Here is a 57671-nt window from a genome sequence, read left to right on the forward strand (position 1 = left end):
AAGTGAGATATCCGTCAGATAACAGCAATTAGGAAAATATTTATATCACCATGATAAATATGTGATTTATTTTGAAGTAACAAACCATCAACATTTTCTGCTCTTTTTCCCATCACCAGGCCATACTGATATTTTTCCTCGCACAAAGGACTCGGCATGAAACTCGTCGGTAGCTACACCAGCCCGTTTGTACGCAAACTTTCTATTCTGTTGTTAGAAAAGGGCATAACTTTCGAATTTATTAATGAACTGCCCTATAACGCGGACAATGGCGTGGCGCAATTTAACCCGTTAGGGAAAGTGCCGGTGCTGGTGACCGAAGATGGCGAATGCTGGTTTGATTCGCCGATCATCGCTGAATATATTGAATTAATGAATGTCGCTCCGGCGATGTTGCCGCGCGATCCGCTGGAGTCGTTGCGGGTGCGCAAAATTGAGGCGCTGGCCGACGGCATTATGGATGCCGGGCTGGTGTCGGTGCGTGAACAGGCGCGTCCGGCGGCGCAGCAGTCTGAAGATGAATTGTTACGCCAGCGGGAGAAAATCAACCGCAGCCTGGATGTGCTGGAAGGATATCTGGTCGATGGCACGCTCAAAACCGATACGGTCAATCTGGCGACTATCGCCATTGCCTGTGCCGTTGGATATCTCAATTTCCGCCGCGTTGCGCCGGGCTGGTGTGTGGACCGCCCACACTTAGTCAAACTGGTCGAGAATCTCTTTAGCCGCGAAAGCTTCGCTCGCACCGAACCGCCAAAGGCTTGATGCGCGATATGTCCTCCTGACGCTTCTCACGTTACAATCCGTGGTTATGTTAAACGCCCTTCTCCGTGCGAGAGGGCCTTGATGAGCCTGGTTTCCTATGACAACCGAAACGCGTTCCCTCTATAGTCAGCTTCCAGCTATCGATCGCTTATTGCGTGATAGTTCTTTCCTTTCTTTGCGTGATACTTATGGCCATACCCGTGTCGTGGAGCTGCTGCGTCAGATGCTCGACGAAGCGCGGGAAATGATTCGTGACAGCCAGTCGCTGCCTGCATGGTGTGAAAACTGGGCGCAAGAGGTTGATGCTCGTCTGGCGAAAGAGGCGCAGAGCGCGCTGCGTCCGGTGATCAACCTGACGGGAACCGTGCTGCATACGAACCTTGGGCGGGCATTGCAGGCGGAAGCGGCGGTTGAGGCTGTTACGCAAGTTATGCGTTTGCCGGTGACGCTGGAATATGATCTGGATGACGCCGGACGCGGGCATCGCGATCGTGCGCTGGCGCAGTTGTTATGTCGCATCACCGGCGCAGAAGATGCCTGTATCGTCAATAACAATGCGGCGGCGGTGCTGCTGATGTTGGCAGCAACTGCCAGTGGTAAAGAAGTGGTGGTTTCTCGCGGCGAACTGGTGGAGATTGGCGGCGCGTTTCGTATTCCTGACGTCATGCGCCAGGCGGGCTGCACCCTACACGAAGTGGGGACCACCAACCGCACGCACGCGAATGATTATCGTCAGGCAGTGAATGAAAATACCGCGCTGCTGATGAAGGTGCATACCAGTAACTACAGCATTCAAGGGTTCACCAAAGCGATAGATGAAGCGGAACTGGTGGCGCTCGGCAAAGAACTGGATGTTCCCGTGGTGACTGATTTAGGCAGTGGTTCGCTGGTGGATCTCAGTCAGTATGGTTTGCCAAAAGAGCCGATGCCGCAGGAGTTGATTGCGGCGGGCGTCAGCCTGGTGAGCTTCTCCGGCGACAAGCTGTTAGGCGGGCCGCAGGCAGGGATTATCGTTGGTAAAAAAGAGATGATCGCGCGTTTGCAGAGTCACCCGCTGAAACGTGCATTACGTGCAGATAAAATGACTCTCGCGGCGCTGGAAGCCACGTTGCGTCTTTATTTACACCCTGAAGCACTGAGTGAAAAATTACCGACCCTGCGTCTGCTTACCCGCAGCGCAGAGGTCATTCAAATCCAGGCGCAACGGTTACAGGCACCCCTTGCCGCTCACTATGGCGCGGAGTTTGCGGTACAGGTTATGCCATGCCTTTCGCAGATTGGCAGTGGTTCGCTGCCGGTGGATCGTCTGCCGAGCGCGGCATTGACGTTTACGCCTCATGACGGACGCGGTAGCCACCTTGAGTCATTAGCTGCTCGCTGGCGTGAATTGCCGATTCCGGTGATTGGTCGCATTTACGACGGGCGTCTGTGGCTGGACCTACGCTGCCTCGAAGATGAGCAACGGTTTTTGGAGATGTTGTTGAAATGATTATTGCGACTGCCGGACACGTTGACCACGGCAAAACGACGTTATTACAGGCGATTACGGGCGTAAATGCCGACCGTCTGCCGGAAGAAAAAAAGCGCGGCATGACCATCGATCTCGGCTATGCCTACTGGCCGCAGCCGGATGGTCGCGTGCCTGGTTTTATCGACGTACCCGGTCATGAAAAGTTTCTTTCCAACATGCTGGCGGGCGTTGGTGGTATCGATCACGCGCTGTTGGTGGTGGCGTGCGATGACGGCGTGATGGCACAGACCCGTGAACATCTGGCGATTTTGCAGCTGACCGGTAACCCGATGCTGACAGTGGCGCTGACCAAAGCCGATCGCGTGGACGAAGCGCGTGTTGATGAGGTTGAACGCCAGGTAAAGGAGGTGCTGCGGGAATACGGTTTTGCTGAGGCAAAACTGTTTATCACCGCAGCGACCGAAGGACGGGGAATTGATGCCCTGCGCGAGCATCTGCTTCAGTTACCAGAACGTGAACACGCCAGCCAACATAGTTTCCGACTCGCTATCGACCGCGCATTTACCGTAAAAGGTGCCGGGCTGGTGGTCACCGGTACGGCGTTAAGCGGGGAAGTGAAGGTAGGCGATTCACTATGGCTGACTGGTGTAAATAAACCGATGCGCGTGCGTGCGCTGCATGCGCAAAACCAGCCAACTGAAACCGCCCATGCCGGGCAGCGTATTGCGCTTAACATCGCTGGTGATGCGGAAAAAGAACAGATTAACCGTGGCGACTGGCTGCTTGCCGATGTGCCGCCAGAGCCGTTCACACGAGTGATTGTCGAGTTACAAACCCATACGCCGCTGACCCAGTGGCAGCCGCTGCATATTCACCACGCCGCCAGCCACGTTACGGGACGCGTTTCGCTGCTGGAAGATAACCTTGCCGAACTGGTGTTCGACACGCCGCTGTGGCTGGCGGATAACGATCGCCTGGTGCTGCGCGATATCTCTGCCCGCAACACGTTGGCGGGGGCGCGCGTGGTGATGCTTAACCCGCCGCGTCGCGGTAAACGTAAGCCGGAATATCTGCAATGGCTGGCGTCACTGGCACGCACACAAAGCGATGCCGACGCACTGACCGTTCATCTGGAGCGCGGTGCGGTTAACCTTGCCGATTTCGCCTGGGCGCGTCAGCTCAATGGTGAAGGGATGCGCGAATTACTGCAACAGCCGGGCTATATTCAGGCTGGTTACAGTTTGTTGAACGCTCCAGTTGCCGCCCGCTGGCAACGTAAAATTCTCGACACATTAGCAACTTATCATGAGCAACATCGCGATGAACCTGGTCCGGGACGTGAGCGTCTGCGGCGCATGGCATTGCCGATGGAAGATGAAGCACTGGTGCTGTTGCTGATTGAAAAGATGCGCGAAAGCGGTGACATTCACAGCCATCATGGTTGGCTGCATCTGCCGGATCACAAAGCGGGATTTAGCGAAGAGCAGCAAGCAATCTGGCAAAAAGTGGAACCGCTGTTTGGCAACGAGCCGTGGTGGGTGCGTGACCTGGCAAAAGAGACGGGAACTGACGAACAGGCAATGCGCCTGACACTACGGCAGGCGGCGCAGCAGGGGATAATTACGGCGATCGTTAAAGATCGTTATTACCGTAACGATCGGATTGTCGAGTTTGCCAACATGATCCGCGATCTCGATCAGGAGTGTGGCTCGACCTGTGCGGCGGATTTCCGCGATCGTTTAGGTGTTGGTCGAAAACTGGCAATTCAAATTCTGGAATATTTTGACCGCATTGGTTTTACGCGTCGTCGGGGAAATGATCATCTATTGCGTGACGCATTATTATTTCCGGAAAAATAAGGAAATGATTAATTAAGTTTTAAAATAAATTAATACAAAATTCTTATGAATTTAAAAAAGCACATTGTTTAATGAATACAATGTGCTTTTTATTAGATTAATTTTGCTAAACAATAATACTGATCATATTTTCGAATGAAAATCCTCAGTAAGCTGCCCGCCCTTTTTTACACTTTCAGGAGTGTGTTATGGCAGCTTCAACCTTTTTTATTCCTTCTGTGAATGTCATCGGCGCTGATTCATTGGCTGATGCAATGAATATGATGGCAGAATATGGGTTTCGCCGTACATTGATTGTCACTGACAGTATGTTAACGAAATTAGGTATGGCGGGCGATGTGCAAAAAGCACTGGAAGAACGCAATATTTTTAGCGTTATTTATGATGGCACCCAACCTAACCCCACCACGGAAAACGTCGCCGCAGGTTTGAAATTACTTAAAGAAAATAATTGCGATAGCGTGATTTCCTTAGGCGGTGGTTCTCCACACGACTGCGCAAAAGGTATTGCGCTGGTGGCAGCCAATGGCGGCGATATTCGCGATTACGAAGGCGTTGACCGCTCTGCAAAACCGCAGCTGCCGATGATCGCCATCAATACCACGGCGGGTACGGCCTCTGAAATGACCCGTTTCTGCATCATCACTGACGAAGCGCGTCACATCAAAATGGCGATTGTGGATAAACATGTAACTCCGCTGCTTTCTGTCAATGACTCCTCTCTGATGGTCGGTATGCCGAAGTCACTGACCGCCGCAACGGGTATGGATGCCTTAACGCACGCTATCGAAGCGTATGTTTCTATTGCCGCCACGCCGATCACTGACGCTTGTGCACTGAAAGCCGTGACCATGATTGCCGAAAACCTGCCGTTAGCCGTTGAAGATGGCAGTAATGCGAAAGCGCGTGAAGCAATGGCTTATGCCCAGTTCCTCGCCGGTATGGCGTTCAATAATGCTTCTCTGGGTTATGTTCATGCGATGGCGCACCAGCTGGGCGGTTTCTACAACCTGCCACACGGTGTATGTAACGCCGTTCTGCTGCCGCACGTTCAGGTATTCAATAGCAAAGTCGCTGCTGCACGTCTGCGTGACTGCGCCGCTGCAATGGGCGTGAACGTGACAGGTAAAAACGACGCGGAAGGTGCTGAAGCCTGCATTAACGCCATCCGTGAACTGGCGAAGAAAGTGGATATCCCGGCAGGCCTACGCGACCTGAACGTGAAAGAAGAAGATTTCGCGGTTCTGGCGACTAATGCCCTGAAAGATGCCTGTGGCTTTACTAACCCGATCCAGGCAACTCACGAAGAAATTGTGGCGATTTATCGCGCTGCAATGTAATCCCCATTCTCCTGCGGCTGGCGTGTTGTCAGCCGCTATCTCAAAATTTGCGATTTTTGAGATAGTTTCTTTAGTCTGCTATACACTATCTCAATATTGCGCTTTTTTGAGATAAGTAAATGGCTATCAAATCACCTCCCAGACTGATTCCTTTATCACACTTATCGGGTGAGGAACTCCAGGCCCACTTGCGCTTTAACCGGGTTACCGATGAAAAAGGACGTTATCTGCCTTTTGATGAGTTGCAGTACCGCATCAAAAAAGGGGAAAACATTGAAGTGGCGTGGACGCTTACCCGACTGGCGCGCAACGCGGCGATCCAGCGAATCAATTATTGCAATGAAGCGGGTGAGCAGGCCGGATTCAACATTACGCCAGTGATTGCAGAAGCGTGCGAGCTTGTCGACAAACATGCAACCGCGCTGGCGCTGAAAGATCAGACTGAACGGTTACGCGGGGCGGGCGCCGAGTTAAGCCAGTTACGCCTGGAAGAGCCGATTACCAGTTCCCAACTGGAAGGTGCGAATACCACGACGCTGGTGGCGAGAAAAATGCTGGAAACGGGGCGGGCGCCGCGCACTGAAGACGAGCATATGATTGCGGGAAATGCCCGGCTGATGGCGGAAATTCCGCAATTACTCACAGAACCGCTGACACCTGCGCTTATACGTCAGTTACATGCTATTGGTATGGGGGGAATAAATGACGCGAAATATCGTCCGGGTGAATTTCGTGAAACAGATGATGTCGTGATCGCCGATTATGACGGCAATATTGTGCACCAACCGCCCGCTGCGGCATTGTTGCCGGAACGACTGGAAAAAGTTTGCCAGTGGTTAAACAGCCATGAAGGGTATATTCATCCGCTGGTCCGCGCCTGCATTCTGCATTTTATGCTGGCCCATGAACATCCGTTTCGCGATGGCAACGGGCGCACCAGTCGGGCGCTGTTTTACTGGTATATGCTGAAATCGGGCTACGATGTCTTTAAATATATTTCCATCAGCCGTTTGCTTCATGTTGCACCAGTCAAATATGCCGCCAGCTACCAGTACACTGAATCAGATGGTATGGATCTGACTTATTTCCTTGAATATCAGGCGGGTGTCATTAAACGTGCTGTGCAAAACTGGCAGCAGCATATTGATGAAATTATGCAACGAAGCGCAAAACTTGACCGCCTATTGTTTAGTTCTGGTGTGCTTAGGCGACTGAATCCGCGTCAGGTGACGCTTCTGAATGTGATGCTCGCCAATCCGGGGAAAGAGTACACAGTTTCTGAAACCAGCGCGAGTCTGGGCGTCTCTGATAATACAGCGCGAACTGATTTACGGACGATTGTTAAAGAAGGATTTGCGCAAGAGAAGAAAATTAATGACCAGCAAGTAGTATACGTCGCACATTACCCGCTGTAGTCCTTGCCAGTAAATTCGTGATAGCCGTCGTAAAGCTGTTACCGACTGGCGAAGATTTCGCCAGTCACGTCTACCCTTGTTATACCTCACACCGCAAGGAGACGATCATGACCAACAATCCCCCTTCAGCACAGATTAAGCCCGGCGAGTATGGTTTCCCCCTCAAGTTAAAAGCCCGCTATGACAACTTTATTGGCGGCGAGTGGGTCGCGCCCGCCGATGGCGAGTATTACCAGAACCTGACGCCGGTAACTGGGCAGTTGTTGTGCGAAGTGGCGTCTTCGGGCAAACGAGATATCGATCTGGCGCTGGATGCTGCGCATAAAGTGAAAGATAAATGGGCGCATACCTCGGTGCAGGATCGCGCAGCGATTCTGTTCAAGATTGCCGATCGGATGGAGCAGAACCTCGAGCTGTTAGCGACGGCTGAAACCTGGGATAACGGCAAACCCATTCGCGAAACCAGTGCTGCCGATGTGCCGCTGGCGATTGACCATTTCCGCTATTTCGCCTCGTGTATTCGGGCGCAGGAAGGTGGGATCAGTGAAGTGGATAGCGAAACCGTGGCTTATCACTTCCACGAACCGTTAGGTGTGGTGGGGCAGATTATCCCGTGGAACTTCCCGCTGCTGATGGCGAGCTGGAAAATGGCTCCCGCGCTGGCGGCGGGCAACTGCGTGGTGCTGAAACCCGCACGACTTACCCCGCTTTCTGTACTGCTGCTAATGGAAATTGTCGGTGATTTACTGCCGCCGGGCGTGGTGAACGTGGTCAACGGTGCGGGCGGCGAAATTGGCGAATATCTGGCGACTTCAAAACGTATTGCCAAAGTGGCATTTACTGGCTCAACGGAAGTGGGTCAGCAGATTATGCAGTACGCCACGCAAAACATTATTCCAGTAACCCTGGAGCTGGGCGGCAAATCGCCAAATATCTTCTTTGCTGACGTGATGGATGAAGAAGATGCCTTTTTCGATAAGGCGCTGGAAGGCTTTGCATTGTTTGCTTTTAACCAGGGCGAGGTCTGTACCTGTCCGAGCCGTGCTTTAGTGCAGGAGTCTATCTACGAACGCTTCATGGAACGCGCCATCCGCCGTGTTGAAAGTATTCGTAGCGGTAACCCGCTCGACAGCGTGACGCAAATGGGCGCGCAAGTATCTCACGGGCAACTGGAAACCATCCTCAATTACATTGATATCGGTAAAAAAGAGGGCGCAGATGTGCTCACCGGCGGGCGGCGCAAGTTGCTGGAAGGCGAGCTGAAAGACGGTTATTACCTTGAACCGACTATCCTGTTTGGTCAGAACAATATGCGTGTTTTCCAGGAAGAAATATTTGGCCCGGTGCTGGCGGTAACCACCTTTAAAACGATGGACGAGGCGCTGGAGCTGGCGAACGACACGCAATATGGCCTGGGTGCAGGCGTCTGGAGTCGTAACGGCAATCTGGCCTATAAGATGGGGCGCGGCATTCAGGCCGGACGCGTGTGGACCAACTGTTATCATGCCTACCCGGCACACGCAGCGTTTGGCGGCTACAAACAGTCGGGCATCGGACGCGAAACCCATAAGATGATGCTGGAGCATTATCAGCAAACCAAGTGTCTGCTGGTGAGCTACTCGGATAAACCGTTGGGGCTGTTCTGATGTTTTAGGCAGGCAACATTAATTGTTGCCTGCCTATGTTTTAGTTGTATAAAGCGGCAGTCGCTTTTAACTCATCGCTGAAAGAATAAATATCATCGAGAGATTCAATAGGATGGCGGGTTTCGTTTTTCTCTAAGTCAAATAGGCCAATATATTTTTGATTTCGATTGAAATGTAATCTACAGAGTGGCTTTCGATTATTGTCATCTACAAGTATACCAAAATAGCTTTTTGTATCTCTGTGGACTATTCGTGGTGCATCAAGCACTACGCGAACTATAGCTTTAACAATATGAAATCCTTCAAGCTCCTCCATAGTAGTAGCAATATCGGTTTCTTCTTTATTAATACATTCTACTTCTTCATTGTGTGAATTCGAATCAATTACAGATAATGAACCACCACCTATTGCCGATTTCAATCTTTCGTTTATTTGAGAGTTAATATATTGATTGGCAGCTTTCTTTGTTAATTTTGCAAACGTATCTTTTACTTTTTGTGTTAACATACCTTCATAAATTCTTGCTGCAAAGAATTTTACAAAATCCTCTTCAGGATTATTCATTTGTGCATGGAGAACTTTTTTAATTAAACTAACATATTTTAATTCACCTGCAGCATTAATTATTGATTCCAAATCAAATGCTGATTTAGTAAGTTTCTTTATCTCGGGAACAACTGTTTCATCTAAGTCAAGCAGATCTATCTCAAGAAATGGTTTTTCATCCATTTTATTAGGCGCTTCTAAATCAGTAAAAAATTTATAAACTTGTCCATTGGTTAGAATAGATATTCTTGCATTTGTTACATGGAAGTATCGAAAAAGCTGTGAAGCGTGATTTATATTTAGAGGATCGCCGATTTTTTTGCATTCAATGAGAATCTGAACCTCACCACTTTTTAAGATCGCATAGTCAATCTTTTCACCTTTCTTCGTTCCAATATCGCATACAAACTCTGGGATAACTTCGGTAGGATCAAAGACATCATAACCTAACACATTGTTAATGAACGGCATTACGAAAGCATTTTTGGTAGCCTCCTCAGTTTCAATGACCCCGGCTTGTTGTTTTATTTTTGCGGATAATGAATTCAGCTTATCTATAAACTCCATAGACATTATAACTCCTTTTATATATTTAATAAAAATGCGTTTTATAAAAATATAGAAAATATTTATATATTAACGCGTTATCATTGGTCATACTTAATGTATAACACACAAAAAATAATGTTTGCACATTGTAAATACAATGGTGAAACAAGCTTGATAATTATCAAGAAAATAAAACAATGTCTGTTATTCTTTTATTGGTTATTTTAAACGTTCTATGAATACGAGTTGGAGCTATAGCAAGACTGGCTTCGATATCGCATGAATAATCTAATACAAGGTTTTTTAACGCCTAATACTATGAGTTATACGTAAATTGCGAGTCTCCTCGCATTTTTTCAACAAGTTACTGCACGTCGTTATTCTTCTTCCGAGCGACATTCCTGAATCAATTTTAGCCACCTGACGGCCTCTATAAATCGCGCTATCGTGATTGTTATCGCTAATTATATGTGTATCATGTGTATAATCATGGAAGGACAGGGATGTGAAAAGTGCAGACGTGATCGCCATCCTGAAACAGCATGGCTGGGAACATATTCGAACCCGTGGCAGTCATCATCAGTTTCGCCATCCTGTTCATCCGGGCCTGGTGACGGTCCCGCATCCTAAAAAAGATATTAAGCCAGGCACGCTGGCACAAATTGAGCGTCAGGCTGGTTTAACATTTTAAAATTTCAGGAGGCAATATGTTTTATCCCGCCTATATCCATAGCGATTCCGACGGTAGCGCCAGCGGTTTTTTCCCTGATGTTCCTGGCTGTTATTTTGCCGGGGATACGCTTGATGACGCTTTCCAGGATGCGCGAAGCGCACTGGTCGCACACTTTGAAACCTTGTGCGAGATGAATGAAGAGTTGCCTCTTCCTGGCTCCGTAGACGAACATCTGGCTCAGCAGGCGCAGGACTTTATTGGCGGGCAATGGTTGCTGGTGGATATCAATATGAATCAGTTCGAAGGTCGGGCTGAACGTATCAATATTACGATGCCGAAAAGGTTACTGAACAAGATTGATACCTACGTGCGCAATAACCCAGACTACGCCAACAGAAGTGCATTTCTGGCGGAAGCTGCCCGGCGTGTTTTGCCAGGAGTTTAATCTCGTGTTTCGATGGTGAGCGGGCGAACCAGGCTGTACAACCACAAACCAAAACAAGCGATAGTGCCAATCACCACGGTGAGGAACACACTGACTGACAGGCCTGCAAGCATTCCTGCGGGCAGGGCCAGCAGGCCGTGGATCACGGTGTCGTTCCATCTCACCTGGTCGTAGCCAAACATGCCTAAAACGCCGCAAACCAGGCCGTAAATCACCATTGGCGTTCCGAGACCAATCAATAATAAACGGTAGATAATTGAAGGTTTAATACGCTTAATCTGCATTGTGGATGTTTTACTGGAGTTATTCATTAGTTTGGCCAATAGTTCCATTATTTCAATATGATAAGCCTCGGCCTGTTGAAAAACCAGACAGCACATTTCAGAAAGTATATAAAAAATAATATGTCGTTATATAAATAAGCAAATTGCACTGCATCATGGTATTTCATAATATGCGTTAATTGTTCTTTTTTATATTCTCTGAGGGAAATATGTTTCTGGATTATTTTGCACTGGGAGTGCTTATTTTTGTATTTCTGGTAATCTTCTATGGGATCATTATTTTACATGATATTCCCTACCTTATTGCCAAAAAACGTAATCATCCTCATGCCGACGCCATTCATGTTGCTGGTTGGGTGAGTCTTTTTACGTTGCACGTTATCTGGCCCTTTTTGTGGATTTGGGCCACGCTTTACCGCCCGGAGCGGGGATGGGGAATGCAAAGCCATGATTCATCCGTTATGCAACTGCAACAGCGCATTGCCGGGCTGGAGAAACAGCTCGCCGACATGAAAGCTCCTTCTACCGAGTAATATTTATGGATTTACTGATTATTTTGACCTATGTGGCTTTTGCATGGGCAATGTTTAAGATCTTCAAAATTCCCGTAAATAAATGGACCATTCCCACAGCGGCCCTGGGTGGAATATTTATTGTCAGCGGTTTAATTCTGTTAATGAACTATAACCATCCATATACCTTTAAAGCGCAAAAAGCGGTTATTTCCATTCCTGTTGTCCCGCAGGTGACAGGCGTGGTGATTGAAGTGACGGATAAGAAAAATACGCTGATTAAAAAAGGCGAAGTGCTGTTTCGACTGGATCCGACGCGTTATCAGGCACGGGTAGATCGGCTGATGGCGGATATCGTCACCGCAGAACATAAGCAGCGGGCATTGGGCGCAGAGTTAGATGAGATGGCGGCGAATACCCAGCAGGCAAAGGTCACGCGGGATAAATTCGCTAAAGAGTATCAGCGTTACGCACGCGGCAGCCAGGCAAAAGTAAACCCGTTTTCAGAACGGGATATCGATGTGGCGCGGCAAAATTATCTGGCGCAGGAAGCCTCAGTGAAGTCATCGGCGGCGGAACAAAAACAGATCCAGAGCCAACTGGATAGCCTGGTGTTGGGGGAACATTCACAAATCGCCAGCCTGAAAGCGCAGCTTGCGGAAGCAAAATATAACCTTGAGCAGACGGTAGTGCGTGCGCCGAGCGACGGTTACGTGACCCAGGTCCTGATTCGTCCGGGTACCTATGCCGCGTCGCTGCCGCTACGTCCGGTGATGGTGTTTATACCCGATCAGAAACGACAAATCGTGGCGCAGTTCCGTCAGAACTCCTTGCTGCGCCTGGCTCCCGGCGATGATGCGGAAGTGGTATTTAACGCTCTGCCAGGCAAAGTGTTCAGCGGTAAGCTGGCAGCCATTAGTCCAGCTGTTCCCGGCGGAGCTTATCAGTCGACCGGCACCTTACAGACGTTAAACACAGCGCCGGGTTCAGATGGCGTTATCGCGACCATTGAACTGGATGAGCACACTGATTTGAGCGCTTTACCAGACGGTATTTACGCCCAGGTGGCGGTCTACTCTGATCATTTCAGCCATGTTTCGGTTATGCGCAAAGTGCTGTTACGCATGACCAGCTGGGTGCATTACCTTTATCTCGACCATTAATCTTTGTTTTCCGCCGCTTGTTCAGGCCGCAGTTGCTGCGACTGAGCAAGCTGGTGGCGAATTTCACGCAGCATTTCATCCAGCACATACTGGACCCGCCAGGGCTGGTATTCCCGTTTACGGAAGATAGCCACCAGATCCAGCCACCATTCATACGGTTGCTGAAAGCAGGGGATCAGCGTGCCGTCTTGCAGGTCGCTCTGCACACTTTTGTCTGGCGCAAACACAATCCCCAGGTGATTTCTCGCCAGCTCCAGCGCCGACTGAGTATTGTCACAGACGTAATTTCCCTTAACACGATAATCACGTACTTCTTTACTTCCGGCGACGTTGAAGCGCCAGATATTCGCGTCATCGATCATCATCGAGTCGATCAAAATACAGGAGTGATGTTCAAGTTCGTCTGGTCGGCTAATGGGGTATTTCTCAAGATAAGTTCGGCTGGCATAGGCGGTTACTGCATATTGCGTAATAAAACTGGCAACCAGCGATTCATCTTTTGGTGGCGCGTAGCTGATTAAAACATCACAATCATCGGGAAATTCGACACCTTCATAAAAGGCGTTGCGCTCAAGATTGCAGGTTTTTAGCGATAAGGTGATTTCACCGATATCTTTAATTTTGTCGATAACGTGTTTGGATAAATAGGTAATAATGCCAGTTGGTGCGTAGATGGTAACCCGACCACGTTTCTCATGCTTATAATCTGCAATAAAATTATTAAGCTGCTCGTTTCTGTCGAGCATATCATTAATGTACGGTAATAGCGCGGTGCCAAAAGGCGTCAGCATCAGTTGCCGTGTGGTTCTGTCAAAGACTTTTAAGCCCACTTTTGATTCAAAATCAGCAAGATATTTACTAACATTGGCCTGCGCGATGCCAAGTACGGTAGCCGCATGGCTGATATTTTCACTAGCAGCGATTACCGAGATAATTTTTAACTCCCGGTACTTGAGTTGTAATTTTGTCATCGCAACAGTCCAATTTATATATAATTTTATATATTACTATATAAATATGAATCTTGCACCGGAGAAATTGTAAGCATTACTATGCCGACTCTTTTTTATCTTAATTTAAAATGGAATGTCGGACATGTTAATTAACCGCAATATTGTGGCGTTATTTTTTATGCCTTTTATGGCAAGTGCAACTGCCGCTGAATTATCTGTTGGTGCTGGCGCAGTTTATAATGAATCGCCTTATCGCGGTTATAATGAAAATACCAAAGCAATTCCGCTGATCAGTTATGAGGGCGATTCTTTTTATGTCCGCCAGACCACGTTAGGTTTTATTCTGTCACAAAGTGAAAAAAATGAACTTAGCCTGACGGCATCCTGGATGCCGCTGGAATTTGATCCTGCCGATAATGACGACCATGCTATGCAACAACTCGATAAGCGTGACAGTACGGCAATGGCGGGAGTTGCCTGGTATCACCATGAGCGTTGGGGGACCGTGAAAGCTTCTGCGGCGGCTGATGTTCTGGATAACAGTAACGGTTGGGTGGGTGAGTTATCGTTATTCCACAAAATGCAGATAGGTCGCCTGTCGCTGACACCTGCTCTTGGCGTTCTCTATTATGACGAGAATTTCAGTGACTATTACTATGGCATTTCAGAGAGCGAGTCTCGTCGCAGCGGTCTGGCGAGTTATACCGCGCAAGATGCCTGGGTGCCATATGTCAGCCTGACGGCAAAATACCCCATCGGAGAACACGTCGTATTAATGGCGAGTGCCGGATACAGTGAGCTGCCAGAAGAGATTACTAACAGCCCAATGATTGACCGTAATGAAAGTTTTACTTTTGTCACCGGCGTGAGCTGGCGTTTTTAATTGACTGGGTAGAAAAACTGACCGGAATCATCTCGGGTATTCCCCTATGAAAAGTACGGCATTGATAATCATTTTCAATATCATTTAATTAACTATAATGAACCAACTGCTTACGCGGCATTAACAATCGGCCGCCCGACAATACTGGAGATGAATATGAGCTATACCCTGCCATCCCTGCCGTATGCTTACGATGCCCTGGAACCGCACTTCGATAAGCAGACCATGGAAATCCACCACACCAAACACCATCAGGCCTACGTCAACAACGCCAATGCGGCGCTGGAAAGCCTGCCAGAATTCGCCAACCTGCCGGTTGAAGAGCTGATCACCAAACTGGATCAGCTGCCAGCAGACAAAAAAACCGTTCTGCGCAACAACGCTGGCGGTCACGCTAACCACAGTCTGTTCTGGAAAGGTCTGAAAAAAGGCACCACCCTGCAGGGCGATCTGAAAGCGGCTATCGAACGTGATTTCGGTTCCGTTGATAACTTCAAAGCAGAATTTGAAAAAGCGGCAGCTTCCCGCTTTGGTTCCGGCTGGGCATGGCTGGTGCTGAAAGGCGATAAACTGGCGGTGGTTTCTACTGCTAACCAGGACTCCCCGCTGATGGGCGAAGCCATTTCTGGCGCTTCCGGCTTCCCGATTGTGGGCCTGGATGTGTGGGAACACGCTTACTACCTGAAATTCCAGAACCGTCGTCCGGACTACATCAAAGAGTTCTGGAACGTGGTGAACTGGGATGAAGCTGCGGCACGTTTCGCGGCGAAAAAATAATCGCATCTTGTCTGCTGTAATGAGGCGTTGACGCCACTTGTCAGCATAAAAAACAAACCATCGTGCATAACGGTGGTTTTTTTGTGATCAATTTCAAAAGAAAAACAATGATCCTATAAAATTAAAACGATGTTTCAATTGGTGTGGTGTTGATCACTTTTATTGCCATGATGAATGTCTATCTTCGTTTCCATCAACACTGATGCTCCGTTAAGGAACTTCGCATCAGCCTATAAAAATATGCCAACAGGTGATGGAAATGCAGATAAAACGCACGATAGAGAAAATCCCGGGGGGGATGATGCTCATCCCGCTGTTCCTTGGCGCACTGTGTCATACCTTCTCGCCGGGGGCGGGGAAATATTTTGGATCATTCACTAACGGGATGATTACTGGCACGGTGCCTATCCTGGCGGTGTGGTTTTTCTGCATGGGGGCGTCTATCAAATTAAGCGCGACGGGAACAGTGTTGCGTAAATCCGGTACGCTGGTGGTAACCAAAATTGCCGTTGCGTGGGTGGTTGCGGCCATTGCTTCGCGCATTATTCCTGAGCACGGTGTCGAAGTTGGATTTTTTGCCGGGCTTTCAACGCTGGCGCTGGTGGCGGCAATGGACATGACCAACGGCGGTCTGTATGCCTCTATCATGCAGCAGTACGGCACCAAAGAAGAGGCCGGGGCATTTGTGTTGATGTCGCTGGAATCTGGTCCGCTAATGACGATGATTATTCTGGGAACCGCCGGGATTGCTTCGTTTGAACCGCATGTTTTCGTTGGCGCAGTATTGCCGTTCCTGGTGGGCTTCGCGCTGGGGAACCTTGATCCTGAATTGCGCGAGTTTTTCAGCAAAGCAGTGCAGACGCTGATTCCGTTCTTTGCCTTCGCGCTGGGCAATACCATTGATTTAACCGTGATTGCCCAGACAGGTTTGTTGGGGATCCTGTTGGGTGTGGCGGTGATTATCGTGACCGGTATTCCGTTGGTTATTGCCGATAAATTGATTGGCGGTGGCGATGGCACTGCCGGAATTGCCGCCTCCAGTTCTGCCGGGGCCGCGGTGGCAACGCCGGTACTGATTGCGGAAATGATCCCGGCCTTTAAACCGATGGCGCCTGCGGCAACTTCGTTGGTGGCGACGGCGGTAATTGTGACTTCGATTCTGGTGCCAATTCTTACCTCTGTCTGGTCACGTAAAGCCAAAGCCAGAGCGGCGAAGATCGAAATTCTGGGTACGGTAAAATAATCTCTCTTTTTCCATATCATCGCCGGATGAATTGACGTTCATCCGGCGTTTTACCTTAAATAACAAATACCTCATCAATCGTCCGACATTCGCTTTCTGTTAACTCCCCACCGGCATTGCGCGACACTCCTGTGCAGTAACCAAACTTACGTGATACCACCGTCTTGATGGTAGTGACAAAATCTTCACCGATGGCGTAGATGGACATATAAGTCCCAATCTGTTGCTGAATATCTTGTAAAGCTGCCAGGTCGCCGCGTTTGAAGGCTTCGCGGGCTTCGACAAACAGCTCTGGCATAACGTTATTTAAGCCAGAGATTATCCCCGCGCCGCCGGCCAGCAAATTAGGAATGAAATATTCGTCATACCCCGAAAGCACCGCAAAATCAGGACGCACAGCCTGAGTTGCCTGAATCATGCTGCGGGTGTGTGACTGACAATCGACGGTATCTTTAATTCCGGCAAACTCAGGAAACTCACTCGCCAGTGTGGCGACCAGGTCTGGGGTTAAATCACAACCGGTCCGCGCCGGGAAGTTATATGCGAACCATTTGCCCTGTAATTCGCGACCCAGATGGCGGAAATAGCTTAATAATTGCTTCGCCGTCTGGCCGTAGTAATAAGGCGGGAGGATCATCACCGCATCGTACCCAACGCGATACGCTTCTTGCGCCATAACCAGTACATCATGTGTGCATGTGGACGAGACGTTGGCCACCATTTTTAGCGTGCTCATGGCTCGTGCTTCACGAATAAGCATGAGCCTCTCTTCCAGGGTGAAGGAGGCAAACTCACCAATGCTTCCCATTAGCAATATCACATCGATGTTAGCGTCAGTGAGTCGCTGCAGATGCTGCTTCAGTCCGTTAAGGTCTACATTCCCGTCTTTATCCATCGGCGTGATGGAAGGACACCAGACGCCAGAAAACTGTAATTTATCAGCCACGCGGTAAACTCCTCATAATGAAATGGTGTTTCAAAAACATCTCATTGATAACATGTCTACAGTTTTGTCATGTGAACCGTGCTCTCATTTTGCGCGCCTGACATAAAATAAATATGGTCTAATGGGGAAATTTCTCGGTGGAGAGGGAACAGATGCGATATCCGGTTGATGTATACACAGGCAAAATACAGGCTTATCCCGAAAGCAAACCCAGCGCGATTGCGAAAGTCCAGGTCGATGGTGAGTTGATGCTGACAGAACTGGGTCTGGAAGGTGACGAGCAGGCGGAGAAAATAGTTCACGGTGGGCCGGACAGGGCGCTGTGTCATTATCCTCGCGAGCATTATCTCTACTGGGCGCGGGAATTCCCGGAACAGGCAGATTTGTTTGTTGCACCTGCGTTTGGTGAAAACCTCTCAACCGACGGCCTGACGGAAAGTAATGTTTATATTGGCGATATTTTCCGCTGGGGAGAGGCGTTGATTCAGGTCACCCAGCCGCGCTCTCCGTGCTACAAACTCAATTACCACTTTGATATCAGTGATATAGCTCAGTTGATGCAAAACACGGGTAAAGTGGGCTGGCTGTATAGCGTGATTGCGCCGGGGAAAGTGTCTGCGGATGCGCCGCTGGAGTTGGTTTCCCGCGTTAGCGATGTGACCGTGCAAGAGGCTGCCGCCATCGCATGGCATATGCCGTTTGATGACGAGCAGTATCACCGTTTGCTTTCCGCTGCAGGGCTATCGAAAAGCTGGACGCGGACGATGCAGAAACGCAGACTTAGCGGCAAGATTGAAGATAATTCACGGCGGTTGTGGGGGAAATAACCCCCGGAGAGTAGGCCTGATAAGACGCGATCAGCGTCGCATCAGGCATCATGCTCAGACGCCGGATGCGGCGTAAATGCCTTATCCTGCCTACAAATACGGAGTTTAACTCCGCTTATACAGCGGCAGCCAAATCACCAGACGTAAACCGCCCAGCGGGCTGTCTTCCGCCTTCACCCAACCACGATGCTGCTGGATGGCGGTTTCGACAATCGCCAGCCCCAAACCTGTACCGCCAGATTCACGATCGCGCGCTTCATCGGTACGATAGAACGGGCGGAAAATCTGTTCGCGATCTTCCGGGCTAACGCCAGGACCATCGTCGTCCACCGTAATGGTGATACCGTCTTTATCTACCGCAAAGCCCACTTCAATCTTCGTATGGGAATAACGCAGAGCATTACGAACAATGTTTTCCAGCGCACTTTCCAGCGCGTTCGGGTTGCCGTACAGCGGCCACGGCCCTGGCGGGAAGTTAACCGTAAACGACTTGCCCATTTGCTCGGCTTCGAATGCCGCGTTATCCAGCACTTCGTTCCACAACTGGTTGGCTTTGATTGTCTCGCTCACCAGCGCGTTTTTCTGCTGATTACGTGACATTACCAACAGGTCGTTGATCATGCTGTCCAGACGCTGGGCTTCGGTTTCAATACGCTCCAGTTCCTTGCTTTCACCACTACGACGACGCAGTAACGCCGTACCCAGTTGCAGACGCGTCAGCGGCGTGCGCAGCTCGTGAGAGATATCAGAAAGCAGACGCTGCTGAGAGGTCATCATGCGCTCCAGCGCGGTGACCATCTGGTTAAAACTGGCACCTGCGGCAAGAAATTCTTGTGGCCCCGCTTCCAGTTCCGGGTGTTGGCGTAAGTTCCCCTGGGCAACTTCATCGGCAGCGTTTTTCAGCTTACGAGCCGGTTTTGCCAGACTCCAGGCCAACCACAACAGCAGTGGTGTACTGACCAACATAGTGACAATCAGCAGCAATAGCGGGCGGTCAAACAGTAAGTTTATGAAATCGGATTGAGAACTGCTGGCCGGACGAATCAGATAAAGCTGGTAATTATCTTCGCCATCACGCACGGAGAACGGACCGACCAGTTCCACGCGGCCATACTTTTTCTTCTGCGGATGATCGGCGTTATCGGCCTGACCAATAAAGTTGCGAATGATCTGCATTTCGCTGCGTTCAGCGCCGATCACGCGGCCTTCAGTGGTCACCAGTAATAAACGCTGGCCTGGTGGTGCCCACTTATCAATGGCCCGGAACAGGCGACGCCACCACATTAAATCGTTGGGGGGATCGTTCGCCAGTTCCGCTTCGACATGCTGCTCAATCATCAGCCCCTGACGCTGTTCGCTATCCAGAAGCTCGGTCATCTGGCGAGAGTCGAGCTTGGGTAACATCAAAACCAGCATCAACACCAGCGCCAGCGTCAGCCAGAAGATGGCGAAGATGCGCGCGGTTAAGCTGCCTATCATGAAGCGGAAACCATCAGATAGCCGCGACCACGCAATGTTTTAAACCACGGATGACCGTCTTTACGATCCGGCAGCTTACGACGCAGGTTGGAAATATGCATATCGATAGCACGGTCGAAAGGCGTCAGGCGTTTGCCCAGTACTTCCTGGCTTAAATGCTCGCGAGAAACCACCTGACCCAGATGCTGCGCCAGTAGGTAGAGCAGGGTAAATTCAGTACCGGTTAACTCCAGTGTTTGCCCGTCGAAGCTGGCTTCCTGACGGCCTGGATTCAGCACTAAGGCGTCAACTTCCAGCGTCGGCGAACCATTATCGCTGTTCTGCTGTTGCTCGCTCCAGTGCGAACGGCGCAGGATCGCGCGAATACGCGCAACCAGTTCACGATCGTTAAACGGTTTCGGGAGATAGTCATCTGCACCCAGCTCAAGGCCGAGGACGCGATCAAGTTCACTGCCGCGAGCCGTCAACATAATGACTGGCGTCTGGTGTGTCTGGCGAAGTGCTTTCAGCGTATCGATACCATTTTTCTTCGGCATCATCACATCAAGCAAAAGTAAATCAATGCTGTCGTCCAGAAGAGCAAGCGCTTGTTCCCCGTCGTGGGCAACAATCACGTTGAAGCCTTCCATCTCGAGCAGCTCCTTTAACAGGGATGTCAGCTCTCGGTCATCATCAACTAACAGGATTTTATTCATTGTTTAAATACCTCCGAGGCAGAAATTACGTCATCAGACGTCGCTAATCCATGACTTTACGTTGTTTTACACCCCCTGACGCATGTTTGCAGCCTGAATCGTAAACTCTCTATCGTTGAATCGCGACAGAAAGATTTGGGAGCAAATGATGCGCATAGTTACCGCTGCCGTCATGGCCTCAACGCTGGCAGTCAGTTCATTAAGCCACGCTGCTGAAGTCGGTTCAGGCGATAACTGGCATCCGGGAGAAGAACTTACGCAGCGCAGTACGCAGAGCCATATGTTCGACGGCATAAGTTTAACCGAACATCAGCGTCAGCAGATGCGAGATCTTATGCAACAGGCCCGGCACGAACAGCCACCTGTTAATGTTAGCGAACTGGAGACAATGCATCGCCTTGTCACCGCAGAAAATTTTGATGAAAACGCTGTGCGCGCACAGGCAGAAAAAATGGCGAACGAGCAAATAGCTCGTCAGGTTGAGATGGCAAAAGTCCGCAACCAAATGTATCGCCTGTTAACGCCGGAGCAGCAAGCGGTTTTAAACAAGAAACATCAACAACGAATGGAACAGTTGCGCGACGTGACGCAATGGCAAAAAAGTTCATCGTTGAAGCTATTGAGTAGTAGCAACTCACGTTCCCAGTAGTAAACCCTGTTTTCCTTGCCATAGACACCATCCCTGTCTTCCCCCACATGATGTGGGGGTTTTTTTTATCCGCAATTTGCCTGTTACTTGATGCATTGCAGATGATTTGCATCCGTTATACTACCGTCAGTTGATAGCGGGAGTATTTATGAATCAATCTTATGGGCAGCTGGTCAGTCGGGCGGCGATTGCTGCAACGGCGATGGCTTCGCTGTTATTACTGATTAAAATTTTTGCATGGTGGTATACCGGATCAGTGAGTATTCTCGCTGCGCTGGTGGATTCGCTGGTGGATATCGGCGCGTCATTAACTAACTTATTGGTCGTGCGTTACTCACTACAACCTGCCGACGATAATCACTCCTTTGGTCACGGCAAAGCTGAATCGCTCGCCGCGCTGGCGCAAAGTATGTTTATCTCCGGTTCCGCGCTGTTCCTGTTTTTGACCGGTATTCAGCATTTGGTTTCTCCGACACCGATGAAAGACCCGGGTGTTGGGGTTATCGTGACTATTGTGGCGCTAATTTGTACGATTATTCTTGTCTCGTTTCAGCGTTGGGTCGTTCGCCGGACGCAAAGCCAGGCAGTGCGGGCAGATATGCTACATTATCAGTCTGATGTTATGATGAACGGCGCGATTTTGCTGGCGCTGGGATTGTCCTGGTACGGCTGGTATCGTGCTGATGCCCTGTTTGCTTTGGGAATCGGCATCTATATTTTATATAGCGCGTTACGCATGGGGTATGAGGCGGTCCAGTCATTATTGGATCGCGCGCTGCCCGATGGCGAACGACAGGAAATTATTGATATCGTGACTTCCTGGCCGGGAGTTAGCGGCGCTCACGATCTTCGCACGCGGCAGTCAGGGCCGACCCGCTTTATTCAGATTCATTTGGAAATGGAAGACTCTCTGCCTTTGGTTCAGGCACATATGGTGGCGGATCAGGTAGAGCAGGCTATTTTACGGCGTTTTCCAGGTTCAGATGTGATTATCCATCAAGATCCTTGTTCCGTCGTACCCAGGGAGAGTAAACGGTCTACGCTTTCATAATCCGTACAAAAGAGAGCCAGACCCGCATTTTGTGTATAAAATACCGCCATTTGGCCTGACCTGAATCAATTCAGCAGGAAGTGATTGTTATACTATTTGTACATTCGTTGGATCACTTCGATGTGCAAGAAGACTTCCGGCAACAGATTTCATTTTGCATTCCAAAGTTCAGAGGTAGTCATGATTAAGAAAATCGGTGTGTTGACAAGCGGCGGTGATGCGCCAGGCATGAACGCCGCAATTCGCGGGGTTGTTCGTTCTGCGCTGACAGAAGGTCTGGAAGTAATGGGTATTTATGACGGCTATCTGGGTCTGTATGAAGACCGTATGGTACAGCTAGACCGTTACAGCGTGTCTGACATGATCAACCGTGGTGGTACATTCCTCGGTTCTGCGCGCTTCCCGGAATTCCGCGACGAGAACATCCGCGCCGTGGCTATCGAAAACCTGAAAAAACGTGGTATCGACGCGCTGGTGGTTATCGGCGGTGACGGTTCCTACATGGGGGCAATGCGTCTGACCGAAATGGGCTTCCCGTGCATCGGCCTGCCGGGCACCATCGACAACGACATCAAAGGTACTGACTACACCATTGGTTTCTTCACGGCATTGAGCACCGTTGTTGAAGCTATCGACCGTCTGCGTGACACCTCTTCTTCTCACCAACGTATTTCCGTGGTGGAAGTGATGGGCCGCTACTGTGGCGATCTGACTCTGGCTGCGGCTATTGCTGGTGGCTGTGAATTCGTTGTGGTTCCGGAAGTTGAATTCAGCCGTGACGATCTGGTAAACGAAATCAAAGCCGGTATCGCGAAAGGTAAAAAACACGCGATTGTGGCGATCACTGAACATATGTGTGACGTCGACGAGCTGGCACACTTCATCGAAAAAGAAACTGGCCGTGAAACCCGCGCAACTGTGCTGGGCCACATCCAGCGTGGTGGTTCCCCGGTACCTTACGACCGTATTCTGGCTTCCCGTATGGGCGCTTACGCTATCGATCTGCTGCTGGCAGGTTACGGCGGTCGTTGCGTAGGTATCCAGAACGAACAGCTGGTTCACCACGACATCATCGATGCTATCGAAAACATGAAGCGTCCGTTCAAAGGTGACTGGCTGGACTGCGCGAAAAAACTGTATTAATGATTTCGGAAAAAGGCAGATTTCTTTAGCCTGAAACCGATGACAGAGGCAAAAATGCCTGATGCGCTTTGCTTATCAGGCCTACATGAGTTCTGCAATCTATTGAGTTTGCAAGCTTTTGTAGGTCGGATAAGCTGCATCCGGCATGAACAAAGCGCACTTTGTCAGCAATATGAGGCGGATTTCTTCCGCCTTTTTAACTCCCCCATATATACCCGCAAGTTATAGCCAATCTTTTTTTATTCTTTAATGTTTGAATCCCTTTCTGGCACGCTTTGTTCATCACAACACAACATAAGAGAGCCGGGTGATGAACAAGTGGGGCGTAGGGTTAACTTTATTACTGGCAGCGACCAGCGTTATGGCAAAGGATATTCAGCTTCTTAACGTTTCGTATGATCCAACGCGCGAACTGTACGAGCAGTACAACAAAGCCTTCAGCGCCCACTGGAAACAGCAAACCGGCGATAATGTGGTGATTCGCCAGTCGCACGGCGGTTCGGGTAAACAGGCGACGTCGGTAATCAATGGCATAGAAGCTGATGTCGTCACGCTGGCGCTAGCCTATGACGTGGATGCCATTGCTGAACGTGGTCGTATTGATAAAGAGTGGATCAAGCGTCTGCCGGATAACTCCGCACCTTATACTTCTACCATTGTCTTCCTGGTGCGTAAGGGGAATCCGAAGCAGATTCACGACTGGAACGATTTGATTAAGCCAGGTGTTTCGGTGATCACCCCGAACCCGAAAAGTTCTGGTGGTGCACGCTGGAACTACCTGGCTGCCTGGGGATACGCCCTGCATCACAACAACAACGATCAGGCAAAAGCGCAGGAATTCGTGCAGTCGTTGTATAAAAACGTCGAAGTACTGGATTCCGGCGCGCGCGGTTCAACGAATACCTTTGTTGAGCGCGGCATTGGCGACGTGCTGATTGCCTGGGAAAACGAAGCTCTGCTGGCGGCGAATGAACTGGGGAAAGATAAATTCGAAATCGTCACGCCGAGCGAGTCTATTCTCGCAGAGCCTACGGTGTCAGTTGTCGATAAAGTGGTGGAGAAAAAAGGCACTAAAGAGGTGGCGGAAGCTTACCTGAACTATCTCTACTCGCCAGAAGGCCAGGAGATTGCGGCTAAAAACTACTATCGTCCGCGCGATCCTCAGGTAGCGAAAAAATATGAAAATGCCTTTCCGAAGCTGAAGTTATTCACCATTGATGAAGAGTTCGGTGGCTGGACGAAAGCGCAAAAAGAGCATTTCTCTAACGGCGGTACGTTTGACCAAATCAGCAAACGTTAATTTTGTTGAAGGCAATCAGACCCGGTGGCATCTCGCGACCGGGTTTTTTATTTGTCACGATTTTGCGTTACCCTTGCATCTCTTTGAGGTACAGGGAAAAAAAGATGAAAAAAGCAGGTCTTCTTTTTTTAGCGATGATGGTTATCGCTGTTGCTGCTGCAGGCATTGGTTACTGGAAATTGACCGGTGAAGAGTCGGACACGTTGCGCCAGATTGCCCTTGAGCAATGTTTACCCAACCAGCAGCAAAACCAAAACCCTTCGCCATGTGCGGAAGTCAAACCCAATGCCGGATATGTGGTTTTAAAAGACCTCAACGGTCCTCTGCAATATTTGTTGATGCCAACGTATCGTATTAACGGCACTGAAAGTCCATTGTTAACCGATCCTTCAACGCCTAATTTCTTCTGGTTAGCCTGGCAGGCGCGTGATTTTATGAGCAAAAAATACGGCCAGCCAGTCCCCGATCGCGCGGTATCTCTGGCGATTAACTCCCGTACCGGGCGCACGCAAAACCATTTTCATATCCATATCTCTTGTATTCGTCCTGATGTGCGCGAACAACTGGATAATAATCTGGCGAATATCAGCACCCGTTGGTTACCGCTGCCCGGTGGGCTGCGTGGGCATGAATACCTGGCACGTAGGGTAACTGAAAGCGAGCTGGTAAAACGTAGTCCGTTTATGATGCTGGCAGAAGAAGTACCAGAGGCACGGGAACATATGGGCAGTTACGCGCTGGCGATGGTGCGACAGAGTGATAACTCGTTTGTATTGCTGGCGACGCAGCGCAATCTGCTGACGCTGAATCGTGCTTCAGCTGAGGAACTTCAGGATCATCAGTGTGAGATTTTGCGTTAAAGCGAGGAGTTGTTAAGGAAAGCTAAGTGCCGGATGCGATATCCGGCACCTGTCAGACTTAAGCCTGTTTAGCCGCTTCTGCAGCTTTAACGATCACTGCGAAGGCGTCAGCTTTCAGAGAAGCACCGCCAACCAGCGCGCCGTCGATGTCCGGCTGAGCGAACAGTTCTGCGGCGTTAGACGCGTTTACAGAACCGCCGTACTGGATGATCACTTGTTCAGCGATGTTAGCGTCAACTTTAGCGATGTGGTCACGGATAAATTTGTGAACAGCCTGTGCCTGCGCCGGAGTTGCAGATTTGCCAGTACCGATTGCCCATACTGGTTCGTAAGCGATTACCGCACCTTCGAATGCCGCAGCACCCTGAGTTTTCAGTACCGCGTCGATCTGACGTGCGCAAACTTCTTCAGTTTTGCCCGCTTCGTTTTCAGCTTCGGTTTCACCGATACACAGAACTGGAGTCAGACCCTGCTCTTTCAGCACCGCGAATTTTTTCGCGATCAGTTCGTCAGACTCTTTGTGGTAAGTACGACGTTCAGAGTGACCGATGATGATGTACTGTGCGCCGATGTCTTTCAGCATAGCAGCAGAGGTTTCACCAGTGAATGCGCCGGACAGGTTCAGGTCCACGTTCTGCGCACCCAGCATGATGTGGCTGCCTTCAGCTTCACGCTTCGCCATATCGATGTACATTTCTGGTGGCGCGATTGCAACGCCACAGCCATCAACGCCTGCCAGCTCTTTACGCAGGTTAGAAACCAGCTCGTGAACCATGTGGCGGCTGCCGTTCAGTTTCCAGTTACCCATCACTAAAGGATGTCGCATTTTAATTCTCCACGCTTATAAGCGAATAAAGGAAGATGGCCGCCCCGCGGGGCAGCAGGTCTGTGAAACAGTATAGAGATTCATCACTGGAAAGGCTTTGCTTTTTGTCATTTATTCAACCCTTCAAGCGATTCAGATAGCGCCAGCTTAATCGGTTCAACAGCGAAGGTCAGTCCCTTTTCGCCGTTGTCCGCGACAACATAGCGCAGTGCGCCTTCTGTCTCTGTGTAATAACGTTTGTTTTTCCCCGCAGTAAGGAGCGACTGTAGCTTTTTCTGGCTTTGTGTTTTGGTCATCAGCGGGGTGAGTGTGCGGATCACCGCCGCCATGTATTCATGAGCTTTTGCTTTGGCGGCTTTTTGCTCTGGTCCTTGGATTGGTAGCCAGGTAATTTGAATGCTTTTGATTTTTAAAGTGCCACGCTCCAGCGCCGTAGAGGCATACAAGTTCTCGTTAATTTTACTGGCGGCGCGAGTCAGATTGGCTTTGTCGGGGCTGCTGTCGATGGCGCGAAACTCGTTCAGTGGCAGGTTGGGGTTCTGGCTGTTAAAGTTTTCTCGAAACTGGCTGATGGAGAGATCGAAGGTAGGGGCGCCAGCAAGCAGATAGGGCGCAGTGGTCGCCGTACCTGGTGTTTGTGCATGCACCGTTGTGCTAACGGCTGATGCAGAACATAAGAGAAAAAACAGCGTAAACCCTGGCTTCATCGACAGTACCTTTTGTTATGACTGGCTCCGATTAAAACGATATCTGTCTCCCTTGTCAAAAGGGTAGAATCCTGGAAAAGACAACCATCAAGGAACTTACATGACCATACAGCAATGGTTATTCTCGTTTAAAGGGCGTATTGGGCGCCGTGATTTCTGGATTTGGATTGGCCTCTGGTTCGTTGGCATGCTGGTGCTTTTCTCACTGGCAGGTAAAAACTTACTCGATATCCAGACCGCCGCGTTTTGCCTGGTGTGCTTACTTTGGCCGACCGCGGCAGTAACGGTCAAACGACTGCACGATCGCGGGCGTTCCGGCGCATGGGCATTTTTAATGATTGTAGCGTGGATGCTGCTGGCGGGTAATTGGGCGATTTTACCGGGCGTCTGGCAATGGACGGTGGGGCGTTTTGTCCCGACGTTGATTCTGGTGATGATGCTTATTGATCTTGGCGCATTTGTCGGTACGCAGGGCGAAAATAAATTTGGCAAAGATACTCTGGATGTGAAGTATAAAGCAGACAATAAATCAAGTAATTAACCTTTAATATATCTCTTCTTGCTATTTTTTTCCGGGATCGTTATTTCCACGCTGGAAATGACAATGCCCGGAAAATCCTCCTCATTTCCTCACCTTAAGCAATATCAAAAAAAATGGTAATCCATAAGATCATTACTTGTTTGTTCTTCTCTTAACGGCGCATTATTCTTAAGTCGTAATCGACAGAGAGGCGAATATACAGAGGTGCCCTATGAAAGATGTCGTAGATAAATGCAGTACTAAAGGATGTGCGATTGATATCGGTACGGTGATTGATAACGACAACTGTACCAGTAAGTTTTCGCGCTTTTTTGCCACCCGCGAAGAAGCAGAGTCCTTTATGACCAAACTGAAAGAGCTTGCCACCACGGCATCCTCTGCGGATGAAGGGGCCAGTGTGGCCTATAAGATTAAGGATCTGGAGGGGCAAGTTGAGCTTGATGCGGCCTTCACCTTCTCATGCCAGGCCGAGATGATTATTTTTGAGTTATCCCTGCGTTCGTTAGCTTGATGGAGTCGCTTTAGAAGGAGTTAAACATGGCTTATAAACACATTGGCGTGGCAATTTCCGGAAATGAAGAAGATGCCTTACTGGTGAACAAAGCCCTGGATCTCGCCAGACATAATGACGCTCACCTGACATTGATTCATATTGATGATGGCTTAAGCGAGTTGTATCCGGGCATTTACTTCCCTGCAACAGAAGATATTCTTCAACTGTTGAAAGATAATTCGGATAACAAGCTGTATAAACTGACGAAAAATATTCAGTGGCCGAAAACCAAACTGCGTATTGAGCGCGGAGAAATGCCGGAAACACTGCTGGAAATTATGCAACAAGAGCAGTGCGACCTCCTTGTCTGTGGTCATCACCACTCATTTATCAACCGTTTGATGCCGGCATACCGCGGGATGATCAATAAGTTGAATGCGGACCTGCTCATCGTGCCGTTTATCGATAAGTAACCGCTTACCAGTAATGCTCCGCTGTCATGTGGCCCGGTCGACGACGTAAATGTTTCGTCATCTGCCGGGTTTCTTTTAGCAGCTGTTGCGTATCGCGCACCATTTGCGGATTACCACACAGCATCACATGACTGGTTTCTTTATCCATTGCCAGGCCAACCGCGTTTTCCAGTTCACCGCTTTCAATTAACGCCGGTATTCGCCCGGTGAGCGAACCCGCAGCCGTTTCCCGACTGACCACCGTCTGAATGCGCAGTTTCCCTTCGTAGCGTTTTTCCAGTTCTTGCATCAGCGGCAGATAGCTTAAGTCGGCGGCATATCGTGCGGCGTGAACCAGCACCAGGTTTTTGAAGCGATCTAAATCTTTGCCCAATTGCAGAATTGATAAATAAGGGCCAATCGCTGTACCGGTTGCCAGCATCCACAGTGTTTCGCAGTCCGGCACTTCATCCAGCACAAAGAAGCCAGCCGCCTCGCTAACCACTTGCACTTCGTCACCCGGTTTTAGCGCCGCCAGTCGCGGGCTTAATTTGCCATCGGGGACGGTGACCAGGTAAAACTCCAGATCGGGATTGTCGGGCGAGTTAACGTAGGAGTAAGCGCGCTGGACGCGTTCGCCGTCAATTTCAAGGCCAAGTTTAGTGAATTGCCCGGCGGTAAACGGGAGCACGGGAGCGTGAACGGTGAGACTAAACAGGGCGTCGGTCCAGTTCTGCACTTTAGTGACTTTGCCTGTTACCCAATCAGCCATGTTTTTCTCCTGTTTTGATTGACTTGCCTTATCTTCGTTCTCCGAACAAAAAAATTCCAGTCCCGAAGGACTGGAAGGCTCAATCGATCAAATCACTCAGAGAATGTGCACCTGCATATCCGGGTCTTTACGATCCAGATAGTGAATCGACTGAATGCGACGAATAGTGCGTGACTTACCGCGGATCAGCAGCGTTTCGGTGGTGGCGATATTACCTTTGCGGCTAATACCTTCCAGTAGATCGCCCTTGGTGATACCGGTGGCGGAAAAGATGACGTTATCGCTGCGCGCCATATCGCCCAGACGCAACACTTTACCCGCTTCGATGCCCATTGCTTTGCAGCGTGCCAGTTCCTGTTCACCAATGCGGCGATTTTCTGCGTTGTCGCCTTTGACATCATGACGCGCCAGCAGACGGCCATTCATATCGCCATCTAACGCCCGAATCACCGCCGCAGAAACTACGCCTTCCGGCGCGCCGCCAATGCCGTACAGCACGTCAACTTCGCTGTCTGGCATACAGGTGAGAATTGAGGCCGCAACGTCACCATCCGGAATAGCAAATACGCGTACGCCGAGTTGCTGCATTTCTGCGATAACGGCATCGTGGCGCGGTTTCGCCAGAATCGTTACCGTCAGTTCGCTCAATGGTTTGCCGAGCGCAGCGGCAACATTGCGCAGGTTATCCGCCAACGGCAGATTCAGATCAATGGCGCCCTTGGCTCCCGGTCCGACGATCAGCTTTTCCATATACATATCTGGCGCGTTGAGGAAGCAGCCTTTATCGCCTACTGCCAGCACCGCCAGCGCGTTAGCCTGGCCCATCGCCGTCATGCGCGTGCCTTCAATCGGATCAACAGCAATATCCACTGCATCACCGCGACCAGTACCGACTTTTTCACCAATGTAGAGCATCGGTGCTTCGTCGATTTCACCTTCACCAATGACGATGGTGCCGTCAATGTTGACCTGGTTGAGCATTATGCGCATGGCGTTAACCGCTGCGCCGTCAGCGGTATTTTTATCGCCGCGTCCTAACCATTTGTAGCCAGCCAGCGCCGCAGATTCGGTGACGCGGGAAAATTCGATGGCAAGTTCTCGTCTCATAGCAAACTCTAAGCAGTAAGGAATGGCGCGAAGTGTAGCACAGGGGAGGGAGCGGATTATTGATGTGTGCGGGGGTTGCCCCCGCACGATTTCAGAGTCTGCGACATGCCGGATGCGGCGTGAACGCCTTATCCGATCTACACAAGATGGCATCGGCTCGTAGGCCTGATAAGACGCGTAAGCGTCGCATCAGGCGATCAGCATCAGGCAATCGGTTCAGGTGCCTGACATTACTCGTCGTGTTCTTCCCAGGCCATCGCGCGTTTGACCGCTTTTTTCCAGCCAGCGTAACGGTAATTACGCTCAGTGGTTTCGATGCCAGGACGGAACTCGCGTTCAATCACCGCTTTCTCTTGCAGCTCGTCGAGATTCTGCCAGAAGCCAACCGCCAGACCAGCAAGATAGGCCGCACCCAACGCAGTCACTTCGCGAACTTCCGGGCGCTCAACGCGCGTGCCGAGAATATCGGACTGGAACTGCATCAGGAAGTTATTTGCCACCGCGCCACCATCCACGCGCAGCGCGTGCAGACGAATACCAGAGTCGGCCTGCATTGCTTCCAGCACGTCACGCGTCTGATAAGCAATAGACTCCAGAGTCGCACGGATGATGTGGTTGGCGTTCACCCCACGAGTTAAGCCGAAAATGGCCCCGCGCGCATACGGATCCCAGTAGGGCGCACCCAGTCCGGTAAACGCCGGAACGACATACACACCGTTGGTGTTTTGCACTTTGGTGGCAAAGTATTCGGAATCGTACGCGTCGTTAATCAGCTTCATCTCATCGCGCAGCCACTGAATGGAGGCGCCCGCCATAAACACCGCACCTTCCAGCGCATAGTTTACTTCTCCGCTCGGGCCACAGGCGATGGTGGTCAGCAGACCGTTTTCTGATTTCACCGCTTTCTCGCCGGTGTTCATCAGCATAAAGCAGCCGGTACCGTAGGTATTCTTCGCCATCCCTTCTTTAACGCACAACTGGCCGAAGAGTGCCGCCTGCTGGTCGCCCGCAATCCCGGCGATCGGAATACGCGTGCCGCCTTTGCCGCCAATGTTGGTCTGACCGTACACTTCGGAAGAACGACGTACTTCTGGCAGCATCTCACGCGGGATATCCAGCGCGTCGAGCATTTTGTCGTCCCAGTCCAGAGTATGGATGTTGAACAACATGGTACGAGACGCATTAGTGTAATCAGTGACGTGAACGCGGCCCTGAGTCATTTTCCAGATAAGCCAGGTATCAACCGTACCAAACAGCAGTTCACCACGGCGAGCACGCTCGCGGGAGCCTTCCACATGGTCGAGGATCCACTTCACTTTGGTGCCAGAGAAGTACGGGTCAATCACCAGACCGGTGTTGTTACGAATGTACTCTTCCATGCCGTCACGCTTGAGATGCTCACAGATCTCGGCGGTACGACGGCACTGCCAGACAATAGCGTTATAGATAGGCTTGCCGGTTTCTTTTTCCCAGACGATGGTGGTTTCACGCTGGTTCGTAATACCGATAGCTGCAATTTGATCGGAATTAATATCTGCTTTCGCCAGCACTTCTACCAGTGTGGAGCTTTGGGTGGCCCAGATTTCCATTGGGTCGTGTTCTACCCAGCCTGGTTTTGGGTAAATTTGCTCAAATTCGCGCTGTGACACGCTAATGATATTGGCATCGTGATCCATCACGACCGCGCGGGAGCTGGTGGTGCCCTGGTCGAGCGCAACGATATATTTTTTTTCAGTCATGTTTAATTGTCCCGTAGTCACATTACAGCGAAGCTTTTTGTTCTGAAGGAGTTGTGATCTCCTTTTCTTCCACAACACAGATATCGCAAGGCAAATGGCGGCCAATCAGTTTGCGGTAGGCGAATGCACCTACAATCGCGCCAACGATAGGGCCAAAAAGCGGCACCAGGAAGTAAGGAATGTCTCTGCCGCCGGTAAAGGCGACATTGCCCCAGCCCGCCAGCCAGGCAAAGGCTTTCGGACCGATATCACGTGCTGGGTTCATGGCAAAGCCCGTTAATGGACCCATAGATGCGCCAATGACCGCAATCAGTAGACCAATCAGCAGGGGAGCCAAAGGGCCGCGCGGTACGCCGTTACCATCGTCCGTTAACGCCAGGATCAGCCCCATCAGAATAGCGGTAATCACCATCTCAACTGCGAAGGCCTGCACAAAATTGATATGAGGATTAGGATAAGTAGAGAAAGTACCCGCCAGATCAACACTTTCGACGCTTCCGCGAACAATATGATGGGTCCGCTCGAAGTCGAAGAATAAATTGTAGTAAAGCCCGTAAACTAATGCCGCAGCGCAGAAAGCACCGGCGACTTGTGAAACGATATAAGGAATAACCTTGCGCTTGTCGAAACAGGCAAACAGCCACAACGCAATGGTGACAGCTGGATTAAGATGTGCGCCGGAAACCCCTGCGGTTAGATAGATGGCCATCGCCACCCCCAGCCCCCAAATAACACTGATTTCCCACTGACCAAAAGACGCGCCAGCGACTTTAAGTGCAGCAACGCAACCGACACCGAAAAAAATCAACAACCCGGTACCGAGGAATTCAGCAATGCACTGGCCTTTCAAGGTTGATGTTTGACTCATAATCGGATCCTGAAGAGTTAATGTTTGTTGTATGCGTGAAAGTCACGGACCTCCACGATGCTTGTAGGCATGCTGTAAACTTATCGTTAACGAGCGAAAACGAGAAATATCGAACTTAAAATGTGTGTGCTTCGTCATAAAATGAGCGTTATCGCGCTATTTATTTCATCTGTTTATACATGATGCATGTTTGTTAGATCATTCGCGCAACAATTTTGTTAACATTTTCGATTGGTGTGGATTATGTCACCAGGAGAAGGATGAAAAGTGTGGCAAACCGTAATCTACAAGGCGTGCCGCTGGACAGCGATGGCGCGGCTTCATACAATCGGAGCTAACTAAAATGCGCTCGTATTTATTAAGGCGTCACCGGTAATCGGGACGAGGATTTTTATCCATCAACGCCTTGCAATTCAGGAGAGGTATGACGATGTCATTAGAAGTGTTTGAGAAACTGGAAGCAAAAGTACAGCAGGCGATTGATACCATCACTCTGTTGCAGATGGAAATCGAAGAGCTGAAAGAAAAAAACAACTCACTGTCGCAGGAAGTTCAAAATGCCCAGCATCAGCGCGAAGAGCTGGAGCGTGAGAACAACCATCTGAAAGAACAGCAGAACGGCTGGCAGGAACGTCTGCAGGCCCTGCTGGGTCGTATGGAAGAGGTTTAATCTCTTCCACGCAGAGGCGCCGCAAGGCGCCTTATTTTTTTACTTCTGTGCATTTTTAGCAGACAGCATAATCTCCATCGCCTGTTGGAGATATTTATCTGCCGTATCTGGTTTCATTAATGCAATGAGCCCCACAGCCCTGGGGGTATCTTCAAGATAAACACTGATGGTTCTCTTCTGCTGACCATCAAAATTTATCAACACGTCCTGATATTTGCAGGTGAAATGTTTGGCATTACAGTCATGAAACTGGAAAGTTTCTTCATTGTATTGATCCTTGAGATTGTCTCGCTGCATATTCTTTAACTCTTCCAGCGAGTCATCGGCGCTACGCCCTGCGGGCAGGCGGAAAGCAGAAATAAAGACGCTATTATCTTCACTTCTTATATCAATGGTTTTATCAGTACTAATGGAAACCGTATTCCAGTGTCGGTTCGGGACAGTCACGGAAATAGCGGCATTCTCAAACGTATATTGCCACGGGGTGAACATACGAAACGTATTGCCGACGTTGGATAAAAGTAGTACTCCCAATACCCAGCAGCACCCGCGAGTAAAGCTGGCGAAGTTACGCGTTTTTTTAGCGAATGTGCACAGAATACCCGACACAAGCACGGGAAGTAATAACGGTCCCAGAAGTACTGAACCGAAATACTCGCCAACCATGCCAGGATCTCCAGCAAGCAAGTTACTGTGCTGAAGATGACTAAGAAAAACAGTTATTATCCATAATATTAATAAGATAACGTATCTCATATCAATCCCTTATTATTAACATGCACATCAGATCATTGACGGGCAGAAAGCATCATTTTCATTACTTCTTCTTGATATTCGTCCAAATAATCTGGGTCGATGGCTGCGACCAGTTGTATTAAATTAGTGTTATCCAGTAGAGTCATGAAAATAGCATGTCTTACTTTGCCATCACTCATTGTTTGCACTCCTTCCTGATAAGCGCAGGCAAATCCCTGAACATCACAAACATGCATTTCTGCAGTTCCGTTTTGAGTCGCGGTAAGTTCCTCGATTGAATGTACACCGAGTTCATTTTGTGAGAAGGCAACAATAGCTAAAATAGCATGGGCATCCCGAGTCACCAGGGTTGGTCCTTGTTTTACTATATTGGCAACCCACTGTTTGCTCGGAACCGTGACGGTGATACCTGGCCCTGGGAAAGTATAATCCCATGTGCTGTGTCGTTCCCACACCGTATAGCTGCTATAGATAAGAAATAATCCCATTAACCAACAAGTGCCGCGGATAAAGCTGCGGCTGCTTCTTTTTTTTATCGTTATACAGATGATTGTGGCGATAATAAATGATAGGGCAAGTGGGTTAAAAAATACGTTAGCAAAATATAAAATCATTTCACCGGTGTTGCCAGATAAAAGGAATTTGTAGCGGAAATGGTTAACGGCTATAAGAAATAAATATAAAATTAAAAGAATAATATTTTGCATGAATACGTCCATGTATAAAAAAGGGGAATTTAATTCCCCTTTTAACGCATGGCAGAGAGTTATTCAATATCCAGCGGATCTTCAGAAAGAATAATCCCGGTATTGTCGGCATAGAGATGGTCGCCGGAGAAGAAGGTGACGCCGCCAAAATTGACGCGGACATCGCTTTCGCCAATGCCTTCGCCAGCGGCACCAACCGGAATTGCCGCCATCGCCTGGATGCCGATGTCCAGTTCTTCCAGATCATCTACCTGACGCACCGCGCCGTAAATGACCAGGCCTTCCCATTCATTTTGTACTGCCAGACGCGCCAGTTCAGCATCGACCAGTGCGCGACGAACAGAACCACCGCCATCGACGACAAGGACACGACCACGGCCATTCTGTTCGAGCAGATCGTACAGCAACCCGTTGTCCTCGAAACATTTTACCGTGATGATTTGTCCGCCAAACGACGCCCGTCCACCAAAGTTGGAGAACAGCGGTTCCACGACGTTGACATCTTCTTGATAGATGTCACAAAGCTCGGAAGTATCGTATTTCATAGGCTTAACATTCAGTTGCTGCGAGAATTTTCAGTATATCGCGCTATGTGGGTTGTTGGCAAAATCATCAATTGTTAATTGATATTTGTCAGTTATGTAGCCCACTGGCTTAAGAATATTCCCAAAACAAACAGCAGGTTAGTTAGTAATGCTCCTTTGACGGTGCGTTCCAGCATCGGACGCATCGCCACCGGGTCCATTTCACGCATCACATAACGGGCTTGCTTCACCAGCAACGGTGCTGCCAGCAGGAACAGCCAACCCCACAGGCTATGCAGTGAAAAGAGATTAAACAGCGCCAGGCACACCAGCGAGCCCATCAGCAGGCAAGCATGGTAACGACGGGCGTTCACTTCACCTAAGCGCACTACCAGTGTGTTTTTGCCATTCTCGCGGTCGCTATTGATATCGCGCAGATTGTTAATATTGAGCACCGCCGTTGCCAGCAGACCACAGGCCGTTGCCGGAAGGATCAGCGCCGGAATCAGCGTATGCGCCTGCAAATACCAGCTGCCCATCACACTCAACCAACCAAAGAACACCAGTACGGAAATATCACCCAGGCCGATATAACCATAAGGACGATTGCCCACGGTATAGGTGATAGCGGCGATAATTGATAACCCACCAAGAATCAGGAAGCCGACAAAATCAGCCAGGTTATGACACGCCACCGCGACCAGCGCCAGTCCAGAGAGGCAAATGAGCACGACGGTAATAATGAGCGCCCGTTTCATCTCTTGCTGGGTAATGACCCCTTTTTGCATGCCGCGCAGCGGTCCAATACGATCAGGTTTGTCGCTACCTTTGACAGCATCACCGTAGTCATTGGCGAGGTTAGAGAGGATCTGTAATAGCCCGGCGGTAATGAGTGCCAGCAGAGCGACCAGCGGATCGAAGTGACCTTGCCACCATGCCAGCGCCGTCCCGACGATAATTGCAGCAAAGGCGAGGGGGAGGGTTTTAGGTCGTAAACTTTCCAGCCACGCCTGAGTTCGGCTAATTTGTTGTTCAGTCATAATACGCGCCAATAAAAATGGGGCCTTTCAGCCCCATCAAACAATGATGAAAATGATTGAACGCGATTATAGGATAAAACGGCTCAGATCTTCATCTGCCACCAACGCATCCAGATGTTTGCTCACATAATCTGCGTCAATAGTGATGGTTTGACCGCTTAAATCGCTGGCGTCGTAGGAGATCTCTTCCATCAAACGCTCCAGAACGGTATGTAAACGACGCGCACCGATGTTTTCGGTAGATTCGTTTACCTGCCATGCCGCTTCTGCAATGCGTTTGATACCGGAGTCGGTGAACTCAATATTCACGCCTTCGGTCGCCATCAGTGCTTTGTACTGCACGGTGATAGAGGCATTCGGCTCGGTCAGAATACGCTCAAAGTCGCTGGTGGTCAGGGCCTGCAGCTCAACGCGGATCGGCAGACGACCTTGCAGTTCTGGGATCAGGTCAGACGGTTTCGCAACCTGGAATGCACCAGAAGCGATAAACAGAATGTGGTCAGTTTTGACCATCCCGTGTTTGGTGGAAACGGTGCAACCTTCTACCAGCGGCAGCAGGTCACGCTGAACGCCTTCACGAGAAACATCCGGGCCGGAGGATTCGCCGCGCTTACAGATTTTGTCGATTTCGTCGATGAACACGATCCCGTGCTGTTCTACGGCGTCGATAGCGTCTTGCTTCAATTCTTCCGGATTTACCAGTTTCGCCGCTTCTTCTTCAATCAGCAGCTTCATGGCGTCTTTGATTTTCAGCTTACGCGCTTTTTGCTTCTGACCGCCCAGGTTCTGGAACATAGACTGCAGTTGGCTGGTCATCTCTTCCATTCCCGGAGGCGCCATAATTTCAACGCCCATCGGTGCTGCGGCAAGATCGATCTCGATTTCTTTGTCATCGAGTTGGCCTTCACGCAGTTTTTTGCGGAATGCCTGACGGGCAGCGGAAGGTTCCTGCTGCTGCTCGGTCTGTCCCCAGTTGTTTTTAGCCGGTGGGATCAGCACGTCGAGAATACGTTCTTCTGCCAGTTCTTCAGCGCGATAACGGTTTTTCTCGATAGCTTGTACACGCACCATTTTCACTGCGGCATCGGTCAGGTCGCGAATAATAGAATCGACTTCTTTACCTACATAACCGACTTCGGTGAATTTGGTTGCTTCAACTTTGATGAACGGCGCGTTCGCCAGCTTAGCCAGACGACGGGCGATTTCAGTTTTACCGACGCCGGTCGGGCCGATCATCAGAATGTTTTTCGGGGTCACTTCATGGCGCAACTCTTCGTTGAGCTGCATGCGGCGCCAGCGGTTACGCAGTGCAATCGCCACGGAACGCTTAGCGTTATCCTGGCCGATAATGTGCTTATCAAGTTCGCTGACGATTTCGCGTGGGGTCATTTCAGACATGGGAGATCCTTACGCTTTGTAGCTTAATTCTTCGATGGTATGGAAATGGTTGGTATAGATGCAAATATCGCCTGCAATATCCAACGCCTTTTCAGCAATTTCACGGGCGCTAAGTTCTGTGTTTTCTAACAGAGCGCGTGCCGCAGCCTGGGCGTAAGGGCCGCCGGAGCCGATAGCAATAAGATCGTTTTCTGGCTGTACCACGTCACCGTTACCGGTGATGATCAGCGATGCAGTTTCGTCCGCGACCGCCAACAATGCTTCAAGTTTGCGCAACATGCGATCGGTACGCCAGTCTTTTGCCAGCTCAACTGCCGCTTTAACCAGATGGCCCTGATGCATTTCCAGTTTACGTTCAAACAGTTCGAACAACGTGAAGGCATCCGCCGTGCCGCCGGCAAAGCCTGCGATCACTTTATCGTTATACAGGCGGCGAACTTTTTTAACGTTGCCTTTCATTACGGTGTTACCCAGTGTGGCCTGACCATCACCGGCGATTACTACGTGGCCATTACGGCGTACGCTTACTATAGTTGTCACGAGCAGACCCCTTGGTTAGGAATACAGAATTCAAGCCCCGCACAATTGTGCGGGGCATAATGCAAGTATAGATGGGGGAGATTTTGAGGGTTTCAACCCCCGGTGGCGAGCCGAATGCAGTTTGTATGGCCTGCCATCTTCAAACGATTGAGGGTGTTGTCAGCGTTCTCTTTGCCTTTCACCGGCCCGATGACCACACGATTCCAGCCATTGTTGGTGGTAATTTTCGAGTCAAAGCCTTCGAAAGCCAACTGCGCACGTACAGTCTCAGCCTGTTCAGCACCTTTAAATGAACCGCACTGAACCATCCAGCGACGTTCATCTTTCTTCTCCGCTGTTGGTTTCGGCGCTTCAGCCGCGCGTGCTACTGGTGCGGCCTGCTGTGGCTTCGGCTGCGAGGTTGTATGCGCAGGCGTTTGCAGCAGATCCTGGTACGGTTGCTGGGTAGAAGCCGGTTTAGACTGGCGCGGTTGCGCCTGTACCGGCGCGGCTTGCGACGTACGCGTCTGTTGCTGCCAGCTTTGCTCGGTCGTACGCGACTGCTGAGCCAGGCGTTGCTGTTCCGCTAACTGCTGCGCCTGACGCTGGCGTTGCAGCGTTTGCTGGCGCTGTTCCGGCGTCTGCTCATTCCACGGGACTTCGGCAAGCTGCGTTGGTTGCTGACGCATATCAGCCTGCATTTGTTCAAGAAGTTGGCGCTGCTCCGGAGTCAGCTGATCCGGCGTTTTCACTTCGCCGCCAGCAGACGGTTCTGTTGGCGCACGCACGCCCGGCTGGCGACTTTCCAGCTCTTTAATGTAGCGCCAACGTTCTTCCGGTTTCGGAGGTAGTCCGTTTCCGGTCACTTTCTGGCTTTGCAGCGTCTCAGACTCTTCTTTCTTGTGGTGCGTAATGAAGTACAGACCCCCGATAAAGGTCACAAGAACGGCTGCAGCAATAGCGACCATTGCGGGAGAAACCGCAGGCATATTTCGTTGCTTTTTCCGTGAGGTGCTCTTTTTTCGCCGCGAAGGTGCCGGTTGGCTGCGGCGTACATAATCTCGTTGTGCCACTATCGTTTCGCTGTATTTATTCGTTCGTCAGCCCGCCATGTTACTTAAGCGGCGGGCCTTTGACCAGTCACGGAAGCCTTAAAGGTTTACTTTAAGATAACGTGCGCGTCGATCCCCGGATAATAAGCTCGCAGTCCATTAAACGTGAGCCGCTTCCGACCGTTTGCCCCTGCATTTGATCAAGCAGTAACAGCATAGCTTCCCGACCAATTTCGTAGCGCGGCTGTGAAATGGTTGTCAGCGGCGGATCGCAAAATTGTGTCAGGTCGATGTTGTCAAAACCGATTATGGAAAGGTCGTCAGGGACTTTCAGCCCCTGGCGTTTCGCCTGAGACAGTGCGCCGAGCGCCATTACATCGCTATGACAGAAGACGGCAGTTGGCGGTTGCGGAAGGTCGAGCAGCTGTTGCATGGCTTTACTTCCGGCTTCGAAGGTGAAGTCGCCCCGGGCGATATATTGCGGATCAACCATAATGCCGCAGCGACGCAGTGCCTGAACGTAGCCTTGTAGACGGTAGTGACACAATGGCATCTCTTCGGGGCCGGCAATACAGCCAATCAGTTTATGCCCTTGTTCATACAGATAATTTACGGCATCAAAGGCAGCGGTCAGGTTGTCGATATGAACCGTAGGCAGTTCCAGCTCTGGTGCGAATTCGTTCGCCATCACCATCGGCGGCAGATTACGTTGTTCCTCTATGCTTGCATCAAACGGCAGCCTTGAACCCAGCAGCAACATGCCATCAATTTGTTTGGTGATGATCAAGTCGATAAAGGTCTTTTCTTGCTGATTTTGGTGTGCGCAGTCGCCAATCAGTACCAGATATCCATGACTTGCCGCCGTGACTTCGATACCGCGAATAATTTCGCTAAAGAAGGGGTCGCAGATATCCGGGACAATCACCAGAATCGTTCGGGATTCATTACGCTTAGCGTTACGCCCCATTGGCTGCGGAAAATAACCCACTTCCCGGGCCGCTTTTTCAACCCGATTACGGGTGGCCTGGGAGACTTTATCTGGATTCATTAATGCTCGGGAGACGGTCGCTGTAGAGACTTTTGCCTTCAGGGCAACGTCTTTCATTGTTGCGGCAGTTTCCTGCTTCTTCGCTTTCACACTCACTCCTCGCCTGGCACGTCAGGCGTACTACATCCATGTTTACTTCATATCGGCAACATTTTTAGCAGATAGTGCGTGAAAACGGTTACAGAATTTTCATGAAAAGTGTGATGAATATTTAATTTTTCGATCCGCCTCGCATCGTGAGTGGTTTACCCCTCAATGGGATCAACATCCAGCACCCATTTCACTTTGCGTGAATCCGGTATGGTATTGATAAGCGCCAGTGTGCCATTGATGATGTGTTGTAAACGCACGCGGGAAGGGTGCTGCAACAAGATTTGCCAGCGCCAGCGACCGCCGCGTTTAGGCGCCAGAGCCGGAACCGGGCCGAGAACCCACAATTTGTCATCCGCCAGTGGGCTGGAGAGAAGCAGATTACGCAACTGTTGCAGGAACAGCGGCGCGTGCTGATTGTTATGATCCTCCGCGCGCACAATCACATGGCTGGTCCACGGCGGCAGTTGCATCATTCGCCGCTCGGCCAACGCCTGTTCCGCAAAAGCGTCATAACCTTTATACAGCAAGGTTTGTAAGAGAGGATGTTCCGGATGGTGCGTTTGCAGCACCACCTCACCTTGTTTACCTGCGCGTCCGGCACGGCCTGCCACCTGGGTGTATAGCTGGGCAAAACGCTCCGCCGAGCGAAAATCGGCAGAAAACAGCGCGCCGTCCACGTCCAGTAATGCAACCAGCGTTACATCCGGGAAATGGTGACCTTTCGCCAGCATTTGCGTGCCAATCAAAATTCGCGCGCCGCCGCGATGCACTTCTGCCAGCTGCTGCTCCAGTGCGCCTTTACGGCTGGTGGTATCGCGGTCGATACGTGAAATGGCTACACCAGGGAAAAGCGGCGCTAACGTCTGTTCAAGTTGTTCTGTTCCCAGACCCACCGGCACCAGATGGGTAGAGCCGCAGGACGGACACTGGCGCGGTACTGGACGCTGACTGTCGCAATGATGGCAGCGCAAATGCTGCTGCGCCTGATGCAACGTGTAGTAGTGATCGCAACGTGGACATTCGGCAATCCAGCCGCAGTCGTGGCACAGCAGTGCAGGCGCAAAACCACGGCGGTTAAGAAAGAGAATGACCTGGTTATCGGCCTGCAAATGCTGGCGCATACGGGTGATTAACGCCGGAGCCAGCCCCGCCTGCACCTTCTGACCCTTTAAATCCAGTACATGTTGAATTGCCGGACGCGCATTACCCGCCCGACGTGTCAGGCGCAGCAGGCGGTATTTATTCTGCTGCACGTTGCATAGCGTTTCCAGTGCGGGTGTTGCCGAGCCGAGAATTATCGGGATTTGCTCGCTGTGCGCGCGATATACCGCCAGGTCGCGGGCATGATAGCGCCAGCCTTCCTGCTGCTTGTAGGAACTGTCGTGCTCTTCATCGATAACAATCACACCGAGATTTTTAAACGGTGTAAATAGTGCGGAACGGGTGCCAATTACAATCGCCGCCTCGCCATTTTTCGCTTTCAGCCAGGCCGAAAGGCGCTCACTGTCATTCAGGCCGGAATGCAGAACTTCCACTGGCGCATTAAACCGTTCACGAAAACGGGCGATTGTCTGGGGGGTCAGGCCGATTTCCGGCACCATCACCAGCGCCTGCTTGCCCTGAGCGAGCACGTTTTCCAGCACGCTTAGATAAACTTCCGTTTTCCCGGAGCCAGTGACGCCTGCCAGCAGCCAGGCAGAAAAAGTATCCGCTGCGCTATGAATTGCGCCAACGGCGGTGGCTTGTTCGGTATTCAGCCGTAGACGTTCGCCAGTAACAGCATAGTTCGTTCGCCAGTCGCTAAATTCCGGCGTTTCGCTTGCCAGCTCGCAAAGACCTTTTTTGCGCAGCGCCTGTAGTGCGGCATCGTTGAATTCAAGTTCCGCTACCTGGTCACGCCAGATTTTCCCTTGTCGCAACGCCGCCAGCGCCTGTTGTTGCTTAGGTGAACGTTTCAGGCTGTTGATATCCACCGCCTGGCCTTGTTCGGTAGCAAACCAGTACCACATGGGCGCGTTCGCTGCAGGCCGCCCCTGGCGCAGTAAAATCGGCAAGGCATGAAACAATACATCGCCAATTGGATGATGATAGTAATCCGCCGCCCAAAGCAGTAAGCGCCAAACGGAACTGGAAAAAACGGGTTCACTGTCCAGCACTTCTACTACGGTTTTCAGTTCGTTGAGCGGCAACTCGCTGACGTCGCTAACTGACACGACAATCCCGATGCGCTCCTGCTGTTTGCCAAACGGCACGCGCACACGACACCCAGCTTTAACCGTCATACCTTCTGGCAGGAGATAGTCAAAGGTGCGGGGAAGCGGAACGGGCAAGGCAACGTGGGCAACGGGCATAGCATCATCCTGACTTGAAATTCGGTGGAACAGTATACACATTGCGGTAGAGGAGTGCGGATCAGTTTGCATACGCTGGTTAATTTCTGTATGATTCGGCGCCTTTGATACGAAATGATCGTATTGAAACTATACTTTAAACATCGCGTGGTGTCTGGCGTTAGGGCTGGAAGAGCGACGCGGCCTTAAACCGAGGTTTTCCCATGAAAAAAGATATTCACCCGAAATACGAAGAAATTACTGCTAGCTGCTCTTGCGGTAACGTAATGAAAATCCGCTCCACCGTTGGTCATGACCTGAACCTCGACGTGTGCAGCAAGTGCCACCCGTTCTTCACTGGCAAACAGCGTGATGTTGCTACCGGTGGCCGTGTTGACCGCTTCAACAAGCGTTTCAACATCCCGGGCAGCAAATAAGACCGGATTTCCGAAAAAAGCGCCGAACGGCGCTTTTTTTGTGCCTGAAAACTTTCATTAGCAGGATAACGTATTGGATCTTTATCTTTCCTTTACATCGCGAAAATCCATTTTATCAATACCGTATTTTTTCATGCGCAAATACAGCTTTTTTCTGGGGATCTGAAAGTAATCGGCAACGTCGTTGATACGTCCCTGGAAGAAGTTGAGTGCATCAATAATTATTTGTCTTTCATAGCTTTCTACACGTTCATCAAGTGGTGTTGGATCAGCATCCATCATCTGCAAACTGACTGAATCGTCCAGCATTAAAACACCCACAGCCACCAATTCTGCTGCATTTATTAATTCAATGATATTACCGGGCCAGGTTCGCGCCATCAGTCGCTTATAAAACGTTTTCCCCAGCAGCGGTTGTTGGCGATTTAATCGTTTACAGGTGAGAGTCAGATAATGGTGAAAAATAGGCTCAATATCCCCCGGGCGTTGACTTAGCGGTGGGCATTCGATGTGGGTAAGTGAAAAAAGAAAATACAATGCGGGAATAATTTTTTGTGTGGCGGCAAGTGCAGCCAGAGGGCTTTGATTAACAACAATCAGACGAAACGACCGATCCTGTGGGCGTTCCTGGAGTTGAATCAAGAGACGCTGATTTTCTTGCGTTAAATATTCAAGTTCTTTTAATAACAGCGTGCCACCTTTTGCTTCTTCCACCCATTCTTCCAGCGGTTGCTGACTATTAGCGCTGAGTGTGCGTTCAATTAAAGGCCTTTCCTTGCGAGAACTAAATTGGTGAAGATAATGGGCGGCTAATGTTCTGCCGGTTCCAGGTTCGCCGTAAAAACAGACGGGAAGATCGGTTTCTGCCAGAGTTTCAAGCTGCTGACGCGTCTGACGAACCCAGCCACTGTTACCAATTAAGTGCCGATTAAATTGCGCTCGTCGCCATTTTTTTTGTTCCAGATAATCTTCACGCTCTGCCAGCGCTTTTTCGATAAGCGATAAAAATTGTTCCGGATTGATCGGTTTTTGCAGGAAATCCCACGCTCCTTTTTTTACCGCTTCAACGGCCATTGGGACATCGCCGTGGCCGGTGATCATCAGAATGGGAAGATTAGGATCAATCAGCATTATTTTTTCCAGCAGCATAATGCCTGAAATATCCGGCATGCAAACGTCGCATACCACGATTCCTTCCCAGGTATCTTGCAGCAATTGCAGCGCTTCTGAAGGGTTGCTACAGGTACATACTGCATAGCCCTCTTGCTGTAAGAGAGAACTGTAGGCTTGCAGAACATCATTGTCGTCATCAATGAGCAGTATTGTTGGAGTTGTATCTGTCATGCTTAAACTTTCCTGAAACATAGAATAACCAACGCATGGCGGTCGAGGGTTGACGCAATATATAGCTCTCCCTGGCACTGACGCATAATAGAATGACTAATCGAAAGACCAATACCTAAACCTACAGCTTTGTCAGTCGTAAACGGTGTTAATAGTCGATCAGCCAGAAGCACTGGCCAACCTTTTCCATTATCAGCAATATAGAGCGTTAACGTGGTATCTTCTTCTTCAAAGTTAATGGTTATTGTGGGCGGTTTTTCCTGACTGGCTTCCAGGGCATTCGTAAATAAATTAACTAAAACTTGTTGAATCAAAACATCGTCGCCATAAACGGCAGGAAAATTATCCGGGTAGTGAAGAGATGCTTTCAGTGGTCGATGTTTTAATGCCAGAAGCTCCCAGGATGAATAAATTACCGGCTGTAAATTAATTGCCCCACCTACGAGTTCACTATCGCGTCGGCGGGCGAAGTTTCGCAGTCGTTTAACGATATTATCCATGCGCTCAACCAGCGATCGCATCGTAACGATATAGTTTTTCGCCAAACCAGAGTCTTGTTGCTCTATAGCGCGATTGGCGCTGAACAGGTACATAGATAATGCATTAAGCGGTTGATTGATTTCATGTGCCAGTGTTGTCATTGTCTGCCCAACTACGGCCAGTTTGGCGGTTTGGATCAATTCACTTTGTGCGGTTCGCAGATTTTTTTCTGTCGCGATTCGATCACAGATTTCCTGCCCCAGTTGACGTTGCTGTTGATTAATTTGCTCTATCGTCTGGCGGAGTAGGTTGGCAATTCTACCAAGCTCATCATTGCCGGAGACTGGAATATCTGCATCGAGTTCACCGTTACTTAATTTGACGACGGCATCATTCAGTAAGCGAAAACGGCGGATCATCCTTGGTCGAATGTAGAAGTAATTCACCAGAATAACGAACAGTAAGGCCGTCACCATAGCGGCAAAAATCAGTAGTCCACTGATTTGCATTATTTTTTCTAATCGCAGATTGAAAGTTTGTAGCTGTTGATGGCTATTACCCAGTTGCGTTTCTAATTGGCCGCGTATTTGCGTAAATACACGCTCTTTATCCCTGATAGTATTCATAAGGGTCTGTTGAGCCTGCTGCCAGGCGGCCAGAGTTCCAGGTAGATAATTTTGCTGTGTACCCAGTTCCCACAGGGAATAAACTGTCTGGTGTAATGTAATAGTGCTGGAATAAGAAGCTAACGACCGCACATTTTCGTCAATGCTATGCTTCAAAAAATCCAGGTATTGAATATGTTGTCTTAACGACTCAGTATCATTGTTATGCGTGTTAAGCATCTCCTTTAAGGTACTGACGATTTCAGTTTCTATATGTGAGAGTTCGAAAACGAGCTGTAACTCGTTTTGAATAGATTGCAGTGCATTTTGCAACCCCTGGTTTTCGTGAAGATCTTTCCGTTGGCTGAGTTGATTGAGCAATGATGATTGTTGCCAACTTAAATCCTGAGTCAGGGAGTTGAGTTCATTATTGAAATCGTCATGCAACCAGTTAACTCTTGACGATATAACGTCGAGTTTTCCGTTTTCCTTATTGTGTTCATTCAATGCCTTATCGAGATTGCCAAGCAATTTGCGACTACTGGCGACCTGTTGGTTAAGCGCACTTTGATGTACTGAATCAAGATGGGGATTAATCGACTGAATTTTTTGTAGCCGTTGTTCAATTTGCTCTCTTACCTGAAGGCGGCTATCGGTGTTGGTTGTCTGTTGTAGCTCATTGAATTCATTTACCAATGCCGTAAGGTTTTCTTCAAAAAGAAATGAAGCCTGAATTCGTGGGAAATAATCGTCAAGTGCGTAGCGAACCTGGGAATTTTGTTCATGCCAGGAATAAAGGCTAACTACACTAACGAATAGCGTAAGAACGGCACTAAAAACAAAGGCGAGACGCAAGCTCGTCCCGATAGTATGTAGTTGTTTCACTTTAATGACTCAAGTTGTGAATTCACTAATTGCTGCTGCTGCAGGAAAAACTGCTGCCATGCCATAATCTGGGCTTCACGAAAACCTGATTGCAGCTCGAATTGCTGTAGATATGTTGGATTAACAGACTGTTGCGGGGTAATGGGAACCGCGGTTAATAGTGCGCGTACCTCTGGCAATGTCCGCTTAAGCCGATGTTCTGCGGCATATAATGCTTTCCAACTTTTCTGAAGCTCGGTAAGGCGAAAAGTAATCGCATAATCAAATAACAATTGCACGAGCTTTTGGCGTTGCATGATCAATGGGTAATCAAGCGAAGGAGATGCAAATAACCGCATTTGTTGGTCAGCGAGTGGAGTGCCGGAGGGCAGAGGATATACCGGATACTTCCCTGAATCAGAATCGCTCAGTGCTTGCTGGCCTTCCGGACTCAACAAGAAATCAATAAAACGTCCCGCCTCTTGTGGATGATTACTGCCTTCTGTAATGGCAATAAACATAGGCGCTGCGCGCGAGTTGGGGAAATAGCTGAAACGTAAAGTTGAATTATTAAGCAGTACGTTAGCGTAATTGTCGATTACCGGACCAGCGTCCCCCAATCCTGTGCTGATCTTATTTGCTACGCCGAAGCTACGCGATGAAATGGTGGCGAGATTACCGCCTATTTTCAGTAGTGTACTCCAACCGCTACTCCATCCTTGTTGTTGCAGAAGATCTTCAATCATCAGATGAGTCGTATCTGAACGAGAAGGACTGCTCATTAATAGCGTTCCTTGATAACGCGACTTACTTAATTCCTGCCATGACGTTGGCACAGGCTCTTTTTTGTCTTCCAGATGCGCCACATTGATAAGAATTCCGTAGCCCGATATGGCAACAGCAACGGTGGTTGAACGAATGGATTCTGGTACTAACTTTCTACTTGTTTCTATTTGATTATTAAATGGCTGAAGCAGATTTTTACTTTGTAACCGCTGTAGCAACATAGGGGATGAACTCAGTACCAGATCAATATTTTCACCCAATGGATTTTCCAGCAGGCGCTCAATAGATGCACTGGTTCGGTTGAGCGTACGGATTTTGGTTGCCTGTGGTTGCTTTTGCCATTGACTGATAATGTGCTCTGTCGCTTCCGAAGAAAGCGTTGTAGCAATCACTAATTCATGCGCTGAGGCAACGCTGATATATAAAATCCAACAGATTAGCGCTCTTTGTATAATGCGAATCATGTCAAAAATCCCATTAATAAGAGATAAATTCCTGGGCTGTAATCCATGTTGTTATCCATTAGTTAACATAAGCAACGAACTTCAAGCCATGTGTTTTTGTATTTGTAAATTATCATTAATTTGGCAAGCAACCAGCATTACTATATCCGCAAGTGACTGTTACGGAAATGCTCATTAATTAATTTCCACATTTTCGCTCTCAGATTCAGGTTCTGACTGTATAGCAGTAAAAAATGAAATTTTTTATTGGCGGCTTCAGCCCATTTTTTTACCCGTTGAGGATGGTAATAACAAGCACTATCGTGAATAGGGTCATCTGCGGTGGCCTGATGCAGACTTAGCGCCTCAGTAATCATGACGGAGTTCCAGTCTTCAGAAACCATAAAAAAGGCTTTAATTCGATTACAAATCCGCGTGTTACGACGGGTATCCTGAAGGTGTTCAGACTCTGTTTTTTGTTGTGCGGTGATGAAGGTTTTCATGTTGTGCAGCATGGTTCTCAGGCATAACAAGAACAAGTATCTTCAATGATCCCGATTATAGAGGCAAAATATGTGATTGAACTCAAAAAATGAAAATTTTAATAAAACTAATTTTTTTTAAATTGGGCCTGTTGTAACACGTTAAGATTTAAATAATAGCCATGTTGCATTTTCCAAAATCAAATATGGGAAAGAAATGGAACATTGGATTTGTTTTTTTGAGTCAGTTTTGACTCATTTGCCCTGTATTGTAACTTAAACTCTCTTGCTTCACTATCTTCAAAACTCACTAAGCAAAGGCTTTTTAAATACTCTTCAGAGAGTGGTAATGAGCATTGCTATGAATATTATTATTTGTTTAAACAACACTATGAACTGGAAGGTGATATATGCTTTCTTTATTGAAACCTAAAGTGACAACACATAAGGTTCCTGAAAGTGAAGTGAAAAGTACCTATAATCGTTACCGTATGCAGGCGTTATTCAGCGTATTTATCGGTTATCTTTCGTATTACATTGTCAGGAATAACTTTGTTCTCTCTACACCGTATTTAAAACAAGAGCTTAATCTTTCTGCGACGCAAATAGGGCTGTTAAGCAGTTGTATGCTGATCGCCTACGGTATTAGTAAAGGGATAATGAGCAGTCTGGCGGATAAAGCTAATCCCAAAGTATATATGGCAGTGGGTTTAATACTTTGTGCTCTCGTTAACGTGGCACTTGGTTTTAGTTTCGCATTCTGGATGTTTGCAGGACTTGTCATTCTGAATGGTTTCTTTCAGGGAATGGGTGTTGGCCCGTCGTTTATTACGATCGCCAACTGGTTTCCTCGTAAAGAACGGGGCATCGTCGGTGCGGTCTGGAATATTTCGCACAACGTGGGTGGCGGTATTGTTGCTCCGATTGTTGGCGGTGCATTTGCTGTGCTGGGGACTGAACACTGGAAAATAGCAACATATGTTATTCCAGCGATTGTCTCTGTTGTCATTGCTATCGTGGTACTGATGTCAGGTAAAGGTTCACCGGTAAGTGAAGGTTTGCCGCCATTAAACGAAATCGTTCCGGACGACGTCAGCATTAAAGCAAAAGATGATCGTGCGCCGGAAGATATGACTGCCTGGCAAATTTTTTGTACCTATGTGCTTAAAAATAAGAATGCCTGGTTTGTCTCTTTCGTTGATGTTTTTGTCTATATGGTGCGTTTCGGAATTATCAGCTGGTTACCTATTTATCTGTTAAGCGTGAAGCATTTTACGAAGACCGAAATGAGTACGGCATTTTTAATCTTCGAATGGGCGGCTATTCCAACGACATTATTTGCTGGCTGGTTGAGTGATAAATTATTTCATGGTCGCCGTATGCCGCCAGCGATTATCAGTATGGTATTAATTTTCTTCTGCCTGTTGGGCTACTGGAAAAGTGATTCTCTACTCTCTATTACTATTTTCGCTGCTTGCGTGGGCTGCCTTATCTATGTTCCGCAGTTCCTGGCCTCTGTTCAGACCATGGAAATTGTTCCCAGTTTTGCCGTGGGCTCCGCTGTCGGTTTGCGTGGTTTCATGAGCTATATTCTTGGAGCGACGCTTGGTACAAGCCTGTTTGGTATTATGGTCGATGAGGTTGGTTGGGATGGTGGTTTTTATCTTCTGCTTGCTGGTGTTATCTGTTGCATCATTTTCTGTACGTTAACGCACTTTGGTGCGATCGCTATGGAAAAACAACGTCAAAATGATGCTGAGACGTATCAACCAGAGCTTCAGACCCAAAAAAGCTAGGTTTTAGGGCCAGTCACGATGTGATTGGCCCACTCGCTTACTTTCATCACCGATTTTGCACCAGTTTGGTTGCGTAAAGCGCATTTCGAGTTATGGCAAAACGCGATTAACGTTTGCAGCGGGAACGACAATCCCGCTATACCAGCCGTGTTCACAGTAATCCATTACCACGAAAACAGCGGCCACTCTTTGGCGACGGTAGTGAGTTGTGGCGCATCGAAAAGGGCTTGTGGCGAAACCACCGTTTCCTCAAGCGGGATATTTTTACCGTAGCGTTCTTTAAGCTTTCCCTGGACCAGCGGGTTGCTGAGATCGAACTCTTTCAGCTTTTGCTGTTCACCCATGCGCATTCCCAGCGCGTTCTGATAAACCTTCCATACAACTTCCGAACAGTACTGGCGATCGTCGCTCCATGAGAAGCTGAAATCATACGGTTTACCGAGATAACGTTTTGCCGTTTGCGCCAGTTTTTGCTGTTGTTCGGTATTCAGTCCGCCTTCAACGCGGCGAACAATGTATTTGCCATCTTCACCGTGGGCTATCCATTGTTTGAGCGGGGTGTATTTCACCGGGCCGACTGCTTCAAAAACGTAAGGCTTTTTGTTGCGTATCACCAGCATACCGGTGTGGCTGTAATCGGAATGAGTTGCCAGTTGGATCGCTTTACTTTGCGATGAGCGAGAGATCTGAAAGATGATGTCGCCGGTTTGCGGCTGCCAGGCAAAGGCAGGTACAGAAACCAGCAGGCTGAGGATCAGCAGCCTGTTTTTCATAGTTAAACGTCCATGTATAAAAAGCGGTGGGTCGCAGACAACGTGCTCGTTGTTTATGCCGGATGCGGCGTGAACGCCTTATCTGGCCTACAAGTTCGTGCAAATTCAATAAATTGCAATATGACGTAGGCCTGATAAGCGTAGCGCATCAGGCGATTCCACTCCGCGCCGCTCTTTTCCGCATTAGTATTCCCACGTCTCCGGGTTAATCCCCATCTCACGCATGATCTCTTTTGCCGCTTCCGGAATTTCGTCGCTGCGCTCTTTACGCAGGTCGGCATCATCCGGCAGAGGTTGCCCGGTAAAGGCATGCAGAAACGCTTCGCACAGCAGTTCGCTGTTGGTAGCGTGACGCAGGTTGTTCACCTGACGACGCGTGCGTTCATCGGTGAGGATTTTTAACACCTTAAGAGGAATGGAAACCGTAATCTTTTTGACTTGTTCACTCTTCTTGCCGTGCTCAGCGTATGGGCTGATATATTCGCCGCTCCATTCAGCCATGAGATACTTAATCCTCTTCGTCAATAAATTGAAACCAGACCACACAATTAATGTGGGTAATGGCCATAAACCCGCATAGTTTACCGTACAGGCGCTACCGTGACATCGTGTAATGCACCTGTCGGCGTGATAATGCATGTAATTTTAACGGTTATTGGGGAATTGCTCAATCTATACGCAAAGAAGTTTAGATGTCCAGATGTATTGACGTCCATTAACACAATGTTTACTCTGGTGCCTGACTTTTCACCGACAAAGCCCAGGGAACTTCATCACATGACGCGTAAACAGGCCACCATCGCAGTGCGTAGCGGGTTAAATGACGACGAACAGTATGGTTGCGTTGTCCCTCCGATCCATCTTTCCAGCACCTATAACTTTACCGGATTTAACGAGCCGCGCGCGCATGATTACTCGCGTCGCGGCAACCCAACGCGCGATGTGGTTCAGCGGGCACTGGCAGAACTGGAAGGTGGTGCTGGTGCAGTGCTTACTAATACCGGCATGTCCGCGATCCACCTGGTGACTACCGTCTTTTTGAAACCCGGCGATCTGCTGGTTGCGCCACACGACTGCTACGGCGGCAGCTATCGCCTGTTCGACAGCCTGGCGAAACGCGGTTGCTATCGCGTGTTGTTTGTTGATCAAGGCGATGAACAGGCATTACGGGCAGCGCTGGCAGAAAAACCCAAACTGGTACTGGTAGAAAGCCCAAGTAATCCATTGTTACGCGTCGTGGATATTGCGAAAATCTGCCATCTGGCAAGGGAAGTCGGGGCGGTGAGCGTGGTGGATAACACCTTCTTAAGCCCGGCATTACAAAATCCGCTGGCATTGGGTGCCGATCTGGTGTTGCATTCATGTACGAAATATCTGAACGGTCACTCTGACGTGGTGGCTGGCGTGGTGATTGCTAAAGACCCGGACGTTGTCACTGAACTTGCCTGGTGGGCAAACAATATTGGCGTGACGGGCGGCGCGTTTGACAGCTATCTGCTGCTACGCGGGTTGCGAACGCTGGTGCCGCGTATGGAGCTGGCGCAGCGCAACGCGCAGGCGATTGTGAAATATCTGCAAACCCAGCCGTTGGTGAAAAAACTGTATCACCCGTCGCTGCCGGAAAATCAGGGGCATGAAATTGCCGCGCGTCAGCAAAAAGGCTTTGGCGCAATGTTGAGTTTTGAACTGGATGGCGATGAGCAGACGCTGCGTCGTTTCCTGGGCGGGCTGTCGTTGTTTACGCTGGCGGAATCATTAGGGGGAGTGGAAAGTTTAATCTCTCACGCCGCAACCATGACACATGCAGGCATGGCACCAGAAGCGCGTGCTGCCGCCGGGATCTCCGAGACGCTGCTGCGTATCTCCACCGGTATTGAAGATGGCGAAGATTTAATTGCCGACCTGGAAAATGGCTTCCGGGCTGCAAACAAGGGGTAAAAATGAGTGTGATTGCGCAGGCAGGGGCGAAAGGTCGTCAACTGCATAAATTTGGTGGCAGTAGTCTGGCTGATGTGAAGTGTTATTTGCGTGTCGCGGGCATTATGGCGGAGTACTCTCAGCCTGACGATATGATGGTGGTTTCCGCCGCCGGTAGCACCACTAACCAGTTGATTAACTGGTTGAAACTAAGCCAGACCGATCGTCTCTCTGCGCATCAGGTTCAACAAACGCTGCGTCGCTATCAGTGCGATCTGATTAGCGGCTTGTTACCCGCCGAAGAAGCCGATAGCCTCATTAGCGCTTTTGTCAGCGATCTGGAACGCCTGGCGGCGTTGCTCGACAGCGGTATCACCGATGCGGTGTATGCGGAAGTGGTGGGCCACGGTGAAGTGTGGTCGTCGCGCCTGATGTCTGCGGTACTTAATCAACAAGGATTGCCAGCAGCCTGGCTTGATGCCCGCGAGTTTTTACGCGCTGAACGCGCTGCGCAACCGCAGGTTGATGAAGGACTTTCTTACCCGCTGCTGCAACAACTGCTGGTGCAACATCCGGGCAAACGCCTGGTAGTGACCGGGTTTATCAGCCGTAACAACGCCGGTGAAACGGTGCTGCTGGGGCGTAACGGTTCCGACTATTCCGCGACACAAATCGGTGCGCTGGCGGGTGTTTCTCGCGTAACCATCTGGAGCGACGTCGCCGGGGTATACAGTGCCGACCCGCGTAAAGTGAAAGATGCTTGCCTGCTGCCGTTGCTGCGTCTGGATGAAGCCAGCGAACTGGCGCGCCTGGCGGCTCCCGTTCTTCACGCCCGTACTTTACAGCCAGTTTCTGGCAGCGAAATCGACCTGCAACTGCGCTGTAGCTACACGCCAGATCAAGGCTCCACGCGCATTGAACGCGTGCTGGCTTCCGGTACTGGCGCGCGTATTGTTACCAGCCACGACGATGTCTGTTTGATTGAATTTCAGGTGCCTACCAGTCAGGATTTCAAACTGGCGCATAAAGAGATCGACCAAATCCTGAAACGCGCTCAGGTGCGTCCACTGGCGGTTGGCGTGCATAACGATCGCCAGTTGCTGCAATTTTGCTACACCTCAGAAGTCGCTGACAGTGCGCTGAAAATCCTCGACGAAGCGGGATTACCTGGCGAACTGCGCCTGCGTCAGGGGCTGGCGCTGGTGGCGATGGTCGGGGCAGGTGTCACCCGTAACCCGCTGCATTGCCACCGCTTCTGGCAGCAGCTGAAAGGCCAGCCGGTCGAATTTACCTGGCAGTCGGATGACGGCATCAGCCTGGTGGCAGTACTGCGCACCGGACCGACCGAAAGCCTGATTCAGGGCCTGCATCAGTCCGTCTTCCGCGCGGAAAAACGCATCGGACTGGTATTGTTCGGCAAGGGCAATATCGGTTCCCGCTGGCTGGAACTGTTCGCTCGTGAGCAGAGTACGCTTTCGGCGCGTACCGGCTTTGAATTTGTGCTGGCAGGCGTGGTGGACAGCCGCCGCAGCCTGTTGAGCTATGACGGGCTGGATGCCAGCCGCGCGTTAGCCTTCTTCAACGACGAAGCCGTCGAGCAGGATGAAGAGTCGCTGTTCCTGTGGATGCGCGCCCATCCGTATGATGATTTAGTGGTGCTGGACGTTACCGCCAGCCAGCAGCTGGCTGACCAGTATCTTGATTTCGCCAGCCACGGTTTCCACGTCATCAGTGCCAACAAACTGGCGGGAGCAAGCGACAGCAACAAATATCGCCAGATCCACGACGCCTTCGAAAAAACCGGGCGTCACTGGCTATACAACGCCACCGTTGGTGCGGGCTTGCCGATCAACCATACCGTGCGCGATCTGATCGACAGCGGCGATACTATTTTGTCGATCAGTGGGATCTTCTCCGGCACGCTCTCCTGGCTGTTCCTGCAATTCGACGGTAGCGTGCCGTTTACCGAGCTGGTGGATCAGGCGTGGCAGCAGGGCTTAACCGAACCTGACCCGCGTGACGATCTCTCTGGCAAAGACGTGATGCGCAAGCTGGTGATTCTGGCGCGTGAAGCAGGTTACAACATCGAACCGGATCAGGTACGCGTGGAGTCGCTGGTGCCTGCCCATTGCGAAGGCGGCAGCATCGACCATTTCTTTGAAAATGGCGATGAACTTAACGAGCAGATGGTGCAACGGCTGGAAGCGGCCCGCGAAATGGGGCTGGTGCTGCGCTACGTGGCGCGTTTCGATGCCAATGGCAAAGCGCGTGTGGGCGTGGAAGCGGTGCGGGAAGATCATCCGCTGGCATCACTGCTGCCGTGCGATAACGTCTTTGCCATCGAAAGCCGCTGGTATCGCGACAACCCACTGGTGATCCGTGGGCCTGGCGCGGGGCGCGACGTCACCGCTGGGGCGATTCAGTCGGATATCAACCGGCTGGCGCAGTTGTTGTAATCCTGAGCCAGAGAAAGCAGTATTTGCGTAACGCGCCCTGCGGAAAGCGGGGTGCTGTGAGTAAATACTGCTTGTTTATGTAGCCAGTCGATAAAATGTCTGCTGGTTGCCAAAGAGAGCATTTCAGCTTTGCTACTCTTTCCGCCCGTTAATGCACATACCATTTTACGATTTTTTCCCTGCTCCCAGAGTTGCCACTGATTTTTCCACCAGCCGTGATAAGTTGTTCCCTGAAAACGCCAGGGCATATTATCGGTATAGTCAGTTATTTCCTCTTCAATAAACCAAATTTCACCTTGCTGTTGGCGAAACAGATCAGCCCAGACCGTAATAATTGCGCCTCTTAAAAAACACTCGTGTGAAATAACATGAGTTTTAACTGTCGGGAATAAAATATTCAGTACTCTGAAATGCCCGTGTGCAGTGATAACCGGACGCAGAATAGCGCCTTTGGCATTGCGCTTGAGCGCTGCGCTGCCATACTGAATTTCATCAAACTGACTGCGGCGTAGAAATTGTGCTTCGCGCATATCAACGCGGTGTACGATATTGCTATCGTATAGCTCTGATTCTGCTTTTCCTTTAAATCGGTAATGCAGGCTTTCTCCCGCTTGATGCTGCGTGTAATTAGTAGAGAGATGAAGAATATTTCCGTGAATAGCATCGAAACTCATTAAAACATACAGTTTCTGCCCGCCGCTGGCTCCCTGAAATGGCACCAGAAGAGCAACCGTTTCGATTATTTCTGGAGGCGTTATTTCTTTCTGATATTGTTTGGGCGTCCAGACCTTTTTGCAGTTACGGCATTGAATGCGTTGCGAACCCTGTGGATTGTGACCATAACAAATCGTCTCTGTGCCATAACATACCGGGCAGAAATGGCCCTTTTCAGAGGCCCACGTAGATAAGTGAACTGACAACCAGTCACGAAATTGTTGTTCGTCAAACAACGGTGGGTAGCTTCCACATGCCCGGCAGTGCAATGCTGCATAACCCAGTCGATAGTCAGGCCAGCTGTAATCTGTCGATGTTGACCGTCCTAAATTACGGCAACCAAACGACTTGCAGGCATTAATCGTAAACAGAGTCGACATATATCACCAACGATTTCACAAGGTCGTTGATTTTGTCCGGCAACGCTCCCTTGTGGATGTGATTACTCTCACATAAATAACTCTTTCAGAACGTAATGTAGCAATCCTTTAAATCACTGAAAGGGACTATTTATGAAAATTAAAATACTTGCTGCGGGTATCGCATTAACACTGCCGTTCTGGGCTTGCGCCAAAGATGTCACTATCATTTATACCAACGATCTCCATGCACATGTAGAACCTTATAAAGTGCCGTGGATTGCTGACGGTAAACGAGATATTGGCGGCTGGGCAAATATCACTACGCTGGTTAAACAAGAAAAAGCAAAAAATAAAGCGACATGGTTTTTTGATGCGGGTGACTATTTTACCGGGCCCTATATCAGCAGCCTGACCAAAGGCAAAGCTATTATCGATATTATGAATACCATGCCATTTGATGTCGCCACAATAGGCAACCATGAATTTGACCACGGCTGGGACAACACATTATTACAGTTGAGTCAGGCAAAATTCCCTATTGTGCAGGGCAATATTTTTTATCAGAACAGCAGTAAATCATTCTGGGATAAGCCCTATACCATCATCGAAAAAGACGGCGTGAAAATTGGCGTTATAGGTTTGCACGGAGTATTTGCCTTTAATGACACGGTATCCGCTGCCACGCGAGTGGGTATTGAGGCGCGCGATGAAATTAAATGGCTACAACGTTATATCGATGAACTCAAAGGCAAGGTTGATTTGACCGTCGCCCTGATCCACGAAGGTGTTCCGGCCCGCCAGTCCAGTATGGGAGGCACGGATGTGCGTCGCGCGTTGGATAAAGATATTCAGACAGCAAGTCAGGTGAAAGGGCTGGATATTTTGATCACCGGACATGCGCATGTGGGTACGCCGGAACCGATTAAAGTCGGCAATACGCTGATCCTCTCTACTGACAGTGGCGGGATTGATGTGGGTAAACTGGTGCTGGACTACAAAGAGAAGCCGCATAAATTTACGGTGAAAAGCTTCGAGCTTAAAACCATTTACGCCGACGAGTGGAAGCCCGATCCACAAACGAAACAGGTGATTGAC

General features: G+C 49.7%; 55 protein-coding genes (1 of these 55 running past the window's edge). 28 read left to right on the plus strand and 27 right to left on the minus strand.

The features are described 5' to 3' along the window. Positions 1–156: 156 nt before the first annotated feature. The 6 genes from FEK47_RS13885 (at position 157) to aldB (ending at position 8496) form a co-directional block, all read left to right on the plus strand. Positions 157–765, plus strand: a complete 609-nt coding sequence (locus FEK47_RS13885; RefSeq protein WP_135385259.1) for a glutathione S-transferase — start codon at positions 157–159, stop codon at positions 763–765. 97 nt (positions 766–862) lie between these two features. Continuing rightward, positions 863–2254: an L-seryl-tRNA(Sec) selenium transferase gene (selA, locus tag FEK47_RS13890; protein WP_130206662.1), complete on the plus strand. Its 1392-nt coding sequence runs from the start codon at positions 863–865 to the stop codon at positions 2252–2254. Continuing rightward, positions 2251–4095, plus strand: coding sequence for a selenocysteine-specific translation elongation factor (selB, locus tag FEK47_RS13895; RefSeq protein ID WP_138183219.1), 1845 nt, complete (start codon positions 2251–2253; stop codon positions 4093–4095). The genes selA and selB overlap by 4 nt, the downstream gene beginning before the upstream one ends. A gap of 188 nt (positions 4096–4283) precedes the next feature. Beyond that, positions 4284–5435 (plus strand): L-threonine dehydrogenase, encoded by a 1152-nt coding sequence (yiaY, locus tag FEK47_RS13900; RefSeq protein ID WP_135487037.1) that lies wholly within the window; start codon positions 4284–4286, stop codon positions 5433–5435. Positions 5436–5554: 119 nt separating this feature from the next. After that, complete coding sequence (locus FEK47_RS13905; RefSeq protein ID WP_135487038.1) at positions 5555–6850, plus strand: Fic family protein; 1296 nt, start codon at positions 5555–5557, stop codon at positions 6848–6850. 107 nt (positions 6851–6957) lie between these two features. Continuing rightward, on the plus strand, positions 6958–8496 hold the full coding sequence (gene aldB / locus FEK47_RS13910) for an aldehyde dehydrogenase AldB (RefSeq protein ID WP_000183976.1): 1539 nt from the start codon (positions 6958–6960) through the stop codon (positions 8494–8496). A gap of 40 nt (positions 8497–8536) precedes the next feature. On the opposite strand, the gene FEK47_RS13915 is transcribed toward aldB, so the two are convergent. Beyond that, on the minus strand, positions 8537–9616 hold the full coding sequence (locus tag FEK47_RS13915; protein ID WP_171020853.1) for a type I restriction endonuclease: 1080 nt from the start codon (positions 9614–9616) through the stop codon (positions 8537–8539). A gap of 481 nt (positions 9617–10097) precedes the next feature. On the opposite strand from FEK47_RS13915, the gene FEK47_RS13925 reads away from it, so the two are divergent. Continuing rightward, complete coding sequence (locus FEK47_RS13925) at positions 10098–10283, plus strand: type II toxin-antitoxin system HicA family toxin (protein WP_130258355.1); 186 nt, start codon at positions 10098–10100, stop codon at positions 10281–10283. A 16-nt stretch (positions 10284–10299) separates the two neighbouring features. Then, positions 10300–10710, plus strand: coding sequence for a type II toxin-antitoxin system HicB family antitoxin (locus FEK47_RS13930; RefSeq protein WP_130206650.1), 411 nt, complete (start codon positions 10300–10302; stop codon positions 10708–10710). On the opposite strand, the gene FEK47_RS13935 is transcribed toward FEK47_RS13930, so the two are convergent. Then, the gene (locus tag FEK47_RS13935) at positions 10707–11021 is read right to left on the minus strand and encodes a hypothetical protein (RefSeq protein WP_135487039.1); all 315 of its coding nucleotides are present in this window, start codon (positions 11019–11021) and stop codon (positions 10707–10709) included. The genes FEK47_RS13930 and FEK47_RS13935 overlap by 4 nt on opposite strands. Positions 11022–11203: 182 nt before the next feature. Here FEK47_RS13935 and FEK47_RS13940 point away from each other — a divergent pair, with 182 nt between their 5' ends. Together FEK47_RS13940 and FEK47_RS13945 are read left to right on the plus strand one after the other, a co-directional pair. Beyond that, positions 11204–11527, plus strand: coding sequence for a DUF3302 domain-containing protein (locus FEK47_RS13940; protein ID WP_130258353.1), 324 nt, complete (start codon positions 11204–11206; stop codon positions 11525–11527). A gap of 5 nt (positions 11528–11532) precedes the next feature. Next, positions 11533–12669 (plus strand): HlyD family secretion protein, encoded by a 1137-nt coding sequence (locus FEK47_RS13945; RefSeq protein WP_138183220.1) that lies wholly within the window; start codon positions 11533–11535, stop codon positions 12667–12669. Here FEK47_RS13945 and FEK47_RS13950 read toward each other — a convergent pair. Continuing rightward, positions 12666–13640: a LysR family transcriptional regulator gene (locus FEK47_RS13950; protein ID WP_138183221.1), complete on the minus strand. Its 975-nt coding sequence runs from the start codon at positions 13638–13640 to the stop codon at positions 12666–12668. The two genes, FEK47_RS13945 and FEK47_RS13950, sit on opposite strands and share 4 nt — an antisense overlap. Positions 13641–13764: 124 nt before the next feature. On the opposite strand from FEK47_RS13950, the gene FEK47_RS13955 reads away from it, so the two are divergent. From FEK47_RS13955 to kdgT, 3 genes are all read left to right on the plus strand, one after another. Beyond that, positions 13765–14505 carry a MipA/OmpV family protein gene (locus FEK47_RS13955; protein ID WP_130206640.1) on the plus strand — a complete coding sequence of 247 codons (741 nt, stop codon included), beginning with the start codon at positions 13765–13767 and terminating at the stop codon, positions 14503–14505. A 156-nt stretch (positions 14506–14661) separates the two neighbouring features. Beyond that, positions 14662–15282: a superoxide dismutase [Mn] gene (sodA, locus tag FEK47_RS13960; RefSeq protein WP_135403683.1), complete on the plus strand. Its 621-nt coding sequence runs from the start codon at positions 14662–14664 to the stop codon at positions 15280–15282. A gap of 259 nt (positions 15283–15541) precedes the next feature. Continuing rightward, entirely contained in the window at positions 15542–16525 is a 984-nt protein-coding gene (gene kdgT, locus FEK47_RS13965; RefSeq protein ID WP_135487041.1) for a 2-keto-3-deoxygluconate transporter, read from the plus strand. A 55-nt stretch (positions 16526–16580) separates the two neighbouring features. On the opposite strand, the gene FEK47_RS13970 is transcribed toward kdgT, so the two are convergent. Further along, entirely contained in the window at positions 16581–17471 is an 891-nt protein-coding gene (locus FEK47_RS13970; RefSeq protein WP_135487042.1) for a dihydrodipicolinate synthase family protein, read from the minus strand. 152 nt (positions 17472–17623) lie between these two features. Between FEK47_RS13970 and yiiM the strand changes: the two genes are divergently transcribed. Beyond that, complete coding sequence (gene yiiM / locus FEK47_RS13975; protein ID WP_135487043.1) at positions 17624–18298, plus strand: 6-hydroxyaminopurine reductase; 675 nt, start codon at positions 17624–17626, stop codon at positions 18296–18298. 105 nt (positions 18299–18403) lie between these two features. Here yiiM and cpxA read toward each other — a convergent pair whose 3' ends face one another. After that, the gene (gene cpxA / locus FEK47_RS13980) at positions 18404–19777 is read right to left on the minus strand and encodes an envelope stress sensor histidine kinase CpxA (protein ID WP_000580414.1); all 1374 of its coding nucleotides are present in this window, start codon (positions 19775–19777) and stop codon (positions 18404–18406) included. After that, positions 19774–20472 (minus strand): envelope stress response regulator transcription factor CpxR, encoded by a 699-nt coding sequence (gene cpxR / locus FEK47_RS13985; protein ID WP_130206632.1) that lies wholly within the window; start codon positions 20470–20472, stop codon positions 19774–19776. Before cpxR ends, cpxA begins: the two co-directional genes overlap by 4 nt. 148 nt (positions 20473–20620) lie before the next feature. Between cpxR and cpxP the strand changes: the two genes are divergently transcribed. The 5 genes from cpxP (at position 20621) to cdh (ending at position 25475) form a co-directional block, all read left to right on the plus strand. Beyond that, entirely contained in the window at positions 20621–21121 is a 501-nt protein-coding gene (gene cpxP, locus FEK47_RS13990; RefSeq protein ID WP_130206850.1) for a cell-envelope stress modulator CpxP, read from the plus strand. Positions 21122–21269: 148 nt separating this feature from the next. Next, positions 21270–22172, plus strand: coding sequence for a CDF family cation-efflux transporter FieF (fieF, locus tag FEK47_RS13995; RefSeq protein ID WP_135487044.1), 903 nt, complete (start codon positions 21270–21272; stop codon positions 22170–22172). Positions 22173–22352: 180 nt separating this feature from the next. Further along, positions 22353–23315: a 6-phosphofructokinase gene (gene pfkA, locus FEK47_RS14000; RefSeq protein WP_032185626.1), complete on the plus strand. Its 963-nt coding sequence runs from the start codon at positions 22353–22355 to the stop codon at positions 23313–23315. A gap of 310 nt (positions 23316–23625) precedes the next feature. After that, positions 23626–24615: a sulfate/thiosulfate ABC transporter substrate-binding protein Sbp gene (sbp, locus tag FEK47_RS14005; RefSeq protein ID WP_130215254.1), complete on the plus strand. Its 990-nt coding sequence runs from the start codon at positions 23626–23628 to the stop codon at positions 24613–24615. A 104-nt stretch (positions 24616–24719) separates the two neighbouring features. Further along, entirely contained in the window at positions 24720–25475 is a 756-nt protein-coding gene (gene cdh / locus FEK47_RS14010; protein ID WP_130215256.1) for a CDP-diacylglycerol diphosphatase, read from the plus strand. Between the two features lie 58 nt (positions 25476–25533). Here the strand turns inward: cdh and tpiA are convergent, their stop codons facing one another. Together tpiA and FEK47_RS14020 are read right to left on the minus strand one after the other, a co-directional pair. Then, positions 25534–26301, minus strand: a complete 768-nt coding sequence (gene tpiA / locus FEK47_RS14015; protein WP_130206626.1) for a triose-phosphate isomerase — start codon at positions 26299–26301, stop codon at positions 25534–25536. Between the two features lie 107 nt (positions 26302–26408). Then, the gene (locus FEK47_RS14020; protein WP_130206624.1) at positions 26409–27008 is read right to left on the minus strand and encodes a YiiQ family protein; all 600 of its coding nucleotides are present in this window, start codon (positions 27006–27008) and stop codon (positions 26409–26411) included. Positions 27009–27108: 100 nt separating this feature from the next. On the opposite strand from FEK47_RS14020, the gene FEK47_RS14025 reads away from it, so the two are divergent. The 3 genes from FEK47_RS14025 (at position 27109) to uspD (ending at position 28515) form a co-directional block, all read left to right on the plus strand. Beyond that, on the plus strand, positions 27109–27549 hold the full coding sequence (locus tag FEK47_RS14025) for a DUF805 domain-containing protein (protein WP_064530283.1): 441 nt from the start codon (positions 27109–27111) through the stop codon (positions 27547–27549). Between the two features lie 211 nt (positions 27550–27760). Further along, entirely contained in the window at positions 27761–28060 is a 300-nt protein-coding gene (locus FEK47_RS14030; protein ID WP_135487045.1) for a DUF406 domain-containing protein, read from the plus strand. A 26-nt stretch (positions 28061–28086) separates the two neighbouring features. Next, positions 28087–28515 carry a universal stress protein UspD gene (gene uspD / locus FEK47_RS14035; RefSeq protein ID WP_130222376.1) on the plus strand — a complete coding sequence of 143 codons (429 nt, stop codon included), beginning with the start codon at positions 28087–28089 and terminating at the stop codon, positions 28513–28515. A 4-nt stretch (positions 28516–28519) separates the two neighbouring features. Here the strand turns inward: uspD and fpr are convergent, their stop codons facing one another. From fpr to glpF, 4 genes are all read right to left on the minus strand, one after another. Continuing rightward, on the minus strand, positions 28520–29266 hold the full coding sequence (gene fpr, locus FEK47_RS14040; protein WP_130258344.1) for a ferredoxin--NADP(+) reductase: 747 nt from the start codon (positions 29264–29266) through the stop codon (positions 28520–28522). A gap of 96 nt (positions 29267–29362) precedes the next feature. After that, complete coding sequence (glpX, locus tag FEK47_RS14045) at positions 29363–30373, minus strand: class II fructose-bisphosphatase (protein WP_130206618.1); 1011 nt, start codon at positions 30371–30373, stop codon at positions 29363–29365. A 230-nt stretch (positions 30374–30603) separates the two neighbouring features. Beyond that, positions 30604–32112, minus strand: coding sequence for a glycerol kinase GlpK (gene glpK / locus FEK47_RS14050; RefSeq protein ID WP_130206616.1), 1509 nt, complete (start codon positions 32110–32112; stop codon positions 30604–30606). A gap of 22 nt (positions 32113–32134) precedes the next feature. Next, the gene (gene glpF, locus FEK47_RS14055) at positions 32135–32980 is read right to left on the minus strand and encodes a glycerol uptake facilitator protein GlpF (RefSeq protein WP_135487046.1); all 846 of its coding nucleotides are present in this window, start codon (positions 32978–32980) and stop codon (positions 32135–32137) included. A 424-nt stretch (positions 32981–33404) separates the two neighbouring features. On the opposite strand from glpF, the gene zapB reads away from it, so the two are divergent. Then, positions 33405–33650 carry a septal ring assembly protein ZapB gene (gene zapB / locus FEK47_RS14060; protein WP_001296623.1) on the plus strand — a complete coding sequence of 82 codons (246 nt, stop codon included), beginning with the start codon at positions 33405–33407 and terminating at the stop codon, positions 33648–33650. A gap of 39 nt (positions 33651–33689) precedes the next feature. Here the strand turns inward: zapB and FEK47_RS14065 are convergent, their stop codons facing one another. The 9 genes from FEK47_RS14065 to priA all read right to left on the minus strand — a co-directional run bounded on the left by FEK47_RS14065 (position 33690) and on the right by priA (position 43138). Beyond that, the gene (locus tag FEK47_RS14065) at positions 33690–34316 is read right to left on the minus strand and encodes a hypothetical protein (RefSeq protein WP_138183225.1); all 627 of its coding nucleotides are present in this window, start codon (positions 34314–34316) and stop codon (positions 33690–33692) included. A gap of 122 nt (positions 34317–34438) precedes the next feature. After that, positions 34439–35113 carry a hypothetical protein gene (locus FEK47_RS14070; RefSeq protein ID WP_135487048.1) on the minus strand — a complete coding sequence of 225 codons (675 nt, stop codon included), beginning with the start codon at positions 35111–35113 and terminating at the stop codon, positions 34439–34441. A gap of 59 nt (positions 35114–35172) precedes the next feature. After that, on the minus strand, positions 35173–35658 hold the full coding sequence (gene rraA, locus FEK47_RS14075) for a ribonuclease E activity regulator RraA (RefSeq protein WP_000872908.1): 486 nt from the start codon (positions 35656–35658) through the stop codon (positions 35173–35175). A gap of 92 nt (positions 35659–35750) precedes the next feature. After that, positions 35751–36677: a 1,4-dihydroxy-2-naphthoate polyprenyltransferase gene (menA, locus tag FEK47_RS14080; protein ID WP_135385237.1), complete on the minus strand. Its 927-nt coding sequence runs from the start codon at positions 36675–36677 to the stop codon at positions 35751–35753. A gap of 66 nt (positions 36678–36743) precedes the next feature. Continuing rightward, positions 36744–38075: an HslU--HslV peptidase ATPase subunit gene (gene hslU / locus FEK47_RS14085; protein ID WP_001293348.1), complete on the minus strand. Its 1332-nt coding sequence runs from the start codon at positions 38073–38075 to the stop codon at positions 36744–36746. A gap of 9 nt (positions 38076–38084) precedes the next feature. Next, positions 38085–38615: an ATP-dependent protease subunit HslV gene (gene hslV, locus FEK47_RS14090; protein ID WP_000208242.1), complete on the minus strand. Its 531-nt coding sequence runs from the start codon at positions 38613–38615 to the stop codon at positions 38085–38087. A gap of 92 nt (positions 38616–38707) precedes the next feature. Beyond that, positions 38708–39667: a cell division protein FtsN gene (gene ftsN / locus FEK47_RS14095; protein WP_130215266.1), complete on the minus strand. Its 960-nt coding sequence runs from the start codon at positions 39665–39667 to the stop codon at positions 38708–38710. Between the two features lie 91 nt (positions 39668–39758). Further along, entirely contained in the window at positions 39759–40784 is a 1026-nt protein-coding gene (gene cytR / locus FEK47_RS14100) for a DNA-binding transcriptional regulator CytR (RefSeq protein WP_135487050.1), read from the minus strand. 155 nt (positions 40785–40939) lie between these two features. Next, complete coding sequence (priA, locus tag FEK47_RS14105) at positions 40940–43138, minus strand: primosomal protein N' (RefSeq protein WP_135487051.1); 2199 nt, start codon at positions 43136–43138, stop codon at positions 40940–40942. A gap of 203 nt (positions 43139–43341) precedes the next feature. Between priA and rpmE the strand changes: the two genes are divergently transcribed. Next, a complete protein-coding gene (rpmE, locus tag FEK47_RS14110) occupies positions 43342–43554 on the plus strand; it encodes a 50S ribosomal protein L31 (protein ID WP_000710769.1) in 213 nt (70 codons plus the stop codon). An 81-nt stretch (positions 43555–43635) separates the two neighbouring features. Here rpmE and FEK47_RS14115 read toward each other — a convergent pair whose 3' ends face one another. The 3 genes from FEK47_RS14115 to FEK47_RS14125 are packed head-to-tail and all read right to left on the minus strand — an operon-like array spanning position 43636 to position 48097. After that, the gene (locus FEK47_RS14115; protein WP_130215272.1) at positions 43636–44898 is read right to left on the minus strand and encodes a sigma-54 dependent transcriptional regulator; all 1263 of its coding nucleotides are present in this window, start codon (positions 44896–44898) and stop codon (positions 43636–43638) included. A gap of 2 nt (positions 44899–44900) precedes the next feature. Further along, positions 44901–46868, minus strand: a complete 1968-nt coding sequence (locus FEK47_RS14120; RefSeq protein ID WP_138183222.1) for an ATP-binding protein — start codon at positions 46866–46868, stop codon at positions 44901–44903. Continuing rightward, a complete protein-coding gene (locus FEK47_RS14125; protein WP_130258339.1) occupies positions 46865–48097 on the minus strand; it encodes an ABC transporter substrate-binding protein in 1233 nt (410 codons plus the stop codon). The genes FEK47_RS14120 and FEK47_RS14125 overlap by 4 nt, the downstream gene beginning before the upstream one ends. Before the next feature lie 871 nt (positions 48098–48968). Here FEK47_RS14125 and FEK47_RS14130 point away from each other — a divergent pair. Next, positions 48969–50354 (plus strand): MFS transporter, encoded by a 1386-nt coding sequence (locus FEK47_RS14130; RefSeq protein ID WP_135487052.1) that lies wholly within the window; start codon positions 48969–48971, stop codon positions 50352–50354. A 164-nt stretch (positions 50355–50518) separates the two neighbouring features. Here FEK47_RS14130 and FEK47_RS14135 read toward each other — a convergent pair whose 3' ends face one another. Together FEK47_RS14135 and metJ are read right to left on the minus strand one after the other, a co-directional pair. Then, on the minus strand, positions 50519–51127 hold the full coding sequence (locus FEK47_RS14135) for a YiiX family permuted papain-like enzyme (protein ID WP_135487053.1): 609 nt from the start codon (positions 51125–51127) through the stop codon (positions 50519–50521). 183 nt (positions 51128–51310) lie between these two features. Continuing rightward, complete coding sequence (gene metJ / locus FEK47_RS14140) at positions 51311–51628, minus strand: met regulon transcriptional regulator MetJ (RefSeq protein WP_000852812.1); 318 nt, start codon at positions 51626–51628, stop codon at positions 51311–51313. A 276-nt stretch (positions 51629–51904) separates the two neighbouring features. Between metJ and metB the strand changes: the two genes are divergently transcribed. Beyond that, positions 51905–53065 carry a cystathionine gamma-synthase gene (metB, locus tag FEK47_RS14145; RefSeq protein WP_001295694.1) on the plus strand — a complete coding sequence of 387 codons (1161 nt, stop codon included), beginning with the start codon at positions 51905–51907 and terminating at the stop codon, positions 53063–53065. Positions 53066–53067: 2 nt separating this feature from the next. Continuing rightward, positions 53068–55500, plus strand: coding sequence for a bifunctional aspartate kinase/homoserine dehydrogenase II (metL, locus tag FEK47_RS14150; RefSeq protein WP_135487054.1), 2433 nt, complete (start codon positions 53068–53070; stop codon positions 55498–55500). Here the strand turns inward: metL and FEK47_RS14155 are convergent. Then, positions 55464–56594 carry a cytoplasmic protein gene (locus FEK47_RS14155; RefSeq protein WP_135487055.1) on the minus strand — a complete coding sequence of 377 codons (1131 nt, stop codon included), beginning with the start codon at positions 56592–56594 and terminating at the stop codon, positions 55464–55466. The two genes, metL and FEK47_RS14155, sit on opposite strands and share 37 nt — an antisense overlap. 132 nt (positions 56595–56726) lie before the next feature. Between FEK47_RS14155 and FEK47_RS14160 the strand changes: the two genes are divergently transcribed. Continuing rightward, positions 56727–57671, plus strand: partial view of a bifunctional UDP-sugar hydrolase/5'-nucleotidase gene (locus FEK47_RS14160; RefSeq protein ID WP_130215284.1) — the 5' portion only. Its footprint extends 609 nt past the window's final position; 945 of the gene's 1554 nt are visible here — the first part of the coding sequence; the start codon lies at positions 56727–56729; its stop codon lies beyond the right edge, outside the window.

The organism is Escherichia sp. E3659 (assembly GCF_005781135.1).
In the GTDB taxonomy this organism is placed as follows: domain Bacteria; phylum Pseudomonadota; class Gammaproteobacteria; order Enterobacterales; family Enterobacteriaceae; genus Escherichia.

What these genes read in the sequence shown, in the direction of transcription:
- FEK47_RS14125 (WP_130258339.1), bottom strand. Translation starts at nt 48,097, where the DNA reads ATGATTCGCATTATACAAAGAGCGCTAATCTGTTGGATTTTATATATC.
- FEK47_RS14025 (WP_064530283.1), top strand. Translation starts at nt 27,109, where the DNA reads ATGACCATACAGCAATGGTTATTCTCGTTTAAAGGGCGTATTGGGCGC.
- glpF (WP_135487046.1), bottom strand. Translation starts at nt 32,980, where the DNA reads ATGAGTCAAACATCAACCTTGAAAGGCCAGTGCATTGCTGAATTCCTC.
- metJ (WP_000852812.1), bottom strand. Translation starts at nt 51,628, where the DNA reads ATGGCTGAATGGAGCGGCGAATATATCAGCCCATACGCTGAGCACGGC.
- yiaY (WP_135487037.1), top strand. Translation starts at nt 4,284, where the DNA reads ATGGCAGCTTCAACCTTTTTTATTCCTTCTGTGAATGTCATCGGCGCT.
- fpr (WP_130258344.1), bottom strand. Translation starts at nt 29,266, where the DNA reads ATGGCTGATTGGGTAACAGGCAAAGTCACTAAAGTGCAGAACTGGACC.
- hslU (WP_001293348.1), bottom strand. Translation starts at nt 38,075, where the DNA reads ATGTCTGAAATGACCCCACGCGAAATCGTCAGCGAACTTGATAAGCAC.
- FEK47_RS13955 (WP_130206640.1), top strand. Translation starts at nt 13,765, where the DNA reads ATGTTAATTAACCGCAATATTGTGGCGTTATTTTTTATGCCTTTTATG.
- tpiA (WP_130206626.1), bottom strand. Translation starts at nt 26,301, where the DNA reads ATGCGACATCCTTTAGTGATGGGTAACTGGAAACTGAACGGCAGCCGC.
- FEK47_RS14030 (WP_135487045.1), top strand. Translation starts at nt 27,761, where the DNA reads ATGAAAGATGTCGTAGATAAATGCAGTACTAAAGGATGTGCGATTGAT.
- glpX (WP_130206618.1), bottom strand. Translation starts at nt 30,373, where the DNA reads ATGAGACGAGAACTTGCCATCGAATTTTCCCGCGTCACCGAATCTGCG.
- cpxP (WP_130206850.1), top strand. Translation starts at nt 20,621, where the DNA reads ATGCGCATAGTTACCGCTGCCGTCATGGCCTCAACGCTGGCAGTCAGT.
- selA (WP_130206662.1), top strand. Translation starts at nt 863, where the DNA reads ATGACAACCGAAACGCGTTCCCTCTATAGTCAGCTTCCAGCTATCGAT.
- FEK47_RS13945 (WP_138183220.1), top strand. Translation starts at nt 11,533, where the DNA reads ATGGATTTACTGATTATTTTGACCTATGTGGCTTTTGCATGGGCAATG.
- FEK47_RS14020 (WP_130206624.1), bottom strand. Translation starts at nt 27,008, where the DNA reads ATGAAGCCAGGGTTTACGCTGTTTTTTCTCTTATGTTCTGCATCAGCC.
- metL (WP_135487054.1), top strand. Translation starts at nt 53,068, where the DNA reads ATGAGTGTGATTGCGCAGGCAGGGGCGAAAGGTCGTCAACTGCATAAA.
- priA (WP_135487051.1), bottom strand. Translation starts at nt 43,138, where the DNA reads ATGCCCGTTGCCCACGTTGCCTTGCCCGTTCCGCTTCCCCGCACCTTT.
- cdh (WP_130215256.1), top strand. Translation starts at nt 24,720, where the DNA reads ATGAAAAAAGCAGGTCTTCTTTTTTTAGCGATGATGGTTATCGCTGTT.
- sbp (WP_130215254.1), top strand. Translation starts at nt 23,626, where the DNA reads ATGAACAAGTGGGGCGTAGGGTTAACTTTATTACTGGCAGCGACCAGC.
- FEK47_RS13940 (WP_130258353.1), top strand. Translation starts at nt 11,204, where the DNA reads ATGTTTCTGGATTATTTTGCACTGGGAGTGCTTATTTTTGTATTTCTG.
- menA (WP_135385237.1), bottom strand. Translation starts at nt 36,677, where the DNA reads ATGACTGAACAACAAATTAGCCGAACTCAGGCGTGGCTGGAAAGTTTA.
- FEK47_RS13930 (WP_130206650.1), top strand. Translation starts at nt 10,300, where the DNA reads ATGTTTTATCCCGCCTATATCCATAGCGATTCCGACGGTAGCGCCAGC.
- FEK47_RS13915 (WP_171020853.1), bottom strand. Translation starts at nt 9,616, where the DNA reads ATGTCTATGGAGTTTATAGATAAGCTGAATTCATTATCCGCAAAAATA.
- uspD (WP_130222376.1), top strand. Translation starts at nt 28,087, where the DNA reads ATGGCTTATAAACACATTGGCGTGGCAATTTCCGGAAATGAAGAAGAT.
- FEK47_RS14070 (WP_135487048.1), bottom strand. Translation starts at nt 35,113, where the DNA reads ATGCAAAATATTATTCTTTTAATTTTATATTTATTTCTTATAGCCGTT.
- FEK47_RS14115 (WP_130215272.1), bottom strand. Translation starts at nt 44,898, where the DNA reads ATGACAGATACAACTCCAACAATACTGCTCATTGATGACGACAATGAT.
- kdgT (WP_135487041.1), top strand. Translation starts at nt 15,542, where the DNA reads ATGCAGATAAAACGCACGATAGAGAAAATCCCGGGGGGGATGATGCTC.
- rpmE (WP_000710769.1), top strand. Translation starts at nt 43,342, where the DNA reads ATGAAAAAAGATATTCACCCGAAATACGAAGAAATTACTGCTAGCTGC.
- metB (WP_001295694.1), top strand. Translation starts at nt 51,905, where the DNA reads ATGACGCGTAAACAGGCCACCATCGCAGTGCGTAGCGGGTTAAATGAC.
- yiiM (WP_135487043.1), top strand. Translation starts at nt 17,624, where the DNA reads ATGCGATATCCGGTTGATGTATACACAGGCAAAATACAGGCTTATCCC.
- rraA (WP_000872908.1), bottom strand. Translation starts at nt 35,658, where the DNA reads ATGAAATACGATACTTCCGAGCTTTGTGACATCTATCAAGAAGATGTC.
- cpxR (WP_130206632.1), bottom strand. Translation starts at nt 20,472, where the DNA reads ATGAATAAAATCCTGTTAGTTGATGATGACCGAGAGCTGACATCCCTG.
- FEK47_RS13905 (WP_135487038.1), top strand. Translation starts at nt 5,555, where the DNA reads ATGGCTATCAAATCACCTCCCAGACTGATTCCTTTATCACACTTATCG.
- FEK47_RS13935 (WP_135487039.1), bottom strand. Translation starts at nt 11,021, where the DNA reads ATGAATAACTCCAGTAAAACATCCACAATGCAGATTAAGCGTATTAAA.
- aldB (WP_000183976.1), top strand. Translation starts at nt 6,958, where the DNA reads ATGACCAACAATCCCCCTTCAGCACAGATTAAGCCCGGCGAGTATGGT.
- zapB (WP_001296623.1), top strand. Translation starts at nt 33,405, where the DNA reads ATGACGATGTCATTAGAAGTGTTTGAGAAACTGGAAGCAAAAGTACAG.
- FEK47_RS14065 (WP_138183225.1), bottom strand. Translation starts at nt 34,316, where the DNA reads ATGGTTGGCGAGTATTTCGGTTCAGTACTTCTGGGACCGTTATTACTT.
- cpxA (WP_000580414.1), bottom strand. Translation starts at nt 19,777, where the DNA reads ATGATAGGCAGCTTAACCGCGCGCATCTTCGCCATCTTCTGGCTGACG.
- FEK47_RS14135 (WP_135487053.1), bottom strand. Translation starts at nt 51,127, where the DNA reads ATGAAAAACAGGCTGCTGATCCTCAGCCTGCTGGTTTCTGTACCTGCC.
- FEK47_RS13950 (WP_138183221.1), bottom strand. Translation starts at nt 13,640, where the DNA reads ATGACAAAATTACAACTCAAGTACCGGGAGTTAAAAATTATCTCGGTA.
- FEK47_RS14130 (WP_135487052.1), top strand. Translation starts at nt 48,969, where the DNA reads ATGCTTTCTTTATTGAAACCTAAAGTGACAACACATAAGGTTCCTGAA.
- FEK47_RS13885 (WP_135385259.1), top strand. Translation starts at nt 157, where the DNA reads ATGAAACTCGTCGGTAGCTACACCAGCCCGTTTGTACGCAAACTTTCT.
- selB (WP_138183219.1), top strand. Translation starts at nt 2,251, where the DNA reads ATGATTATTGCGACTGCCGGACACGTTGACCACGGCAAAACGACGTTA.
- glpK (WP_130206616.1), bottom strand. Translation starts at nt 32,112, where the DNA reads ATGACTGAAAAAAAATATATCGTTGCGCTCGACCAGGGCACCACCAGC.
- fieF (WP_135487044.1), top strand. Translation starts at nt 21,270, where the DNA reads ATGAATCAATCTTATGGGCAGCTGGTCAGTCGGGCGGCGATTGCTGCA.
- sodA (WP_135403683.1), top strand. Translation starts at nt 14,662, where the DNA reads ATGAGCTATACCCTGCCATCCCTGCCGTATGCTTACGATGCCCTGGAA.
- FEK47_RS14155 (WP_135487055.1), bottom strand. Translation starts at nt 56,594, where the DNA reads ATGTCGACTCTGTTTACGATTAATGCCTGCAAGTCGTTTGGTTGCCGT.
- pfkA (WP_032185626.1), top strand. Translation starts at nt 22,353, where the DNA reads ATGATTAAGAAAATCGGTGTGTTGACAAGCGGCGGTGATGCGCCAGGC.